General features: G+C 45.9%; 40 protein-coding genes and 1 pseudogene (1 of these 41 running past the window's edge). 24 read left to right on the forward strand and 17 right to left on the reverse strand.

Going from position 1 to position 57,671, the window contains the following annotated elements; translation table 11 throughout:
- From QUB04_RS19590 to grpE, 10 genes and pseudogenes are all read right to left on the reverse strand, one after another.
- Window positions 1-450: pseudogene (locus QUB04_RS19590) on the reverse strand (RNA-guided endonuclease InsQ/TnpB family protein); the annotation flags it as partial.
- 22 nt (window positions 451-472) lie between these two features.
- A complete protein-coding gene (locus QUB04_RS19595) occupies window positions 473-637 on the reverse strand; it encodes a hypothetical protein (protein ID WP_333286871.1) in 165 nt (54 codons plus the stop codon).
- A complete protein-coding gene (locus tag QUB04_RS19600) occupies window positions 630-1,268 on the reverse strand; it encodes an IS607 family transposase (RefSeq protein WP_333286874.1) in 639 nt (212 codons plus the stop codon). The genes QUB04_RS19595 and QUB04_RS19600 overlap by 8 nt, the downstream gene beginning before the upstream one ends.
- A 188-nt stretch (window positions 1,269-1,456) precedes the next feature.
- A complete protein-coding gene (locus QUB04_RS19605; RefSeq protein ID WP_333286876.1) occupies window positions 1,457-2,185 on the reverse strand; it encodes a biopolymer transporter ExbD in 729 nt (242 codons plus the stop codon).
- A 15-nt stretch (window positions 2,186-2,200) separates the two neighbouring features.
- Window positions 2,201-2,986, reverse strand: a complete 786-nt coding sequence (locus QUB04_RS19610; protein WP_333286878.1) for a MotA/TolQ/ExbB proton channel family protein — start codon at window positions 2,984-2,986, stop codon at window positions 2,201-2,203.
- Window positions 2,987-3,227: 241 nt separating this feature from the next.
- Window positions 3,228-4,478: a ribosome small subunit-dependent GTPase A gene (gene rsgA, locus QUB04_RS19615; RefSeq protein WP_333286880.1), complete on the reverse strand. Its 1,251-nt coding sequence runs from the start codon at window positions 4,476-4,478 to the stop codon at window positions 3,228-3,230.
- Window positions 4,475-4,765 carry a sulfurtransferase TusA family protein gene (locus QUB04_RS19620; protein WP_333106093.1) on the reverse strand — a complete coding sequence of 97 codons (291 nt, stop codon included), beginning with the start codon at window positions 4,763-4,765 and terminating at the stop codon, window positions 4,475-4,477. Before QUB04_RS19620 ends, rsgA begins: the two co-directional genes overlap by 4 nt.
- Window positions 4,766-5,056: 291 nt before the next feature.
- Window positions 5,057-6,184, reverse strand: a complete 1,128-nt coding sequence (gene dnaJ, locus QUB04_RS19625) for a molecular chaperone DnaJ (protein WP_333042223.1) — start codon at window positions 6,182-6,184, stop codon at window positions 5,057-5,059.
- A 132-nt stretch (window positions 6,185-6,316) separates the two neighbouring features.
- The gene (gene dnaK, locus QUB04_RS19630) at window positions 6,317-8,482 is read right to left on the reverse strand and encodes a molecular chaperone DnaK (protein WP_333286881.1); all 2,166 of its coding nucleotides are present in this window, start codon (window positions 8,480-8,482) and stop codon (window positions 6,317-6,319) included.
- A gap of 295 nt (window positions 8,483-8,777) precedes the next feature.
- Window positions 8,778-9,572, reverse strand: a complete 795-nt coding sequence (gene grpE, locus QUB04_RS19635) for a nucleotide exchange factor GrpE (RefSeq protein WP_333153502.1) — start codon at window positions 9,570-9,572, stop codon at window positions 8,778-8,780.
- A 1,417-nt stretch (window positions 9,573-10,989) separates the two neighbouring features.
- On the opposite strand from grpE, the gene QUB04_RS19640 reads away from it, so the two are divergent.
- The 5 genes from QUB04_RS19640 to QUB04_RS19660 all read left to right on the forward strand — a co-directional run bounded on the left by QUB04_RS19640 (window position 10,990) and on the right by QUB04_RS19660 (window position 17,855).
- A complete protein-coding gene (locus tag QUB04_RS19640; protein ID WP_333286883.1) occupies window positions 10,990-12,996 on the forward strand; it encodes a GspE/PulE family protein in 2,007 nt (668 codons plus the stop codon).
- Window positions 12,997-13,071: 75 nt separating this feature from the next.
- Window positions 13,072-14,169, forward strand: a complete 1,098-nt coding sequence (locus QUB04_RS19645; RefSeq protein ID WP_333286884.1) for a type IV pilus twitching motility protein PilT — start codon at window positions 13,072-13,074, stop codon at window positions 14,167-14,169.
- 154 nt (window positions 14,170-14,323) lie between these two features.
- Window positions 14,324-15,451 carry a type II secretion system F family protein gene (locus QUB04_RS19650; RefSeq protein ID WP_333286886.1) on the forward strand — a complete coding sequence of 376 codons (1,128 nt, stop codon included), beginning with the start codon at window positions 14,324-14,326 and terminating at the stop codon, window positions 15,449-15,451.
- Between the two features lie 1,037 nt (window positions 15,452-16,488).
- Window positions 16,489-17,610: a glycosyltransferase family 4 protein gene (locus QUB04_RS19655; RefSeq protein WP_333286888.1), complete on the forward strand. Its 1,122-nt coding sequence runs from the start codon at window positions 16,489-16,491 to the stop codon at window positions 17,608-17,610.
- Between the two features lie 11 nt (window positions 17,611-17,621).
- On the forward strand, window positions 17,622-17,855 hold the full coding sequence (locus tag QUB04_RS19660; RefSeq protein WP_333286890.1) for a hypothetical protein: 234 nt from the start codon (window positions 17,622-17,624) through the stop codon (window positions 17,853-17,855).
- A gap of 123 nt (window positions 17,856-17,978) precedes the next feature.
- Here QUB04_RS19660 and QUB04_RS19665 read toward each other — a convergent pair whose 3' ends face one another.
- A complete protein-coding gene (locus QUB04_RS19665; protein ID WP_333286892.1) occupies window positions 17,979-18,914 on the reverse strand; it encodes an exopolyphosphatase in 936 nt (311 codons plus the stop codon).
- Between the two features lie 66 nt (window positions 18,915-18,980).
- On the opposite strand from QUB04_RS19665, the gene bioF reads away from it, so the two are divergent.
- The 6 genes from bioF (at window position 18,981) to QUB04_RS19695 (ending at window position 27,997) form a co-directional block, all read left to right on the forward strand.
- Window positions 18,981-20,153, forward strand: coding sequence for an 8-amino-7-oxononanoate synthase (gene bioF / locus QUB04_RS19670; RefSeq protein WP_333286894.1), 1,173 nt, complete (start codon window positions 18,981-18,983; stop codon window positions 20,151-20,153).
- 305 nt (window positions 20,154-20,458) lie between these two features.
- On the forward strand, window positions 20,459-20,608 hold the full coding sequence (pirA, locus tag QUB04_RS19675; RefSeq protein WP_172185012.1) for an arginine synthesis PII-interacting regulator PirA: 150 nt from the start codon (window positions 20,459-20,461) through the stop codon (window positions 20,606-20,608).
- A 1,095-nt stretch (window positions 20,609-21,703) separates the two neighbouring features.
- A complete protein-coding gene (locus tag QUB04_RS19680; protein ID WP_333286896.1) occupies window positions 21,704-24,634 on the forward strand; it encodes an ATP-binding protein in 2,931 nt (976 codons plus the stop codon).
- Window positions 24,635-24,648: 14 nt separating this feature from the next.
- Window positions 24,649-25,023, forward strand: a complete 375-nt coding sequence (locus QUB04_RS19685; protein WP_333286898.1) for a response regulator — start codon at window positions 24,649-24,651, stop codon at window positions 25,021-25,023.
- A 53-nt stretch (window positions 25,024-25,076) separates the two neighbouring features.
- Window positions 25,077-26,414, forward strand: a complete 1,338-nt coding sequence (locus tag QUB04_RS19690; protein ID WP_333286900.1) for a response regulator — start codon at window positions 25,077-25,079, stop codon at window positions 26,412-26,414.
- A gap of 152 nt (window positions 26,415-26,566) precedes the next feature.
- Window positions 26,567-27,997 (forward strand): ATP-binding protein, encoded by a 1,431-nt coding sequence (locus QUB04_RS19695; RefSeq protein ID WP_333286902.1) that lies wholly within the window; start codon window positions 26,567-26,569, stop codon window positions 27,995-27,997.
- 410 nt (window positions 27,998-28,407) lie between these two features.
- On the opposite strand, the gene QUB04_RS19700 is transcribed toward QUB04_RS19695, so the two are convergent.
- On the reverse strand, window positions 28,408-29,775 hold the full coding sequence (locus tag QUB04_RS19700) for a TldD/PmbA family protein (protein ID WP_333106075.1): 1,368 nt from the start codon (window positions 29,773-29,775) through the stop codon (window positions 28,408-28,410).
- Between the two features lie 474 nt (window positions 29,776-30,249).
- Here QUB04_RS19700 and QUB04_RS19705 point away from each other — a divergent pair, with 474 nt between their 5' ends.
- The 3 genes from QUB04_RS19705 to QUB04_RS19715 all read left to right on the forward strand — a co-directional run bounded on the left by QUB04_RS19705 (window position 30,250) and on the right by QUB04_RS19715 (window position 37,749).
- A complete protein-coding gene (locus QUB04_RS19705; RefSeq protein WP_333286904.1) occupies window positions 30,250-34,512 on the forward strand; it encodes a PAS domain S-box protein in 4,263 nt (1,420 codons plus the stop codon).
- 202 nt (window positions 34,513-34,714) lie between these two features.
- Entirely contained in the window at window positions 34,715-35,554 is an 840-nt protein-coding gene (locus QUB04_RS19710; protein ID WP_333203853.1) for a DUF1361 domain-containing protein, read from the forward strand.
- Window positions 35,555-35,775: 221 nt separating this feature from the next.
- Window positions 35,776-37,749, forward strand: coding sequence for an ABC transporter ATP-binding protein/permease (locus tag QUB04_RS19715; RefSeq protein WP_333203851.1), 1,974 nt, complete (start codon window positions 35,776-35,778; stop codon window positions 37,747-37,749).
- A gap of 199 nt (window positions 37,750-37,948) precedes the next feature.
- On the opposite strand, the gene QUB04_RS19720 is transcribed toward QUB04_RS19715, so the two are convergent.
- Window positions 37,949-39,217: a transposase gene (locus tag QUB04_RS19720; RefSeq protein WP_333203849.1), complete on the reverse strand. Its 1,269-nt coding sequence runs from the start codon at window positions 39,215-39,217 to the stop codon at window positions 37,949-37,951.
- A gap of 346 nt (window positions 39,218-39,563) precedes the next feature.
- Between QUB04_RS19720 and QUB04_RS19725 the strand changes: the two genes are divergently transcribed.
- Complete coding sequence (locus QUB04_RS19725; protein ID WP_333286906.1) at window positions 39,564-41,225, forward strand: NB-ARC domain-containing protein; 1,662 nt, start codon at window positions 39,564-39,566, stop codon at window positions 41,223-41,225.
- A 131-nt stretch (window positions 41,226-41,356) separates the two neighbouring features.
- On the opposite strand, the gene QUB04_RS19730 is transcribed toward QUB04_RS19725, so the two are convergent.
- Complete coding sequence (locus QUB04_RS19730; protein ID WP_333286908.1) at window positions 41,357-43,087, reverse strand: NAD(P)H-quinone oxidoreductase subunit 4; 1,731 nt, start codon at window positions 43,085-43,087, stop codon at window positions 41,357-41,359.
- A 520-nt stretch (window positions 43,088-43,607) separates the two neighbouring features.
- Complete coding sequence (locus tag QUB04_RS19735) at window positions 43,608-44,537, reverse strand: ADP-ribosylglycohydrolase family protein (RefSeq protein WP_333286910.1); 930 nt, start codon at window positions 44,535-44,537, stop codon at window positions 43,608-43,610.
- A gap of 288 nt (window positions 44,538-44,825) precedes the next feature.
- Here QUB04_RS19735 and minC point away from each other — a divergent pair, with 288 nt between their 5' ends.
- The 6 genes from minC to QUB04_RS19765 all read left to right on the forward strand — a co-directional run bounded on the left by minC (window position 44,826) and on the right by QUB04_RS19765 (window position 50,199).
- Complete coding sequence (gene minC / locus QUB04_RS19740; RefSeq protein ID WP_333286912.1) at window positions 44,826-45,632, forward strand: septum site-determining protein MinC; 807 nt, start codon at window positions 44,826-44,828, stop codon at window positions 45,630-45,632.
- 192 nt (window positions 45,633-45,824) lie between these two features.
- Window positions 45,825-46,631 carry a septum site-determining protein MinD gene (minD, locus tag QUB04_RS19745; RefSeq protein ID WP_333103449.1) on the forward strand — a complete coding sequence of 269 codons (807 nt, stop codon included), beginning with the start codon at window positions 45,825-45,827 and terminating at the stop codon, window positions 46,629-46,631.
- A 347-nt stretch (window positions 46,632-46,978) separates the two neighbouring features.
- A complete protein-coding gene (minE, locus tag QUB04_RS32560) occupies window positions 46,979-47,386 on the forward strand; it encodes a cell division topological specificity factor MinE (RefSeq protein WP_445301074.1) in 408 nt (135 codons plus the stop codon).
- Window positions 47,387-48,008: 622 nt separating this feature from the next.
- Window positions 48,009-48,584, forward strand: coding sequence for a TerD family protein (locus tag QUB04_RS19755; protein ID WP_333147677.1), 576 nt, complete (start codon window positions 48,009-48,011; stop codon window positions 48,582-48,584).
- Between the two features lie 150 nt (window positions 48,585-48,734).
- Entirely contained in the window at window positions 48,735-49,337 is a 603-nt protein-coding gene (locus QUB04_RS19760) for a TerD family protein (protein WP_333286914.1), read from the forward strand.
- 376 nt (window positions 49,338-49,713) lie between these two features.
- Window positions 49,714-50,199 (forward strand): zinc-dependent metalloprotease family protein, encoded by a 486-nt coding sequence (locus QUB04_RS19765; protein WP_333286916.1) that lies wholly within the window; start codon window positions 49,714-49,716, stop codon window positions 50,197-50,199.
- Window positions 50,200-50,230: 31 nt separating this feature from the next.
- Here the strand turns inward: QUB04_RS19765 and QUB04_RS19770 are convergent, their stop codons facing one another.
- The gene (locus QUB04_RS19770; RefSeq protein WP_190657273.1) at window positions 50,231-50,686 is read right to left on the reverse strand and encodes a TerB family tellurite resistance protein; all 456 of its coding nucleotides are present in this window, start codon (window positions 50,684-50,686) and stop codon (window positions 50,231-50,233) included.
- Window positions 50,687-50,904: 218 nt separating this feature from the next.
- Window positions 50,905-52,074: a DUF58 domain-containing protein gene (locus QUB04_RS19775; RefSeq protein WP_333286918.1), complete on the reverse strand. Its 1,170-nt coding sequence runs from the start codon at window positions 52,072-52,074 to the stop codon at window positions 50,905-50,907.
- A gap of 281 nt (window positions 52,075-52,355) precedes the next feature.
- Between QUB04_RS19775 and QUB04_RS19780 the strand changes: the two genes are divergently transcribed.
- From QUB04_RS19780 to QUB04_RS19790, 3 genes are all read left to right on the forward strand, one after another.
- Window positions 52,356-53,648, forward strand: coding sequence for a PilT/PilU family type 4a pilus ATPase (locus QUB04_RS19780; RefSeq protein ID WP_333286920.1), 1,293 nt, complete (start codon window positions 52,356-52,358; stop codon window positions 53,646-53,648).
- Window positions 53,649-54,215: 567 nt separating this feature from the next.
- Complete coding sequence (locus QUB04_RS19785) at window positions 54,216-55,847, forward strand: polysaccharide biosynthesis protein (protein WP_333286922.1); 1,632 nt, start codon at window positions 54,216-54,218, stop codon at window positions 55,845-55,847.
- Between the two features lie 685 nt (window positions 55,848-56,532).
- Window positions 56,533-57,671, forward strand: the 5' portion of a protein-coding gene (locus QUB04_RS19790; RefSeq protein WP_333286924.1) for a glycosyltransferase family 2 protein. It continues 49 nt past the right edge of the window; only the first 1,139 of its 1,188 coding nucleotides appear in the window; it begins with the start codon at window positions 56,533-56,535; the stop codon falls past the right edge of the window.

The raw sequence follows: 57,671 nt of genomic DNA on the forward strand, positions 1-57,671 counted from the left end.
CCTAGCAATCTTCCCAAAGTCATGTTTCCCAAATTCACTAAAATAATTGCCATCAAATCCGGTCAAGAAACAACGCACTCCTGGATCGAGTGCGATGGTTTTTCCACCATTTCTCGGCTCCGGGATATCCATCTCTACGGGCATATTCACGAACCAGCGTCCCTTGTTATAGGTAACTTCTACGGCTTTGTCGTACTTAACTAAGCAATAACCTTGTCCAGTCCAGAGGGGCTTTTCCAGGTGTTTGCTAGCATTAGCCATTAGATGACCATTCTTGTAATCACCCGGGTCGAACTGAATTGTTTGTTTCTGGGAGCGGATTGACCTGAACCGAGCCAACTTCAGTCCGACTAAAGGATTGGGTTTTGCCTTTTTTCCTTTACCTAATTGAGCGGGCTGCTTGTCAGTCTTCTTCCAAGCTGTATAAGCCTCGAAAAGGGCGTTATCCAAACTGTGTGCTATTCCTAACTCTTTACACCATTCCGGGATTATCTCGTAACAAGCGAGTTTTGCAAAAACTACGAAATGCTTGCTTGCCGGAAGTTTTCAAAACTGGCTGATTAGTCTTTTTGTCTACAGTGTAGTAGGTGAACTTTCCTTGATGCTGATTCAGGTAAGCGATTGCATTGTTATACACTTTGCGATTGGCGTGAATTCTCAACATCCAGACTTTCTTCGTCTCCCCCTTTGGGTAAACTCGGTACGTCAAAGTCTTCAATGATTTGCTTTTTATACTTTCTGAGTCCGTACAATCGGCAACTGAAGACGTGGATGATGGCGAGTATATCTTCAACCATTTCTCTTTCTGGACTAAGTGAACTATTGTTGAGAACCAGAATCTTACACCCGCCCCGCTCTGCGAACCATGAGATAACATCGAACCCGAACCGACACAATCTATCTTTTGAGGCAACGACAACCATTCCGATGTCGCCTGTGTAAACGTGTTCCAGTAGGGCGATAAGACCTTTGCGCTTGAAGTTAAGTCCGCTCCCGATGTCTTGGATAATTTCACATCCGGGGTAGCGAGACAGAAGAAAGTCAGTCTGTCGGAGAAGGTCGGCTTTTTGACTTCGACTGCTAACTCTGGCGTAGAGGATGGTTGGTTTAGTAGATGGAATATTGACAACTGAGTCACAGTCGTAGCGTCGCTGTCCTGACGGCGTTCGGTATGCTTTGATTTTCCCTTCTTTTTCCCACCTTTCAAGGGTTTTTGAACATACTCCAAGTCGTTGAACAGCGATTCTTGGTGGTACATATGGGGACATATTGGGTTTGGTTAGGTGAATTATCTCAGTATCTACCAATTGTCGGACTTATTACAGAAATGTCTAAGAATCTCTTGTCCTGGGGATTGCTCCCTTCTTCCTTCTCCCTTCTTCCGACGGACATCGGACTGACATCCGTTACATCCGTTACATCCGTTACACAATCCGTTGCCGAACCTTCTTCCTAACTAATTCGAGGGCCCGCCATCCTGCGGTGGAGTGGCGATTCCGGGTCTGAAATTGGGAGCAGCGGGTGCAGGCGAAACCGGAGGAATGCCCTGATTTGCCCCAAAGTTACTAGGCTGCTGTGGAGCCGGGAGAGGGGATTGAAACTGATTGGGATTGAACTGCTGCTGCCCAGGAGTGGGGAGAGGGGATTGAAACTGATTGGGGTTGAACTGTTGCTGCCCCGGAGGCACAGGAGACGGCAGGGGTTGACCGGAATTGCCGATCGCAGGTGCCGCAGGAATGCCAGAATTGGGAAGCGAGGTATTGGGCAATGGGGAGGGAGCCGAACTAGGAAGAGTTGCCAGGGCAACTCTATCGCCCCCTACCTCTCTCAATTTGTCTAAAACCTCGACAACTTTGGCATATCTCGCATTTTGAGGAGCGTACAGCACCATCAACCCCGTAGGGTTTTGGCTTTGGAAACTCTTTAAAACTCGATCGAGCTGTTGGTAATTAACAGGCAATTGGTCGATATAAGTTTGACCGAAATCGTCAATGCTGACAATCAGCATCTCTCGCATCTGTACTTGTCCTGTCTTCGCTTTAGGCAAATCCACATTAATGGCTTGCTGCCGAGTCAGTTGCAAAGCCGCCAGGAGAAAAAACGTCAGAATGCAAAAGATCACGTCAATTAAAGGCACCAGTTCAATCCGAGCCTCTTCAGCAGGAGTATCTAGATTAATCTTCATCAGTTCTCCTTGATTCTAATTATTAGAAGGTGAATCTTCAGCCGGATCGGAACCTTTCAATTTCGGCTCCCGATTCCGTTCTCCCGATTCTTGAGAATTGAGAGAACGCCTGTTCAAACCATCTGCACCAAAAGAAGAATTGCTGTATTCTGCACCGGGTGCTCGACCCTTAGCATTAGCTGCAGGCCAGTATTGCCTGTAAAGCAATTCCAGTTCATTTCCAGCTTTGCGAAATATTTTGGCCTGGTTGAACAAAAAAGCTTGAAATATCCTATAAAAGGCCAAGCTAAAAATTGCTACTATCATCCCAGTAGCAGTCGTGATCAGCGCCTCGCTAATCCCCAAAGTTACGCCAGTTGTTGCCGCCGTGCCGATGTCGCCCAGACGGATGGAACTGAGCGAGTTAATCAAGCCCAGAACTGTTCCCAGCAAGCCCAACAAAGGGGCTAGAGCGATCGTAGCTTCTAAGATTTTGTCACCGCGGCGCATCGAAGCCAACTCTTCATCGGCTGCAGCTTCGAGTGCAAGTCGAAATAAATCTGGTTCGGGATTGTAGAGCCGCAGGGGTGCAGAAAGAAATCGCCCGATCGGCTGTCGGTTAGCTTGTCTGGCCATCTCGTTAGCCGCCCCCCAATCACTGCGAGCCGCTTCCAGAATGCGGTTAACTATCTGCTTTTCTTTGCTCAGGAGGCTTGCCCAAAACCACAAGCGCTCGATAATTGTACTCAAAGATAAAATCGATAACAGCAACAGGGGCCACATGGCGGGGCCGCCTTTTTGAAACAGTTCTTGAATATTCACAATATTTTTGCTCCTGCAGTACCCGCTAACTTTTGCTTCTGTTCTACTTTTTTTAACAAATCTAAGGCCATTTAATTTTAGCTATTAATGTACTCAGGACTTACGCACTCGCGACTAAAGAAAGCCGATTTTGGGAAATGGGCATCGGGGTACAACGAAGTATTTTCGTCGAGCAAACCCGGTTTCCGGGTAAGTCTTGGTACTGTTTTCTAGTGTCGGCGCGCGCTGGGCGGCGACTTCCTCACAACTCGTCTAAATCTTGACACATATCTTGCAGCGATTGGTGTTGAAGGCGGCGGGAAGAGCGGCGATATTTTTTAGTTTGTAGCTTCGGTTCGTAATGCTGCGTACCATCCGACTTGGTTTGCTGCTTCAAACTCGATTCGGCGCTACTAGAGTTTTGCAGAGCTTGTTGGCGGACGATCGCCTCTTCGAGAAACTGCAAGTAATACTCATAGCGCTCCCAACCGCCCCGCACGACACAGTTAGGCTCGTCTCGGTGCGAACAATCACTAAATTGGCAGCTACCCAAAGCCAGCCTCTGGCGCGCTTCTGGGAAATATTCAGCTAACTCTGAGGGATCGCATTCGAGAGCCGGCTGATTAAAGCCCGGAGTATCGGCCAAAAGTCCGCCGCCGGGGAGTTCAAATAGTTCGACGTGGCGAGTCGTGTGGCGCCCGCGGCCGAGTTTGCCGGAAACAGCGTTCACTCGCAGATTCAGGGCCGGGATCAGTTGGTTGATTAAGCTGGACTTGCCAACCCCAGAAGGGCCACAAATTACCGTTATTCTTCCTTGCAGGTGGTCTAGAAGCAAGTTCGGCAACGGCATATGTACGGGATTTAACGGATGTAACGGATTGACCGAATTTGGAAGTTGGGGGTTATCCTCATAACTCAGCAGAGATGGCTCTATTTTCTCCGCTAAGTCATTGAAATGCGGTTCCGAGGCAAAAATTTCATTTTGACCCTTAGCGGGAGCTTCCTGAACTCCGGCACCGCTGCGGACGCTAATAAACATGGGTTCGTAGCCCCAGCCTGAAAGCCGATCGCGCCACTGTTCCAACTCCTGGGGCGTGACCAAATCGCATTTGTTGAGGCACAAACTCACCTCTAAACCTGTAGATTCGGCCTTGACTAAAAACCGAGTTAATGACGCGGGATCTAAGTCTGGTTCAGCAAGGGCAAAAACAAGGAGAATGCGATCGGCATTAGCTACAGGCGGGCGGTTGAGTTCTGTTTGGCGGGGGAAGACTTCAGAAATTGCACCACGGCGGTCAGTCCAGTCCGGTTCGTCTACCACCACGCGATCGCCCACCATCACCTGTTGGCCAATTTTTTTGAGTCGAGTGCGGCGAGTGCACAGGAGAGTCGGAGAATCCGCGAGGGGAGCATTTTTCCCGTCAATGGAGACTTCGGGATCTAACCTCACTTGGTAGAAGTTAGCCTGAACAGCAATTACAGTACCCACGATCGAGGGCGAATTCAGGCTCATCCTGCTTCCTTGTCTTCTGGGCGCTGCACTTTCATTGAAAAATAGCCCGACTCCGGCTCATCCGCGACAAATTCCGTTTCGAGAATCTGGTAGCCTTCCATTTTGAGACTATCGGGCACTTGTTCGATCGGCTCCCCAGCATCCAGCCACACTTCCAAAACTGCTCCCGGTGCCATTTGCTCCAAGCGCAGTTTAGTGCGGACAAAATTCAGAGGACACGGAGTACCCCGCAGATCGATTTTGGCATCTGGGGATTTGGGATTTTCAATTTTCGATGTTGAATTCATAATACTTTTTGCAATCTCAAATCCTGAAAGCCGTAGTTTTTTAAACAAGTTGCGTGGAAACTGGAGAATCTAAAATTTTGTGTCCAATTGGACACCGACTATTATTCTTTCTGAAAAAAGTGAGCGCAATTGCGCTCACTTTTTTGAGGGCTGCGGAAACGCAATGCCCAGGAAGCGTCCCACCTGAGATTGTTGTGAGCAATTGCACACAATTTTTTGACAGATACTAAAACAAATTGCCTGGGAATCCTCAAACAGGAAAATTTGACACCAAGTGGTGTCAAAAATTGCTTATTTCTGAAACAAATTACCCAGAAACCCTTCCAAGCCGCCTTTACCGGTACGATCGCCCTTCAGCTTAGCAAGCTGCATCAGCAACTCCCGTTCCTCAGCCGTCACCTTAGTCGGAATGTCAATAGACACCGTAATCAAATGATCGCCGCGACTGACTGGATTTCCCAACCGAGGCACCCCTTTTTTCTCAAGAGTCAGAACAGTATTCGCCTGAGTTCCGCTAGGAATCAACAACTCCGTCGGCCCGTCTACGGTTTCCACTTCCAACCGGCACCCTAAAATTGCTTGCAAATAACTAATCTTAACTTCCGAGCTAACGTTAGTGCCGTCGCGCTTAAATAGCGGGTCTTCATTCACCGCCAAGAACACGTAAAGATCCCCAGGCGGCCCGCCCAGTTTGCCGGCATCCCCTTCATTGGAAACGCGCAAGCGAGTACCGTTGTCAACCCCAGCCGGAATTGTGATTTTCAGCTTTTTCATCACTTCTTTCTGGCCTCGGCCGCCGCAAGTTTCGCACTTATCCTCAATCACTTGCCCGGTGCCGTTGCAAGTGGGGCAAACTGAAACTTGAGTAAAGCTACCGAAAGGAGTGCGGGTAGCGCGTCGGACTTGACCGCTGCCGGTACAAGTCGAGCAAGTTTGGGGTCTGGTTCCCGGTTTCGCGCCAGTCCCCGTGCAAGTCTCGCAGGTTTCTAGATGCTTGATGCGGAGTTCTTTTTCCCCACCAAACACTGCTTCGCGAAAGTCCAGCCGCAAATCGAGTCGCAAATCGTCTCCGCGCACCGGCCCGCTGCGCCTGCGACCTTGCTGTTGTTGACCGACACCTCCCTGAAAACCCTGAAAGAAGCTTTCAAAAATATCGGCAAAGCTGTCACCAAAGTCTTGGAACCCAGGTGCGCCTGCACCGCTGACGCCTGCTTCGCCGAAACGATCGAAACGGGCGCGGGTTTCTGGTTCTGAGAGTACCTCGTAGGCGCGGTTAATTTCTTTAAACCGCTCCTCGGCACCGGATTCTTTGTTGACATCTGGATGGTACTTGCGAGCTAGGCGGCGGTAAGCACGCTTAATTTCTTCTTTGTCTGCGCTGCGAGAAACGCCTAATATTTCATAGTAATCACCGGCCATAGAGCTGCTTGCCTGGAGGTAAATAACAAAAAGTGTACGAAAAAAAAACGGGCGACCTTTCCTGAAATTACAGATTAAAAATCAAAAATTCTCAGTGTTAATTTTTAACTTTTAATTTTTAGCTTTTCAGTTTTAAAGGAAAGGATTCATATCATCAACTTCTGGTTCGGGAACCTTCTGTTTTTGTTTTGACTGTGGATTTGACTGTGGACTTGACTGTGGATTTGACTGTGGATTTGACTGTCGTTTTGACTGTCGCTCCGGCTTGGATTCCGGCTTGGATTCCAGCTTTGGTTCCAGCTTTGGTTCCGGCTTTGGTGCCGGCTTTGGTTCCGGCTTTGGTGCCGGCGGAGCTTGGGGCGCCACCTGCAGCTCTTCTTTCAGCAAAATGCTGTCGTCGTCCGCTTTAACCTCTTCTGGTTCTGATGATTCTACCTCTGAGATCATCTCGCTTTCAACAACAGCTCCTGACGGGGCTACCCCGCTGCGGGCTTGGTCGTAGACTGCTGTCCCCAGCGAGTATAGCAGTTGCTTGAAAGATTCGATTGCGGGGGTGAGTTCCTCGATTGTGATGTCGGGGTTAGTCATCGCTGCCCGCAAGGCTGCTGCGGCTGTTTCCGCTTCGGCCTTGAGCTCGTCACTCAGCAGTTGCGCGTTGGTTTTTAAAGTTACACCACAATTATAGACGAGGGAGTCAGCTTGATTTTTGAGTTCGACGAGTAGAGCGCGCTTGAGGTCCTCGTCGGCGTAAAGTTCGGCTTCTTGTCGCATCCGCTCGACTTCGGTTTCGCTCAATCCCCCTGTATTGGAAATTTGGATGCTTTGTTCTTTTCCGGTTCCCTTGTCTTCAGCAGCCACTTTGAGAATCCCGTTGGCATCGATTTCAAAGGTAACTTCGATTTGAGGTACGCCACGGGGAGCTGGGGGAATGCCTTTGAGCAGGAATTTGCCGAGACTTTTATTGTCTTTAACCAATGCCCGCTCGCCTTGGAGTACGTGAATTTCTACCGAGGTTTGCCCGTCTGCCGCCGTGCTGTACATTTGCGATCGGCTGGTGGGAATAGTTGTATTGCGCTCTATTACTTTGGTGAACACCCCGCCCAACGTTTCGAGTCCCAGGGAGAGCGGCGTCACATCAAGCAGCAGCAAGTCTTTGACTTCACCACCCAACACCCCGGCTTGAATTGCCGCGCCTACCGCTACAGCTTCGTCGGGATTGACGGATTTATCGGGAGAAACGCCCCCAAAATACTTGCTAATTGCCTTTTGAACTGCTGGAATCCGGGTTGAGCCTCCCACTAAAATAATTCTGTCTATGTCTTTGGGGGTCAAACTTGCGTCTTTGAGGGCTTGAGTCACCGGATCGATCGTCGCTTGCACCAAATGAGCCACCAGTTTTTCAAACTGAGCTTTGGAGAGTTCCATTTCCAAATGCTTCGGCCCTTTCTCGTCAGAGGAGATGAAGGGCAAATTGATTGAGGTGGATTCGCGGTTGGATAGTTCGATTTTTGCTTTTTCGGCAGCTTCTCGGAGGCGCTGCAAGGCCATTTTGTCTTGTGAGAGGTCACTGCCTTCTTGAGTGCGGAAAGCTTCTACCAGCCACTGGACTATGCAGTCGTCAAAGTCATCTCCTCCGAGATGGTTGTTACCGGAGGTAGCGTTGACTTCAAAAATTCCGTCTCCTAGTTGCAGGATCGAAACGTCGAAAGTACCGCCGCCTAGGTCAAAGACCAAGATTTTCTGTTCTATATTTTGCTTGTCCAGCCCGTAGGAAAGGGCTGCCGCTGTCGGTTCGTTGACGATCCGCAGGACTTCTAGGCCGGCGATCGTACCGGCGTCTTTAGTAGCTTGCCGTTGGGCGTCTGTGAAGTAGGCGGGTACTGTAATCACGGCTTGAGTAACAGTTTGTCCCAAATAAGCTTCAGCATCTTGCTTGAGCTTTTGGAGTACCATTGCCGAGATTTCTTGCGGAGTGTGAACCTTGTTCCGAATTTGGACGTTAACGGTATCGTCTTTGCCTTTTATGCAGGTATAGGGAGTCCGCGCTCGTTCTTCTTCCGTGTCGTCCCACCGCCGTCCGATAAATCGTTTGATACTGTAGACAGTATTTACAGCATTAGTTACAGCTTGCCGCTTGGCTAGTTGACCTACTAAGCGATCGCCCGCCTTGCCGAATCCTACTATACTCGGAGTTGTGCGGCCGCCCTCGGAATTGGCGATCACGACGGGTTTACCGCCCTCTAACACAGCTACGCAACTGTTAGTTGTGCCTAAGTCAATTCCAATAATTTTTCCCATAGCGCCTCATAAAACTTTGTGGGATGTTTGGAAACCTCCAACTACAGGTTGGGGGAAGAAAAACGACTCAGCTTGTTCAAACAAGCATCACCCGACCTGATTTGTAGGAAATAAACTTGAGGTCAATCAGGCAATATCAAAGACGGGTAAAAACATTTTTCACAATTTTTGGATAAAGCGCTGACCTGCTTTTAGTCATCTTTAATGTAAGAAGTTGGTTAGTCTGCCACCTGGGAACCCCCGAATTCTATTCGGGGGTAAGTGACTTTGAGGAATGCAGTAGCTTGTATCCCGCTTAACCTTCCGAACTATCGGGATTTTCATCTGAGGCTACCACAGATAGCCCAGCCGCTGCAACTTTCACTTTGGCGTGTCGCAAGACGCGATCGCCCAGAATGTAGCCGCGTTCTAGTTCTTGGATAATTGTTCCTTCCTCGTGTTCGTCAGTTGGCTCGCTCAGCAGAGCTTCGTGGAGGTTGGGGTCAAACTGTTCACCTTCGGGGCGCATCGGAGAAACCCCGATTTGCTTGAGGCCGTCTACCATTTGCTTGTAAACGCTTTGGTAGCTTTTGTGAATGTTCATTTCGCCATCGGTTTGCGGCTTGATGTGCGATCGAGCGCGCTCGAAATTGTCAATTACCGGCAACAGGGGTTTAATCGTCAGACACCTTGCCTGTAAATCTAGCTCTTCTTTTTCCTTTTGGGTACGCCTGCGGAAGTTCTCAAAATCTGCTGCTAGGCGGAGATTTTGATTTTTCAGTTCTTCTAGTTGAGCGGATGTGGCTTGCAACTGAGTTTTTAAAGCCTCTTTTTCATCGTTGGCCTGGGCCAGTTCCTTCTTCCAAGGCTCCGCCGCGTCTGCAGTCGGACTGTTGGTTGAACTGCCGGTGACGGTAGGCCCCGATGCGTTTGCTGGGGTGCGATCGCCCTGAGCACTTTGATAAGCTCGAGCAAGTTCGAGCTCCCAATCCGCCGATTCATTCGAGTTTCCTGATGCCGCCGGATTTTCGCTTGCCATTGGCGAACCCTCTGGGGTGGTTTCCCCTGTTGAGTTAGGATCTTGATCTTGCTGTTTTTCCTCGTCAATCATAAAAGCTGCGCGACAGAACCCTATCAATTCTAGCAGATACAGTTAACCCGGTAAATCTAGAGGACTCGAATTTACTGTGTATGGCACCATGTAAAAAGAGGAAATCTCGCCAGATCTGGAGACATTCCTCAAACCTTTCCATAAAATATTCAATGACCCGTTTAGATATTTACGTATAATATGGTAGCAATGGGGTCAACCCAAGGTTTGTTGGTTCCTGATTTTTAATTAACGCGATCGCATTTACAACAATTTTTATAAGTATATTTTGCGGTTAAGTCTACTACAATATTTCCCAATTAGGAGGCTAGATGTTTCAAGGTTTACTTAAAACCATAGTGACTTAAATTTATAATCGGTCAGGCTGTTTTAGTCGCAAGCTTACACAGGCATTTTTTAGCATTTGCTGAGTTTCCCAAGTCAGGAGAAAGAGCAATTTGTATGGAGTGACTAAGTAGTTAGCTGTGTGCTTGTGTAACTCAGATACTAGGTTGTTAATCTTGATGTGAATGGGATCTGTGGTTTCTCTGATTCAATACCCCCAAAGTCGCTTGAAGTCTCGAATTTTTGCCAGTCAAATGATAGACATTAGCTGGTCTGGCGGAGGTGTTCATCTGTAAATACGATTGATATCTAATTTGCCTCTTGCCAAGATTTTTGAACCGTCAAGCTTAGGTCACAAAGGTTCGGACACCATGATAGAATCAAAGTAATATTTACTGACCCAAAACTAGAGTTGCTCAAAATTTGCCCTGGGGGCTCATGCAGCCGACGATCGGGCAGTGACCGATCGCAGATAATTAATCAAAATATATTTCAAAAGGGCGATCGAGGCTTTCGTAAAAGCTATCATCACAGAACAGAGCTCATCTTTAATTTAGTACAGCTAACCGCGCCACCACGGGCGCTGTAATTTGAGCAAACAATTTGGGAAAATAGAATTAGCCTGGGAGGGGGACACACCCCGCCCCGCTTTTCTCTCCCGGTACGGGGAACCTCCAAGTGATGTGCCCTGACGCTATAACGAGAGTATCCCGCAAGTTAATCAGGTAAGTAAGCAACTTAGCACTCAACGAACAAGATTTGATTGCAAGCACCCGCAAATCCCTCCAACATCTCGTCAATTTGTGGACGAAGCTTAGAGGGGAGTGCGAGCTTACACTGTAGAGATAGGGATTGAGCAAGAAAATCATATAGCCTTTCTCAGTAACATGAGGTGCTCATAGGGCTCCGTGGGCTCCGTGGGCTCCGTGGCCTCCGTGGCCTCCGTGGGCATAGGACAAAGCCCCCATACCTCACAACGCTTGAGAACCCCTATAGCTGATCCATAAGCAAAGAATACGGGGGTTAAAACCCCGCGTTGGTTTTCCTCTCAGCACTCTTTGTGACTGAGTTTCCCACCTATTGAGTGTTTTTTATGACTAGCACATCCGCGCCTCGATCCACATCGATAGTTGCTCTAAGCGCTTTTACTCCGGCTCTCACCAAGATGATTCTGTCGGGTTACGTCAACGGCGAGCAAGTGAAGCAAGCTCAAATTGAAAGCCAGAAGTCAGGCAAGCGTTTGACCGAGGTATTAGAAGCACTTACCGGGCAGCCGTTACCCCCAGAATTGCTGCGACTTTACAAGAAGCAGCAGATGTTTGAACGGAAGATAGTCTACGGCGTTGAAGCATTTGACCCGGAGATGAGCGAAATGTCTAACGAGCAACTCGGAGTTATGCTCGACGCATTGAAGATTTCGATCGACATTTGTCACCAAGGTCGGTTTTTACCCGTAGCGAAGACTGAAACTGAGCCAGCGGCGGTTTTAGTGGCAATGGTAGATCCCGACAACCTCAACGCCATAGAAGATTTGCGGCGGATTTTACAGCCTCATGGCTTGGCTTTGCAGCGACGGGTGATTACGCCAGACGACTATCAGGACATAACTTCTACCTATCAAGACGAACAAGTTAAGAGGGAAGCTAAAAAAGCTGAAGTCGAAAAGCAGAGAAAGATGGATTTAGGGGAGGGAGATTTTGGCGAGCTCTCGCTAGAAGAGGAGAGTAGCGACCAAGAAGACCTCGCTAACACCTTGGACGATGCTGAGGCCGCTCCCGTAATTAAGGCCGTCAATATCATTTTGGCTAAAGCTTTGTCGGAAAAGGTGTCTGACATCCACGTAGAACCTCAAGAAGAGTTCATGCGGATTCGGATGCGGAAAGACGGGGTGCTGCAAGAGTATTTCCGGTTTCCCAAGCAGGTAGTCGCATCGATTACGGCTCGTTTCAAGATTATTGCCAACCTGGATATTGCCGAACGCCGACAAGCTCAAGACGGGCGCATCCGCCGGGTGTTTGAGGGACGCACGGTGGATTTCCGGGTGAACAGCTTGCCTTCCCGGTACGGCGAAAAAATCGTGCTGCGGATTTTGGACAGTTCCAGCACTCAGTTGGGTTTGGGTTTGTTAATCTCCGACGAAGAAACTCTGGCTTTAGTGCGAGAAAGTGCTAGCCGTCCGTTCGGACTGATTTTGGTTACCGGGCCGACGGGTTCGGGCAAGTCAACTACTCTGTACTCGATTCTGGCGGAACGGAACGATCCGGGGGTTAATATCAGTACGGCCGAAGACCCGATCGAATATGCTTTGCCAGGAATTACCCAATGTCAAGTAATTCGGGAAAAAGACTTGACTTTTTCCAACATTCTGCGGGCATTTTTGCGGCAAGACCCTGACGTGATGCTGGTGGGGGAAACGCGGGACAAGGAAACGGCAAAAACGGCTCTGGAAGCTGCTTTGACGGGACACTTGGTGCTGACGACGCTGCACACGAACGACGCGGCTGGGGCAGTCGCGCGTTTGGCCGAAATGGGCGTAGAACCCTTCATGGTTTCGGCCGCTCTGTTGGGCGTGTTGGCTCAGCGTCTGATGCGGCGGGTTTGCGACAAATGCTGCATTCCTTACCAGCCTACTGCCGCAGAACTCGGCAAGTACGGTCTGTCGGCTTCTCAAGAAATTGATCTCACTGTTTACAAAGCCCACACTATACCCGTGGAGGAAAGGAAGGAACTCGCAGACAACGAGCAACTTTGTCGGAAGTGCGGCGGCCTAGGCTACAAAGGGCGGGTAGGGGTTTACGAGTTCCTGAAAAATACTGAGCGGCTTCAAACTCTGATCACTCAAGGAGCTCCCACAGAGCAAATTAAGGAAGCAGCAGTAGAAGAAGGGATGAAAACGTTGTTGGCTTACAGCTTGCAATTGGTGCGGGAAGGCGCGACTACTTTTGAAGAAGTCGAGCGGGTGACGTTTACAGACTCTGGCCTGGAGGCTGAAATGAAAGCCAAACGCAAGCAGGGACTTACCTGCAAAACTTGTCAGGCGGAATTGAAGCCGGAGATGCTGGATTGTCCCTACTGCTTGACGCCACGCTTTTTGGATTGATTCAACAGTTAACTGTTGACTGTTAACTGAGCTAGATTGGTCAATAACTATCAATTCGATCGAGGAGAGGTATCTATGGGTCTGATGATTGAAGACGTACTGGAGTCCCTGGTAGAGCAAGGGGGTTCGGACATACACATCCAAGCGGGCGCGCCTATATTCTTCCGAGTCAGCGGTAAACTAACTCCTCAGACTCAATACGGCGACATTCTGTCTGCTGAGGAAGTGCAGATCCTGATTTTCCAAATGCTCAACAATATGCAGCGCAAGCAGTTGGAAATGGAGTGGGAACTCGACTGCGCTTACGGCGTTCGGGGATTGGCTCGGTTCCGCGTCAATGTCTACCGGGAGCGGGGTGCTTGGGCTGCTTGTATGCGGGCTCTGGCTTCTAAGATTCCTAACGCCGATGCTTTAGGCGTGCCGCAGGTTTTGCGGGATATGACGGAAAGACCCAGGGGTATGCTGTTGGTGACGGGACAAACGGGTTCCGGGAAAACTACTACGATGGCGGCTTTGTTGGATCTGGTCAACCGGACGCGGGCAGAACACATTCTAACCGTTGAAGACCCGATCGAATACGTGTTTCCCAATGTCAAGAGTTTGTTTCACCAGCGCCAAAAGGGTGAAGATACAAAGAGCTTTGCTAATGCGCTGAAAGCTGCTTTGCGCGAAGATCCTGATGTAATTCTCGTGGGGGAAATGCGGGACTTGGAAACGATCGGTCTGGCAATTTCGGCGGCAGAAACGGGTCACATGGTGATGGGAACGCTGCACACTAATTCGGCGGCTGCAACGATCGATCGGATTTTGGACGTGTTCCCGCCCATTCAACAACCCCAGGTTCGCGCCCAGGTGTCTAACTCTTTGGTGGGAATAGCCAGCCAAAATTTGGTAATAAAAATTGGCGGCGGCCGTTGCTGTGCTATGGAAATCATGGTGAATACTCCTGCTATGTCTAACTTGATCCGGGAGGGCAAAACTCCCATGATTTACTCCCAAATCCAAATGGGGGCAAAATTGGGTATGAGGACGATGGAAATGGCCCTCGCTGAACTTTACAAGAGCGGTAAAGTCACTTGGGAATCGGCAATGGCCAAGGCTTCTAAGGCTGACGAACTCGAACGCTTGATCGGCCCGGCACCTGTGGGTGGCGGCACGGTAAAAGCTCATTAATTCCGTCAGCAGTCATTAGTCATTAGTTATTAGTCATTGGTCATTAGTCAGTTGGCCGTTGACCGTTGTTATTAATTATGGGTAACAACTAACAACTGACAACTGACAACTGACAACTGACAACTAAGTTTTAATAAATTTTCAGAGGTGAGCTGTGGCTACCAACGTTATCCGCCAAAAACCGAAAGGTGGCTTTGATTTCAGTAAGATTCAGGAGCAAATTGAATATAACCTTACCAGTCTTACTGTTAAGGATATGGCTATTTTTGCTCGTCAGTTTGCGGCTATGTTTAATGCAGGGGTGGCGATCGTGAGATGCCTTTCTGTGCTGCACGAGCAGTGTTCTAATGCTAAGCTGAAGCGAGCGCTCAGGAGCATGAATGCTGACGTGCAGGAGGGGATAAACTTGGCCGAGGCGATGGCTAAGTTTCCTGATGTTTTTGACCAACTGTTTATCAGTATGGTGGCGGCCGGAGAAGTCGGGGGGGTGCTAGATGAAACCCTAGACCGTCTGGCGGTGATGATGGAAAAAAATCACAAGACGGAGGCTGAAATTAATTCGGCTATGTCTTATCCGAAGACGGTGTTTTCTATCGCGATCGTGATTTTTTTCGCAATGACTATATTCTTGCTGCCAACTTTCGCCAAAATTTTTAAGGATATTGGTGCAGATTTGCCAGCATTTACGTTGTTTATGTTGGCAATTAGTGCATTTTGTACGGCTTGGCCTCCCATCCAACAGATAACAGTTATTGGGGTGATTATAGCGCTAAAAATTGCCTTCGATATGTACTACAAAACTCCCATAGGTCGCCTACAAATTGATAGAATTGCGATGAAAATGCCGATTTTTGGAGATTTGATCGAAAAATCTGCGGTGGCTCGCTTTTGCGTGATATTTGGGTCGCTGACGCGATCGGGCGTGCCGATTCTCAATTCTTTGGAAATTGTGCGAGATGTGGCTGGGAATCAGGCAATATCTAATGCGATCGAATATGCGAGACAGGAAATTCAAAGCGGTGGCATGATCAGTATTGCTTTGCAAGAACAAGCTGTTTTTCCGTCTTTGGCTATCCAAATGATGGCAATTGGCGAGGAGACAGGGGAACTTGACAAGATGCTGATGAAAGTTGGCGCTTTCTACGAAACGGAAGTTGAAGAAGCGGTAAAAGGACTTACCAGTATGCTAGAACCTCTGATGATTGTGGTCGTCGGTGGTATCGTAGGTTCGATTTTGCTGTCGATGTATCTGCCGATGTTCGCAGTGTTCCAGAAGCTGTAAAAAAGAGCTAATTAGTTATTAGTTATTAGTTAGTAGCAATTAACGCATAACCAATGACTATTCCAATCGTCCCCAGGCTCTGCCTGGGAAGACATTTGGAGGAGGCACATCCTCGATTAAAAGGAGAAAACAATTTGGAGGCAGAGCCTCCAAATCTTCCTTACCAGGGTCTTCCAATTGGTGAAAAATGACGATAATGTCACAAAAGTCAAGTAGGATAGGCAGACAGATTTAACGGCTGCCTAATCCTGGCTTTACGCTCCAGGGTAAACGCATCTTAATTTGAACCCAAAATATCCTACAGTTAAATCCGAATAAATTTCAATGTAGTTATTGTAAGTTTATGGGTGCTATCAATGGCAAAAGGTTTTACTCAAACTTTAAATCACCAACCAAAACAAACAGATTCATTGGCTTCTGTGAATATATTAAATGCCAGTTTTTTAGAATATTTTGCCAATTTGAAGACTCCCAGAAGATAAAGAATAAAAAAAATACTCAGAGATATTACAGGGGAATCGCATCTTAATTAAGGTAGAATGGTGAGGGAAATTTTTTAAACATTTGACAGCATCTTTCAAGCGCCGCTCGTAAACTAAGGAATGAAAATTGAGTGTGATGCGGATAGCCAGCTAAGCACGCTCGCTGGGGTTCCACCTAGCTGATTTATCTCCATCAGATGTTCTTGCCTAGGGCGTGTTTTCAAACTATAACCACAACAGAATGCAGGCGATCGCGATCGTGGCTGTATAATTGGCAGGCAGCTTCTCATATCGAATAGCGCTCCGACTTCATTGCTTGAGTCGGTTGATAGCACGTTCAACAATGTTCAGTTGCCGATAGATTTCACGGCAGCCTTTTTCCATCTGCCTCAGTGAGGGATACCTGCCGGGAGTCCATTCCCAGTTTAACTGCTTGTTGGTGGCCGAGCCGGTCTCCACCACCGCCCTGCCTCTGGCGGGTGCATATTCTGTCATTTGTCAAGTACAATTTATACCAAATTAGATGCGCTCACCCTGCACTAATAACCAATAAATATGGTTCACTTTAACGTTGCCTTTCAACATTTTAATTCCTTCACCGACATTACCCTATCCCTGGCTAAAACTTTACACCAAATGGGAATTCCTATTTCGATCGAACCTTCAACAATAGCCTCTCATCTCAGCCACCATTCCACAGCAGAAGAAAACGACCTGCTAGCGAAGTGGATGAACACCACACCCTCAGATTTATTTCAGATCAAATGGTCTCATTATTGGAAACCTTATTTTTTAAAAGAACTCAACGGACATCTCAACTTAGAACTTTTTGCTATCAATTACGAATTCGCCACAAACCATGATGATTATGATTACTGGATTTACAATGCTGTTAACACTTTATCTCACAAACTAGCCGTCAGCCAATATTCTAAAAACGTTTTAATAAAAGCTGGATGTCCGGCGGCCAACGTATCAGTCATGCCTCTAGGTTTCAATCCTTTAATCTCGCAACTCTATTTGCCCAGACCGCAAAAAACCCAAAAAGATGTAAAGTATATTCTGCACATGACCAATTCTTTTGATTTCTATAGATTTGGCACGGATCTGGCAATTCAAGCTTTTTGGGAAGAGTTTAAAGATGATTATAACGTAGAGTTAATAATCAAAGATGGCGGCAATAATCCAGATGTTATAGTGGAACATCTCGTAAATCTCGAAAAGCAGCTCGGCAAGTTAAAGGCAAAAATTATGATAATCCGTAAATTTTACAATAAAGCAGAACTAGCTGATTTATACTTGTCAGCCGATGCTTTTTTAGCTCCGTTTCGCGGGGAGGGTTTTGCAATTAAAATTTTGGATGCCTTTGCAGCAGGTTTGCCCGTTGCTATGACTATGTACGGTGGCCCGACTGAGTACGCCAATGCTGATAACTGCTATCCCATTGCTTACGATCTAATTCCCGTGGGAAAGTGTTACGATACTGAGTATCTAAAAATCCGAAATGCTCCTCATTGGGCAGAGCCAAATGTTCAGTCTGTTCGCGAACAGTTACGAAAAATTGTTGAAGACCCGATGCGTTTTCGGGTAGGTCAAAAAGCTAGAGAGACGGCGGATTTATTTAATTGGGAAGCTGCCGCTCAAAAATTGTTAAGATTAATGCGAAAGTTGTTTTAGGATCGGAAATTATGGGACTCGAACGCAAAATGTTTAGGGGAATGTTTTCACCGGGGGAAGTGGTACGATTGAAACAGCCTTGTTTTACTCCTGGGCGCTTGTTTGAGCCAGGAAAATATAACGCTGATGAGTTGCCGGATATCGCTTTTGATATGGGTTTGGTAGACCATTTGCCACCAGTCAAAGGCAACAGTTCAGAAAACCTCAATGTTCAGAACCCGCCAGCTCAAAACCTTGAGGACTAAACTCCCGTTTGCAGTAAGGACTTCAGTCCTAAAAATCCCCATTTGTAGTAAGGACTTTAGTGCTGAAAATTAAAATAAATAATCAAAGACTCAAGTCCTGACTGCAAAAAAGATAAAGCCAATTTAACCATTTTGCTCTATCTGGGCAATTAACTCTTTCAAAACTTGACTAGCTTTATCGTTTTCAATCTGACAAGTTCCGGCATTCTGGTGCCCACCGCCGCCATATCTTAACATTAACTCCCCAATATTAGTTTTTGAAGTTTTGTTAAAGATTGACTTGCCAACTGCGAAAACAGTATTTTGTTGTTTCAGTCCCCAAAGTACGTGAATCGATACATTGCACTCAGGGAACAAAGCGTATATTACAAAACGATTCCCTGCATAGATTACCTCTTCGTTACGCAAATCCAAAACAACTAAATTATTATAAACTTTGGCGCATCGCTGTATTTGCTCTTTAAATCTTTCTTCTTGCTCGAAGTAGAGGTCTACTCTTTCTTTTACATCAGGAAGCTGCAATATTTCCTCGATGGTATGATATTTGCAGTAATCGATTAACTGCATCATTAACTGATAATTGGAAACGGTAAATTCTTTAAACCTTCCCAACCCCGTTCGGGCGTCCATTATGAAGTTTAACAGCACCCATTCTTGCGGGTGCAGAACCTCTTCTTTGGCAAATTGAGCGGAATCTGATTTGTCAACTGCCGCCATCATCGCCTCGGAAATATCAGGAAACTTTGCTTGGCCTCCATAATATTTGTACAGTACCCTAGCTGCCGAAGCTGCATAGGGATCGATGATGTGGTTAATTTTGATTTTCTCGTGTCTAAGAGTTTCGCTGAAATGGTGATCGAAAGCTAGATGAACTCCCTCAACATAGGGTAAATTGGTGCTAATATCGTTATTTGTTATTTCGATTTTCCCATCCTGCATATCTTTAGGATGCACGAATTTAATCTCGTCGATCATATCGAGTTCTTTGAGCAAAACGGCACAGACAAGACCGTCAAAATCGCTGCGGGTGACTAATCTGTATTTTTTAGTGAGTGGCATATGCTTCTGTGATAGGCAGGGACTGATTATAAGACAATATAACTTATTACCCGATCGCTTTCCAATATGAACGCAGACCCTTACGCTTGGATAGAGAAGTCTCTCGACACTATTCGCCGTGCCGATTGGTATCGATCGCCACAATCGATCGAAAGTTCCCCTGGGTCGGTGGTAAAATTAGCAGGCCGTCGGCTGATTAATTTTGCCAGCAACGATTATCTGGGACTTGCCGGCGATGACAGGTTAATTCAAGCTGCTATGGCTGCAACTAAGGAATTTGGTACGGGTGCGACGGGTTCGAGGTTGGTCAGCGGACACCGCGATTTGCACCGACAGCTAGAACAAGCTATTGCTAATTTAAAACAAACTGAAGATGCTTTAGTATTCAGTTCGGGATATTTGGCTAATCTAGGGGCGATCGCATCCGTTGTCGGCAAGCGCGATTTGATATTATCTGACAAGTACAACCATTCGAGCCTGAAAAACGGAGCCGCACTCAGCGGTGCAACTGCCCTAGAGTACAGTCACTGCAATCTTGAGGATTTAACGGCCAAGCTAGAGCAAAATCGCGCGAGATACCGCAAGTGTTTAATTATTACCGATAGCGTCTTTAGCATGGATGGGGACTTGTGTCCGCTGCCGCAGTTGTTGGCTGTGGCCGAAACCTTTAACTGCATGGTATTAGTAGATGAAGCTCACGCTACAGGAGTTTTCGGTGCTAGCGGTGCCGGTTGTGCAGAACATTTCGGGTGTACGGGAACACCGCTGATTCAAGTGGGGACACTCAGCAAAGCTTTGGGAAGTTTAGGTGGTTACGTTGCGGGCTCTGCTGCTTTAATTGATTTTCTGCGTAATCGAGCTGCGAGTTGGATTTATACTACGGCATTGACGCCTGCTGACGCGGCGGCTGCTTTGGAAGCTGTGAGGATTGTACAGCAAGAACCAGAACGCCGAGTTCGGTTGCGACAAAATATCGAAACTTTCAAATATTGCGCGATTACCAATCACCAATTACCAATTAGCAATTGCCTCTCCCCAATTTTCAGTCTTCCGTTAAAAGATGCAGCGGCAGCTTTAACAGTAGGCAGCAAACTCAAGGAGATGGGTATTTTTGCTCCGGCGATTCGGCCTCCGACTGTAAGCGTGAGTCGAATTCGGATTTCGCTGATGGCAACTCACGAGCTCGCACACCTTCAGCAGTTGGTAGAGGCGCTGAAGCAAGTTTTGAGTTTTGAGTAAATGTAGGGTGCGTACCGCGCACCGCTTGACTAAATGTAAATGTTGGGCATCGGGCATCGGGCATCGGGCATCGGGCATCGGGCATCGGGCATCGGGCATCGGCCTAATGACTAATGACTACTGACTAATGACTAATGACTTCTGATTGTCAAGATATCGCTATTGACTTATGGCCAATCTTATACAGGAGTTTGGTCGATCGGTCAACAACTGTAAATTTTTTGTAAATTTAGATACTTTTTGGAATTTAGCGCTATATTAGAGAAGTAGCAGGTACACCAAATTTAATATAAGGAACGTCCACCATGAACACAAATCGTCAAAACGTAAAAAAAGTAGCAGAAACCCACCGCGCTAATATTCACAAGCAACTGATGCACCGCATAGAAGTAGCGAGATCCAGTGGCAATCAAGATTTGGTTCGGGTGCTTGAAGAGGAAATGAGACAGCTTTAAAGAAGCTGCAACTAGAATTTGCCCGTAGTTTGGTTTAGAGGGTTGTGCGAGAAATGCAGAATTCCGGCAACCGCTACCTGTGAAGTTTTGACTCCTCTCTTAGTTGGTAGGAAAAACCCCGGTTTTTTGAAGAAACCGGGGTTTTTTATGGAGAAGTAAGAAGGAAGAGGGAACACTCCTGCACGCACAAACTCTATCTGTAGGGTGCGCTTCGTCCCAAAGAGTTTGTACCAATAGCGGATTGAACCATTCATTTTTTGCGTAAGTTTTGAAGTCAGAACGAAGAAGCAAGAGGGAAGAACAAGACTTACGCTGCATTCCTTCTATTTTGACACTATCTGTAGTAGTAAGGTGCGCCGAGGCCCACTCTACTAATTAACTACAGGAGTTACGCAATGGGCACATGGTGAGGGCGCGATCGCCCCCTCACCCATCACTTTAAGCACTCCGGGGCACTGACAAGTGGACAGTCGCGACTAACAACCAAATTCAATCCAGCACGAATAACGTACACTCATGTGTGTGCTATTCGTTGGAAAATTGAGCCATTTCCTAGGGAAATCAAGTAAGTAACCGGGAGAGAATATTGGCAGTGCCGTCAAGCTAACCTTCAAATAAATCATATTGCTTGCGCTTAAATTGTGTGGGTTAGGCGCTCAAAAATTGAGCGGATAAAACAGGTCAAATAATATATCAAATTAAACACGGGCTGCTATCAAATTATTTAATTGAGCAACTAAAAAATTCCGATGTTCTGATGTTTATTGTCTAATTTTATGGTGCTGGTACCCGGAGCTGTGGCAGTTGCTTAAGTCCTGCCCAATTTCTATGTAATGCCTGAAGGCCTTAAACACCCAACGACTTTGCCGAAGCCTCAACGGCATAGCTAAAAGAACGCGAAATTAGCAAAAGTCAGAAGTCAGAAATAAAATGTAATATTGAAGATGGATTGAGATAGATTTTCATGGTTGACTGGGAAAGGCAGCTTTGCCAAAATTTAAGACTCGCAAAAATGCTTAACGGAAAAAGTTAAAAGCTATAAAGCTGAACATCACGGTGGCGAGAGCAAAATCCCCAAAATAATAGATAAAAGTGATGGCGAAAAACATCCGACACCAGCCGGAAAACGGCTACCACTCAGAACTAGCTGAGCCTTCCCCAGGAGGAAATCTCAATAGCCGATCGCTCATGCGCCTACCCCGAAGCCTGAGTGCCGTCGAAACATCGGGCTTTGGCCTCACCGGTCACGCCAATTGGTTTACCATTGCCACAGCGATCCAAGCAGCGATTGGGCCTAGCGCCATCTTCGTCTGGTTGCCCGGTATCCTCATGGGCATAATGCTCAATCTACAGGTAAAACGCATCGGCGAGTATTTCCCAGACATGGCTGGGGGAACGCCAAACTATACCGCCCGAATGCTGAAAAATTATCCGGGTCTGGGAAGTTATGCGGCGATCGGCTACTTTTTAAGCTGGGTATCAACACTGCCAATTTCTGCGATCGTGCTGACCCAGCTAATCAAAGTCAACCTCAATAGTTTAGGTTTTAGCTGTCCTGAAACTTTACTAAATATTACCTTCACGCTCCTACCCTTCATTTTGACATTCAGCGGTACTCGCGCCTTAAGTATTCTCCACGCCTTTTTTGTGTTGCCGACAGTGGGCGTATTATCCGTTTTTTCCATTCATGGTCTAATCTGGTTAGCTTTTTCCCCAAACAGTCCCGGCTTTTTCCCCACCATTTGGCCGGAATTCACCTTTATTGACTGGGCTAAGTGGTTTTACTTTGCTACATACATCTTCTACTGCTGTGACTCCGCCGCCAGTTTCGTAGCGGATAGTCGCAACCCTACTAAAACGTTGCAGTTTCTCAAAATTTCCGCACTGGGGATGCTGCCTGTTATTTTGGGAGGTTCCTGGGTACTTATGCGCTTGGCTACCGCTCCCGATCTGAAAGACGATGTATTCTTGAATGTATTAGCTGCCTGTCAGGTATTATGGGGGCCCTGGGTTCCCACCCTTGTCACCTTTCTAGTAGTCGCAAGCTGTCTTCTGAGTTGCGCGACAATTGTTTCCAACTGCCCCCGGATGCTGTACCAACTTGCCGTAGATGGGCATATTTCGCCAACATTCGCAGTTGTATCCCGACGGGGTGTATTTGGGTTCGCGCTTGCCTTGGTTTTGGTTTTGAGTTTAATCTGTCTAGCTTGGGGAAATGTGCCTCGGCTTGTGGCGATTACTAATGTTGGCTTGGTTGTCTGCCTGATGATGTTCCATCTCTCACTATGGCTGCGGCGGGATAAGCCAGAAGTTCGGTGGCCTGGGTGGTCGCTGGGCTTTTTCGTAGTAGATGCGGTGGTTCTAGTAGTCGGAGGCTTGGCTTGGGGTTGGCAAGACTTTATCATTGGGTTGTTTTTTCCCCTTGCCGTTTTAGCAGTGGATGCAGGGATGAGTCGCATTGCTTTTGCACCTTTCCATCCCTCGTGGTGGATTCGGCGTTATCGCAACAGCAGCCAGGGCAAGATCCCAGATTTTGTAGCGTCTCAGGTTGTAGTTTTAATCTTACTGATCGTTAGCGCCGTGGCGATCGGCTGGATTTTTGGCTTCAAATTATATGCTAACTCTAGTGTTGGCTTGAATTTATTGGTAGTGCTACTCGTGACAGTTGCTTTTATTGGGGTGGCAGTTGCCTGCTGGACGAGCTTACCCCAGGTCGTCTCAATGAACGAAGCACGAGAGGGAGCAGAACAGCTCTTTACCATTGCCCTAGACGCTATTGTAGTGCTGGATGAAAATGGTGTAATTCGTCAGACTAATCCGGCTGCTGAAAGCATCTTCGGAATAGACGCAACTAGGCTAATTGGGTCTTACCTGAACAAATTACTACCCGGATTAGCGGATCAGCCAGAGCAGTGGCTCAGTCGCAGTGAACAAAACCTCAACTTACCCAATGGAGACTCGCGCATTCTGGAAGTTGCCATCTCCGATCGATTTTCCCAAGACGCTTCTGTTTCCAATCAGGATCTGCAAGAATATGTGGCGATCGTCCGCGATATCACCGATCGCAAGCAAGCCCAGGAAGCCCTGCAAAAAGCTAATGAGGAACTAGAAATCAAAGTCGAGGAGCGTACATCTGAACTCACCCATACTGTGGAGCAATTGCAGAATGAAATTGAAGAGCGCCAGCGGATCGAAGAAAATCTCAGAGCGATGCAAAATCAGATTATCGTGCAAGAAAAACTCGCTTCTCTGGGCAGTTTAACAGCAGGAATTGCCCACGAAATCAGAAATCCATTAAACTTTGTCAACAATTTTTCCGAAGTTTCTGCTGAATTAACCGAAGAACTTTTACAAGAAATTGAAAATCAAACTGAACGGTTAGAACCAGAAACAAGTGAGTATATTGCTGAGCTATTAACCGATCTAAAAGCCAATCTCCAAAAAATCAATCAACACGGTCAAAGAGCCGACAGAATCGTCGGCAATATGCTTTTGCATTCTCGCGGACAAAGTGGTCATTGGGAAGCCACAGATATAAATAGTTTATTAGAAGAATATGTCAATCTAGCCTATCACGGGATGCGAGCCAAGGAGGCTTCTTTTAACATTATCATAAAAAGCGGCTACGATAATGATATTGGCAAAGTAGAAGTCGTGCCACAAGATATTTCCAGGGTTTTTCTTAACATTATTAACAATGCTTGCTATGCAGCCCATAAAAAGAAACAAGAAATGGGAGAAGAATTTTCACCCCAGCTTGATGTCAGAACTCGAAATCTGGGCTCGGCGGTTGAAATTCGCATTCGCGATAACGGCCCGGGTATGACGCCCGATGTACTCGATAAAATTTTCAATCCCTTTTTTACTACAAAGCCTGCTGGGGAAGGGACTGGTCTAGGTCTATCTATCAGTCACGATATTATCGTCCAGCAGCATCGCGGAGAACTAAAAGTAGAAACAGAAGTAGGAAATTACACCGAATTTATAATTACATTGCAAAAAAAGATAGCCGGAGTTAAGGAGTAAAAACAATGAAAGTAATGGTTGTAGACGACGAAGAAGATATTCAGTCATTGTTTAAACAAAAATTTAGAAAAGAAATCAAAGCGGAGCAACTTCAATTTTATTTTTCCCTGTCGGCCGAGGCAGCTTTAAACTACTTAGAAACCCCGGAAAAAGCGTCTATTGTCTTGATTTTATCCGATATTAATATGCCTGGTATGAATGGGCTAGAACTCCTGAAGCTTATCAAAGAAAAATTTCCCGATCTAAAAGTTTTTATGATTACCGCTTATGGAGATGAGAGAAATTACCAAACCGCTATGGACTATGGAGCTGATGACTATATTACTAAGCCCGTTAACTTTGACGAATTAAAAGAAAAAATATTCACAATATGGAGGAGCCACAATTAGCTTAGGAATAAAAATTAAACAACTTGCATGCACAAAACTTATAGGATAGAAATATGCCAATTAAAATACTATTTGTGGATGACGAGCTTGATTTAGAATTTCTGATTTGCCAAAAATTTAAAAAAAATATCCGCACGGCAGGATGGCAGTTGTTTTTTGCCCATAATGGCGTAGAAGCCCTGGAAAAATTGAAAGAACACCCGGATCTAGATATGGTAGTGACGGATCTTAATATGCCTGAAATGGATGGTCTGACTTTACTCTCTAGACTTAATCAAATAGACCTACCCCTGAAAACAATAGTTATATCAGCCTATGGCGACATGAAAAATATAAGAAATGCAATGAACTTAGGTGCCTTTGACTTTCTGACTAAACCGATAGATTTTCTGGATTTAGAAATTACCATCCACAAAACGCTGCGCGACGTGCAACAGTTAAAAGAAAACCAGCGCTTGCGACAATCAGAAGCTAGCGCTAGAGAACAAGCTCAGGATTTACAACAAAGTCTGCAAGAGCTAAAAAATACCCAAGCTCAACTGATTCAGACTGCAAAAATGTCTTCTTTGGGTCAACTGGTTGCGGGGATTGCTCATGAAATTAACAACCCCGCTAATTTTATCTCTGGCAATATTAGCCACGTCAGTGATTATATCCAAAACCTACTGCACCTGCTGCATCTCTATCAGCAGCAGTACACCCCTCCCACTTCTGAGATTCAAACTGAAATCGAAGCCATAGATTTAGAATTTATGATAGCAGATTTATCCCAAATTCTGGCTTCGATGAAATGTGGTGTTGACCGTATTCACAAGATTGTTTTGTCTTTACGCAACTTTTCGAGGCTTGATGAAGCTAACATAAAGTCGGTTGATATTCACGAAGGGCTCGAAAACAGCCTGCTGATTTTGAATAATAGACTTCAAACAACGACAGCGCGTCCAGAGATTCAAGTGATCGAGGAGTACAGCAATCTGCCTTTAGTGGCATGCTATGCTGGAGAACTCAACCAGGTGTTTATTAACATTGTTTCTAATGCGATCGATGCTTTGAATGAGTACAATAAACAACGGTCACTAGATGACATCTTAGCTCACCAACTCGCCCTTACTATTCGCACTATTCTGCTAGAGGAAAAATCCCGTGTCGTCATTCAAATTCGGGACAATGGGGTGGGAATGACCGCAGATGTGAAAGACCGTATTTATGAACCTTTTTTTACTACTAAGCCTGTAGGTCAGGGTACTGGTTTGGGTCTCTATATCAGCTACCAAATTATAGTGGAGAAGCATGGGGGCGCATTGAAGTGTGTTTCAGAGATGGGGGAGGGAGCGGAGTTCTCGATGGAAATTCCAATCAGACAAACTAAGGCTGAACTTGATTTGAGCTAATCGATCGGCCTCTACCAAACGAGAGAGCCTATTACAGCCGTCCGGTTTGCCCTGGTAAAAATCAGCCTTTTCATTACTCCTAAAATAATTTATAATAGAACTTAAAGTATATAAATATTATTCGGATAAGTTAATTAATCAAATGAGAAAAAATGTCGTATACAACCGAAAGGGCTCGCAATATGCCAGCTAAAATATTATTTGTGGATGACGAACCCGATTTAGAATCTTTAATTTGCCAGAAATTTAGAAAAAAGATACGCGCAGGAGAATACCAAGTTTTTTTTGCACATAATGGCGTAGAAGCGCTTTCAAAGTTGCAAGAGGAGCCGGATATAGATATTGTACTGACAGATATTAATATGCCAGTCATGGATGGCATGGCTTTGCTAGCGAAACTTAACGAGCTAGTTACTATGGTCAAAACAGTAGTTATATCTGCTTATGGCGACTTGGGAAATATTAGAAAGGCAATGAATGGTGGGGCATTTGATTTTTTGACTAAGCCTATAGATTTTCAGGATTTAGAAATTACTATTAACAAAACTTTGCAGCACGTGCAAGAACTAAAAGAAAACGAACGCTTGCGCCAAGAAAGAGAGGACAAATTGCGGCACTCAGAAGTGCGAGAGCGAGAAAAAGCTATCCAACTAGAACTCGCAATGCAAAATTTACAGCGCACCCAAGCTCAGCTTATTCAGACTGAAAAAATGTCTAGCTTAGGACAGTTAGTTGCTGGTGTTGCCCACGAAATTAATAATCCCGTTAATTTTATCTATGGCAATTTAACTTATGTCAATGAGTATACTCAGCATTTATTGGGTTTAATTAACCTTTACGAGCAGCACGATGCTCATAAGCACCCTGAAATCGCAGCTTTAATTAAGAACATAGAGCTAGAATTTATCAGAGAAGATCTGCCTAAAATGCTATCTTCGATGAAAGTAGGGGCTGAACGTATCCGTCAGATTGTGCTGACGTTGCGGAACTTCTCGCGCCTTGACGAAGCTGAGATGAAACCCGTTAATATTCACGATGGCATCGACAGCAGTATAGTTATTTTGCAGAGTCGGCTCAAGCCTAAGCCTGATTGTCCACCTATTCAAATTATTCAAGAATACGGAGATTTGCCAAAAATAGAATGTTATGTCGGTCAGTTGAATCAGGTATTTATGAATTTGCTGAGCAATGCAATTGATGCCTTGAATCAGTATGATAAAAAACGCAGCCCAGAGCAAATTAAAAACGACCCAAGTACGATTACGATTCGTACTTCTATGCTGAATCCGGATTGGGTAAGAATCAGTGTTAAAGACAATGGGCTGGGGATAACAAGCGAGGTAAGGTCGAATCTATTTACTCCTTTTTTCACAACTAAACCTGTTGGTCAAGGCACGGGTTTGGGATTATCTATTAGCTATCAGATTGTGGTGGAGAAGCACGGCGGAGATTTGAAGTGTTTATCACAGCCAGAGCGGGGTGCAGAATTTGTGATTGAGATTCCCATTAGGCAGAGCGAGCGGGTAGAGATGAAGGCGAGTTATATCGATTCCGGTTGCACCGGAATCATTGTTGACTGTTGACTGTTGACTGTTGACTGTGAGTCAAAAAAATGAAAATTGCCCGAATTATTTGTTGGCAGCTTGATTTGACTTTACGCCCGACTCCCGAAGCGCGGATTTGATATCATTCCGGCCTGCGCCGGAATTGATATTAAGGGGAATAAAATTGGCTACAAGAACGCGAAATCCGTACAAGTCAAGCTTATTCGTTGTGCTAATTGATGTGCGGAAATTGACACCTTTGGTAACGGTAGCCTCCGGCATCGCACTCAGCGCGAGTGAAAGTCAATAGTAAATTTTGAGTCGGTTGTCAACTTGTTAGTACCCCGGAATGGTTAAGGTGAGGGCGCGATCGCACCCTCACCTTAACCAGTTTCGTAAGTCTTGAACTAATAACTAATGACTAATGACTAATGACTAATGACTAATGATTACCTTCCTCCGACGACGACATTTTTAATCCGCAAATGGGGGCCGCCGACACTTACGGGCAAACCACTCTGGCCACCTTTACCGCAACCGCCGTAGGCATAAACCGAGTCGTTTCCTATAGACTCAATATCCTTTAAAGTCTGAAATACATTGCCGCTTAAAGTGACATCGCTCACGGGTTCGGCTAATTTGCCGTCGCGAATCATAAAACCTTGAGCCGCTGCAAAGGTAAACATTTCGCCGTTGGTTTGTCCTCCCAACATCCGCACTGCATAAACTCCTTCGTCAATGTCGGCAACCATTTCGTCAAAAGAATGTTCGCCAGACTCGATCGCAGTATTAGTCATCCGCACCAAAGGCATAAAAGTAGCACTCAGAGCCCGGGCATTTCCCGTCGGACTTTCGCCCATTTTGCCCGCAGTCTCGCGATTGTGCATTCGAGCCGCTAAAACTCCATTTTTAATTAAATGCTTGCACTGAGCCGGCACGCCTTCGTCGTCGTATTTCAAAGTTCCCGGTAATCCCGGCACAGTTGCATCGTCAATTACATTCAATTGTTCGATCGCCACAGGCTTGCCCAAAGTCAACAATTCCTGCATTTTCGGGTTTTCGTAAATGCCGTCTGCTTCCGACAAATGCCCGAAAGCTTCGTGAATAAAAACCCCCGACAAATAAGGGTCTAAAATCACCGGATACTGACCGCCTTTCACCGATTTTGCCTCTAATTGGCCCACTGCTCGAACGGCAGCACTTTTAACACGATCTTCAATATTTGTCAAGACATCGTAATCCGATCGCGAGTGAATCGACTCAAACCCTTGGCGGACGACACCGCCCTCCCCGCGGGCGATCGCTCCGAAACGCCCGGTCACGTCCAAGCGCTCTTGAGCGATGCAAGTACCTTGAGAATTCACAAAATAAGTAATCCCAAATCTATCGCTGTAACCTGCCATTGTTGTCTGAATTCGCGGGTCGTAATCTAACAGCAACTGGTTGTAAGATTCGAGCAATTTCCGCTTTTCGGCTAGAGTAATAGAGCGCGGATCGCGGCCCAATTCCACCGCTACATAATCTTGAATCGGGGTGACATCTGCTAGTAGAGTTTTTTCGCTGCCAACCAAACGAGACTGCACTACAGCTTCTTCAATGCGGTCTTTTAATTCATCTAAACCGTTAAAAGTTACAAAACTCCAGCCACCTTTGTGACAGGCGCGGATGCCACCGGCGAGACTAAAACTGCGGTTGACAGCATCTAACTGAGGGCCGCGAAAACTAATCGCAGTTGACTCGCTTTGTTCGAGGCGAACTTCTAGATAATCAACGCGATCGCGGTAAGGTGCGATCGCTTCCATCAACTGTTCTTGCATCAAATTGCCCCTATGATAGATTCGGCGTAGCGCTGAAAAAAATTATTGCTAACCTTATTTTAGCTAATAACTCCCGTCTTTCGGGTGCGCGTTCCCCCACCGCTGTGGTGCGGGAGTATGGCGCGCCCTACCCGATCGAGGGCGAGTCAGTCGATTTTAGATTTTAGATTTTAGATTTTAGATTTTAGATTGATGCGTCCTGAGCCTGCGAAGGAATGAATCCGGGGGCTTATGACGACATTACTTTCGGTCAGTCGATTGTAGATTTAAAACTTTTTCCATAGAATTGATGATTAGATGCTTGCCTCTGGCCGACGTTCGGCGGGCGTCCTCAAACACAACAAACTCGCGCCCGCTTGCGAAAAGCCCGGTATGGCGAAAATCTTGGATTTGGCTAGAGAAATCAAACTAAACTAAATCTATCTAAATATCTAAAAAATATACCTTAACCGCCGGCAGATGGAATACTTGAAGGTGAAAAAATTCCAAATTTCACCGTATTTAGCAGCAATTTCGGCATCAATAGCAATTTGGGTCGGAGTTGGCATTTTAGATCGCTCAGAACAGCGGCGGTTTTTTCACTACAACCGCGCTAGCACCCTCGATCGCCTCAGCACAGTCCGTTCTAAGCTGGAAGGCTCTTTGAATTCCCGCCTGTTTTTGATGCGGGGTTTGGGGGCTTACCTTTCCAACAACCCAAACATCACCGAAGCCGAGTTTACAGCGACGGCGAGAATTCTGGTGGCACAGCAACCGGGCATTCGCGCCATAACTTTAGTTAAAGGCACGAGGGTCGCTTACATTTATCCACGGGAGGGAAATGAAGCGGTGATCGGAGAGGACTTGACGACGCTACCCGAACACCGGCAAATGGTCAAAGAGGTCATCCGAACCAGAAAAACTTTGCTTGCCGGGCCCGTGAAATTATTGGAGGGGGACGAGACGTTCATCAGCCGATCGCCGATTTTTCTCACACCCTCCGGTGCCGAGCCTGAAACAGGAGTTTACTGGGGCTTGACAGGTCTGATCATCGACAAAAATACCCTCATTGAGGAAGCAGGACTCAACGACTCCTCAGCGAAGCTGCAATACGCTCTGCGGGGCAAAGACGGTTCGGGAGCATCCGGCCCTGTGTTTTTCGGTGACGAGTCAATTTTTCAGCACAAGCCCGTGCTGCTGGAAGTGACTTTGCCCAACGGTTCCTGGCAGTTGGCCGCAATTCCGGCGGGGGGATGGCGTGCGAATGCGCCGCTTCGGGGGTGGCTGCTCTTTGGAGGCGGCTTGCTGGCTGTTTTCACCGGGGTGGCGGTCTTTAGCTGGGTGTATGGCCGTGCGAAACTGCGATCGAGCGAAGCTAAGTATCGGCAATTAGTTGAGAATTCTAACAGCATGATTGTGCAGTTAGACAGTGAAGGGAAGATTACTTTTTTTAACGAGTGTGCTGAAACTTTTTTCGGGTATTCAGAAGCAGAAATCATCGGCAAAAGTGCGAGCGGCACAATTATACCGAAAACAGATTTATTTGAAAGTGACCTCGCGACAAAGATTCGAGACTGTTTGGCACAGCCACAAAAATACTTCCAAAACGAAAATGAAAACATCCGCAGCAATGGAGAAAGGGTGTGGATAGCGTGGACAAATAAACCTTTACTAGATGCGAAGGGTAATGTGGCTGGACTGCTTTGTATCGGGACGGATATTAGCGATCGCAAACAAGCTGAAATCGCCCTGCAAGCTTCTGAATCGGAACTTCGAGCTTTGTTCGCTGCCATGAACGACGTAATTTTGGTGCTTGATACGGAGGGACGCTATCTGAAAATTGCGCCGACAAATCCCAGCCTTTTATACAAACCGCCTGCAGAACTTGTCGGCAAACAAATCAGCGAAGTATTCGATCTAGAAATTGCAGATATTTTTCAGGATAAAATTGGCATCGCCCTTGGTACAAATCAGACCTGTACTTTTGAATATAACCTGGAAATTGCCAGCGTACAAACGTGGTTTGCCGCTACCATTTCACCAATGAAAGAAAACAAGGTTCTGTTGGTGGCCCGCGACATTACGGAGCGCAAGCAAGCTGAAAATTGGTTGACGGGTCAAAAACAAATTTTAGAAATGATTGCTAAGGGTGCTTCTCTGGGCGATACTTTAAATACTTTAGTTGAAATTATCGAGCAGCAATCTAGAGATGTCATCGGTTCGATATTGCTTCTAGCTCAAGACGGCAAACATTTACTACACGGAGCCGCGCCCAGTTTGCCCGACAGTTACAATGCTGCTATTCATGGCAGACACATCGGCCCGGATGTAGGCTCCTGCGGCACTGCTGCCTTTACCCGCCAACAAGTGATTGTTACAGATATTGCCAGCGATCCTTTGTGGGAAAATTATCGAGATTTAGCCTTGAGTTTTGGACTGAGAGCTTGCTTGTCTACTCCTATTTTATCATCTCAGGGTAAAGTTTTGGGAACTTTTGGAATGTATTATTCCCAACCGTGCCACCCCCCAATTGTCGATCTGCAATTGATAGAAGCGTCGATGAATTTAGCAAGAATTGCGATCGAACGCAACCAGGCAGAAGAAAGTCTCAAACAGCTTAATCAAGAACTAGAAAATAGAGTCAAACAGAGAAGTGCTCAATTGATGCAAACTGAAGAACGCTGGCAGTTAGCACTCAAAGGCAACAATGACGGCATTTGGGACTGGAACTTGCAAACTGGGGAACTTTTTGTGTCCGATCGCTTTAAGGAAATCACTGGTTACGAAGATAGTGACATTAGCGATTACAATAAGACATGGAATACGAGTTTACATCCCGATGATTTAGCGATTGCTCAGCAACTTCTTCAAGAACACTTGGAGAGAAAAACGCCGCATTACATCACCGAATACCGCTTGTGGTGCTACAACAGCGCTTACAAATGGATATTGAGTCGGGGACAAGCTTTGTGGGACGCATCTGGAAAAGCAGTCCGCATGGTTGGTTCAATTACTGACATTACCGAGCGCAAACAAGCAGAGGAAGCACTGCGGGAAAGCGAGGCAAGATTCCAAAAGCTGTCTGCTAATGTGCCGGGAATCATTTATCAATTTTTGTTGTGTGCCGATGGCTGTTTCAGTTTTCCTTACATAAATGGTGCTTGCCGAGAACTTTTTGAGTTAGATCCAGAAGATGTTCGGAAAAATGCGGCTTTGGTAACAGATTTAATTCATCCCGAAGACCGCCAAAATCATGACGAATCTGTTGCTATTTCTGCCCAGAGTTTGCAAGCTTGGCAGTGGGAAGGACGGATGGTGCTGCCTTCCGGCAACATTCGTTGGTTTCAGATAAATGCGCGTCCTGAAGCTAAGGACAACGGCGATATTCTTTGGGACGGCATCGCCGTTGATGTTACTGATCGCAAACAAGCTGAATTAGAATTGCAAGAAAGCCAGCAGTTTATTCAAAAAGTAGCCGAGGCTACTCCCGGTATTTTGTATCTATACGACTTGGAAGAACAGCGCAATATCTACACTAATACTTCACTGTTCGGGCTTTTGGGATACACCCTTGACGACATTACAGCGATGGATTCGTCACTCATGCCTCAGTTAATCTACCCCGAAGATTTGCCTAAAATTGTGAAACATCACGCGAGCTTTGCAGAAGTTGAAGATGGCGAAACTAGGGAAATTGAGTACCGGGTACAGGGAGCATACGGTCAATTGTTGTGGCTGCAAAGCCGGGATACTATTTTTAGTAGGAATGCGGAGGGTCAGGCTAAGGTAATAATTGGAGTTTCCCAGGATATTACGACTCGCAAACAAGCAGAGGAAGCACTGCGGCAAAGCGAGGAACGAGAAAGAGAAAAAGCCAGAGATTTAGAGTCAGCGCTGCGGTCATTGCGCTCTACTCAAACTCAGCTCATCCAAACTGAAAAAATGTCTTCTTTGGGGCAATTAGTTGCTGGAATTGCTCACGAAATTAATAATCCAGTTAACTTCATTTACGCTAATATTGATTATCTCAACCAGTATACAAAACAGTTGCTCGATCTGGTGAGCCTTTACGCAGGTGAGTATCCCGAACCTAATTCAAAAATTGTCGATCGCATTCAAGAGATTGATTTAGATTTCATGGCTGAGGATTTAAGAAAACTTGTGGGTTCAATGCAGGTAGGAACCGAGCGCATCCGGCAAATTGTGTTGTCCCTCAGAAATTTCTCGCGACTGGACGAATCCGCAATGAAGCCGGTCGATATTCACGAGGGAATTGAAAGCACTTTGTTAATTTTGCAGCACCGCTTGAAGAGTAGGGACTGTCGCCCGGAAATTGAAGTAATTAAGGAGTTTGGAAAACTGCCACCGGTGGAGTGCTATGCGAGCCAACTGAATCAGGTGTTTATGAATATTATTGCTAATGCAATTGATGCTATTGAAGAACGATATCAAAAGTTATCCGTTCGGGAAGCAGATACAAAGAGTGGCCACATTACTATTTCCACTGGTGTCACCCCCCAGAAGACTGTGAGGGTAGAAATTTCGGACAATGGTACGGGCATTCCCGATGGGATAGTCGATCGCATTTTTAACCCGTTTTTTACTACAAAAGCTGTGGGGAAAGGTACGGGGTTGGGAATGTCTATCGCGCACTCGATTGTGGTGGAAAAGCACAAGGGCCAAATTGAGTGTATTTCCTCCATAGGATGCGGAACAACTTTTAAGATTGAGATTCCGATCGACAAAGTGTATAAATAGTAGGGTGCGTCAGTCGATTTGAGATTTGAGATTTGAGATTTGAGATTGACTCCGCAGTGGTAGGATTCGTCAGCAGAGCCTGATTTTCAGGCGCGCAGCGAGGGGCCATAAGCTGACTCACCCTACAATTTAAAGACTAAAATAGACGGAAGCTGCGAATGAAGCGGTGCCGCATCAAACCTTTAATTGTAGAAAAATTGACATGATGGGATTAATCCTGGAAGCCCTGCAAGCAATGGGACACAATGTCCGCTGGATGTCTTGGAATTTGTTTTTGGGTTTAGTACCGCTGGGCCTAAGTTTTTGGCTGTTCCGCAAACCTCGATCGCGCTGGCTGCTGTGGGGTACGGGCTTTCTCCTGGGCGCTACTTTTTTGTCCAGTACGCGCCCTGTTTTAGGCTATCTGAAGCATATTGTGCAAGATGTGGGCAAAACTTACGTTTTGGGGGCGATCGCGATTACGCTGGCACTGATGGCTGTAGACATCTGGGTACTGCGGCAGCGCGGAGTTCGCTCTCTCCGGTGGTGGGGCGGTTTTTTCTGGTTTATCGCATTTTTACCCAATGCGCCCTACGTTTTAACTGATATCATTCACCTGATCCGCCAGATTAAAGAGGGGAACTCGGTGTGGACTGTGACTCTGGCTTTGATCCCGCAGTATCTGGCGTTTATGCTAGCCGGGTTTGGGGCTTACGTGCTGTCGGTGATGAATTTGGGTTACTATTTGAAGCAACAGGGTTTGAGTAGATTTATCCTGGTAACGGAGATAACTATACACGCACTTTCGGCGATCGGCATTTATTTAGGGCGATTTATCCGCTTCAACACTTGGGACATTCTTACTAACCCCGATGCGCTGGTTAACAGTGTAATGAACGATTTGATAGGCAAGCGTCCGGTTTTAGTAATGGCTGTCACTTTTGTAGTAATTGCTGTTTTGTATTGGCTAATGAAACAAGTAATTTTAGGGATTAGCCAACGATTTTACCCCAGTAAATTGCAGTCGGACTTGGCCGGCGATAGCGCAACTTCTTCCAGCTAGAGAGATTTGAGATTTGAGATTAAAGAATTGATTCAACAGATGAATATAAGAGCTTGAACTAAGCTCCCAAATTTTTGGTCTCCACCACTTAACTCGGAAAACAAGTTTCCGTCTGTGGGTGAGACAAATTTTTTCGCGAAACTTCGACATAAATTACTGCTGCAGTTTGTCACAAGACTTGATATGTTAGAACAGTCAAAGTAGTTTTGTAAACAGCAAAGATGAATCGATTTGACCGTCAGTTGTGGCAGAGATTTATTGCGATCGCTCAACCTTACTTTTATCCTTTAGAGCCTGGGGGAGGCAGGGTATTTTTGGGATTAGTGGCGCTGTTGTTGATATTTCTCTTCGCTGCGATGTTTGTGCTCGTCAGCGCTGTATGTTTGGGTACTCAAGTTTTATTTCCCGAATTTGTCAATAGTATTGCAGCCGGCTTAGTTACTTTGTTGAAAGGAATTATTAATTCGCCCGCAATTGCGATCGTGGCTTTAATGTTAATTATTCCTTTCAGTGCTTTTGTCTGGTTCAAAGACAGATTGACTGCACACTGGCAGCCCTGGGCTTTATTGACTTTGCTGCTGTTTTTGTCGCTGTCAGTCAGCGGTATGAATGTAATAATTAGTTACGTCGGTAACTTTTTTAACACAGCACTAGCTAAGAAAGACCAGCTCAATTACTGGAAGTATCTGTTTGTGTATGCAGGGGTTTTTATAGTCGGCACTCCCATTGTGGTAATTTACCGGTATACCGAAGATAAATTGGGTATCTACTGGCGGGAGTGGATGACGAATAAGTTCCTCGATAAGTATTTTCAGAATCGGGCTTATTACGAAATAAATTTACACAAGGAAATCGACAATCCAGACCAGCGAATTTCCGAAGATGTCCGATCTTTTACCCGGACAAGTTTGTCATTTATGCTGCTCATCCTGGGTTCAATAGTTAATATTATATCTTTTACTGGTATCCTGTGGTCTATCTCAAAACAACTTTCGATTTTTCTGATTATCTATGCTATTGTGGGCACGACAGCTACTCTAGTTTTTGGTCAAAGATTAGTACCTCTGAATTTCGAGCAACTTAAAAAAGAAGCAAATTTTCGCTACGGACTGGTTCACATTCGCGACAACGCCGAATCTATTGCTTTTTATGGAGGCGAGGAGCAAGAATCATTTCAAATAAAGCAGCGATTTGTGGAAGTATTTCGCAATTTTAATTTGCTAATTGGTTGGCAGCGGAATTTGGATTATTTCACAACTGGATACGGATATGCTGTGGTGATTATTCCGGCTTTGTTTCTGGCTCCAACTTATTTTGCCGATCAAAGTGGTACAATCGAGTTTGGAGATATCACTCAAGCTGGTTTTGCTTTTAGTCAGGTTTTGCGCGCTTTTTCTGTGATTGTAACTCAGATTGAGCCGCTGAGTTCTTTTGCCGCTAGTATCAATCGTTTGACTGTATTTACAGATACTCTGGAAGCGGAAAAAGCGGTATCTCGTGCCGGAGGAACTGCTATAGATGTAGTAGTAGATTCTCAGTTGACACTGGAGCACGTTACTTTAGATACTCCGCAGCATCAAAAGACTTTAATTAGGGATTTGTCGGTAGCAGTGCAGCCCGGTGAAGGACTGTTAATTGTCGGGCAAAGCGGTGCTGGGAAGAGTTCTTTGCTGCGGGCAATTGCGGGTTTGTGGGATTCGGGAACTGGTCGTTTGGCGCGGCCGGAATTGGGGGAAATGCTGTTTTTGCCACAGCGTCCTTATATGATTTTGGGTAGTTTGCGATCGCAACTTTTGTATCCCAACAGCAGCAGCGAGGTTGATGAGGAAAAATTGCGCCGCGTTTTGGCATCAGTAAACTTAGCAGATTTGCCGGACAGATTGGGCGGTTTTGATGCGGATTTAGATTGGGGTGAGATTTTGTCGCTGGGAGAACAGCAACGTTTAGCTTTTGCTAGATTGTTATTGACGGAACCGAGATACGCTATTTTGGATGAGGCGACAAGTGCTTTGGATTTGAAGAACGAGCAACATTTATACGAGCAGTTGCAAGCCACTAAAACTACGTTTGTGAGTGTCGGCCACCGATTGAGCTTAGTGAAATATCACCAGCAGGTTTTGGAACTTCTGGGCGAGGGGAGTTGGCGGCTGCTTTCGGCCCAAGAATACCGCGCTAGTGCGACAAATTTTGGCTGATACAGCGCTGCTTTCCAAAATTGTGAATTTACGCGCTTGTTGGTTGACGGTGGGTTGTGGGGCGGTTGGATATTTATGGTTTGGTGCTATAAATTAATCGCCGCGCCTCCACTCTACAATAGGTTTTACGGGTAGGGAAATAGCAACAATTAATGCAGATTAACTCCCCGTTTCTCATAGCTGGTAAAAGTATAGTCATTTATTGCATGACATGGGAGGCTTCAAGTCCCTCCCCCTTCCCTTTCACTTTGAGCGGATCGACCCGCCTCGGCTGAACTACGCAGCTCCCTATCCCATTGCTGAACGCATTTGGGATTGCTTTTCTGAGAATGTTATACGCTGCATTCACGTCAGAATTAATTAACCGACCAGTCGATGTTTTGTACAAACCTCGCTTGATTCGTTTACCAGTAAACACAGGCTCTTTTTCTGTTTTCCCGTAGACAGGGATTGAATCTAAACCCAAAAAATTTGCGCGAGATGTGTAAGATTCTTCCTGTACAATTACATCGATTCCTACCAACCGAGCTTTGTATTCCAACATCTCAATTAATCGAGAGTGAGGAATACTAACAAATTTTTGGTTGGTTTGCTTCCCTAAATCTATTTCTGTTTTCCACTGCGCGTTCTTGCCAATTACTAGCGTCCCAATCTGCTTGGTGAGCAAAAGGTTAATAATTAGACGGCTAGCATGATGTAAGTAATTGTCTACTTTCTGATTGCGACAGCGAGTTAAGCGCTGAATTCGGGGTGATATTTTGCGGTTCCCTTTTAACTGGGATTGTAATCGTGATTTTCGCTTGTTGTAGAACTGGTTGAGCGATTTCAATGGTCGCCCGTTAATCAACAAAGGGAGAAATCCCGGTTGATTTGAAGTTAACGCCACTAAATTATCCAGTCCTAAATCCATACTAGCTACAAAATTAGCGTTGCCAAGGGTGGACTCCGGTTCATCATAAATTACCTCAATTACATAGGAATCACATTTCGGAACCAGCCTAATTTGGCAAACCTGGTCGGGATTGACTTGGGTTTTAATTAAAAGTTCTGTACCCGAAAGTTTAATGATTCCTTTCTTCAACTGTTTGCTGCTAATTGCTTGAATCGTGTAGATGAGAAGGTTGCGCCCTTTGACCTTATCTTTGTACTTTGGTAGTTTTGGGCGACCTGTGAATTTGGAATGATCGACTTTGTAAGCTTTAACAGCCTCAAAAAACGATTTCCAGTTCTTGTCTAAAACCATTAAGATTTGCTGACTTACTTTGGCAGGCAAAGCCTTGTAGGCTTCATGAGACTTCATCAAGCGGTTCGTTTCGTTGTAATTAACATAGCCCCACCCATAAATAAAACTCTGACGAATAACGTAATTGGCGGCATTGTAGAGGTTTTTGGACTTGAAAGCTAGTTCGTCAATTTGGGCGAAACGATGTTCCGTGGATTTAATGATGTGCCTCTCTGTTAACTGCATTTGAGATTTCCGTTTTTCAGGCTGTGCGTATTCCTTATTCAACACTTACAACATAATACCATTATTGTTTATAATTGCTTATAAACTCAATGAAGTTTTACAATACCATTTTAGATTAAAGGATTAAAGAATTGGGAATGACTGATTGTGTATTGGTTTGGATCACGGGCCGAGAGTAGCAATTTTTTAAACTGGTATCACAATCGATAATTGGGTATAAATATCTAAAACTGCCCAAACAACAAAAAGCAAGCTGAACGTTGACTGATTCGATTCAATTGCTCGCCTGCGAGAACTCACACAATATAATAGAAGATAGATTTTTAGTATAGACGAGATTCCTACCTTGACTACTCCGATTCCTCAAAACTTTGTGCAAACGATCGCCAAACAGCGCGGTGTCACAGATGCCGAGTTAGAAACTGTGTTTATGGCTCTCGACGGTCAATCTACAGCGACGATCGCCACAAAGCTTGGCATTAGCGACATCGCCGTTCGCAAAAGACTCGGCGAAGTTTACAAAAAGTTTCAGATCGGGGGGAACGGCCCTGGAAAGCTTTCGGAATTGAGGCATCAGTTGCTGTTTTCATACCACATCGATCAGGGAACGAGCGATTTTAGTCGAGGTAAAGGCTCCCTATTGAAGATGGCGCTCGGACACCGACAGGAAGATTGGGGCCAAGCACCGGATGTTTCGGTTTTTTACGGACGGACTGAAGAATTAACTACTTTAAAGCAGTGGATTGTATCAGATAATTGTCGCCTGGTAGCGCTGCTGGGTTTGGCTGGTAGCGGCAAAACAACTCTGTCGGTGCAGTTGGCAAAACAGGTACAGAATGAGTTTGATTTTGTGATTTGGCGATCGCTGCGATCGACACCCGCACCATCCGACTTCCTAGGAAGCTTAATTCAACTTTTTTCTAACCCACAAAAACCCGATGTGCCCATCGATCTCAACAGCAAAATTTCGCGCTTGGTCGAGTATCTGCGGAAACACCGCTGTCTGATAATTTTAGATGATTTTGAAGCGGTTCTCAGACCCGAAGAATTAGCGGGACACTACCGCGAAGGCTACGAAGGATATCAAGATTTAATTGTGCGGCTCTGTGAGGTCAATCACAATAGCTGTTTACTGCTAGTTAGTTCGGAAGAGCCTACGGAACTGGCTTTGCTGGCTGGAGAAAAAGTGCGGTCTTTAAAACCTGCTATTTCCGAGGAAATAGCGCGGGAAATTTTCCAAGAAAAAGGTTTGTCGCCTCAAGAGCAAGAGTTGGAAATCTTGTTATCCCGGTACGGGGGCAATCTGTTAGCATTAAAGATTGTAGCGACAACAATTAACGAGTTTTTTGAGGGGAATGTTTTAAAGCTTTTGGAAGCTACGGCTTTATTTATTGAAGAACATATCAGCAATTTGCTCGCGCAGCAGTTCGATCGAATGTCGAGTTCTGAACAAGAAATTGCCTACTGGATTGCTATTGCTCAAAGCCCGATTTCCCTGGCGACTTTGCGAGAGCAGATGTTGGTCAATTCATCGCTTTCAGATTTGCTGAAAAATCTCGATTCTCTGGGTCGTCGCTCACTGATTGACAAAATTAGTGAGGGCGGGGAAACTGTTTTTATGCTTCAGCCTTTGATCGTGCAATATGTGGCAGACCGATTAGTCGATCAGATTCGAGCGGAGGTTTTGGAGACGGTTAAGACGCAAGGAATAGAAAGAATACGGCTGTTGAAAACTCACAAATTGAGCATCAACATTGCTAAAAGGAAAGGGAATAAAGGCGAGCCAATTAGCTCTATTTTAGAATTAGTAAAAAATCGGCTGCAAGTTTTGTTTGCGAAAACAATAGGCTCTGAAGAACCGCTAAATATCTTGAATAAAGTTGCCTCTGATCTGGAGGATAAATCCATTCTTGAGGTGGGATATGCTAGGGAGAATCTGGCGCAGATTATTTCAGAAATTAAGTGCGATAGCAACCGCCAAGACGGTGAGGACATTCTTAATCGCTGAAACGATTGCTATTACTGCTTCTTCCTTCTTCCTTCTTCCTTCTTCCTTCTTCCTTCTGCTATAAGAAAAAAGCGATCGCCCTTTGACAAAAGCGATCGCCCAATTTTCAACAAAAACAGAATTCGGTAAAATTATTTGACAATGCCAAAAACCGATGCAGATTCAGACCCTGTAATTTTGTCCAAAGCAGGCGATTTTTGAGCTTGGGCAATTTTGGGAACCAAAAGTTGATTCGCATAAATCCGAGGATTTTGTTGAGCAATTTGGATGTAAGATTGGCGGACTTCTGCGTTGACTGCGACAGTCTTGGCATCGTAGACTTGCATGGCCATGTTGGGATAAAAACCAATGCCGACAATCGGTATCAAAAAGCAAAATGCGATCGCCACTTCCCGAGGTTTAGCATCAATAAACGGTGCATCACCCGGCAAAACGCAACTATTACCAAAACAAACCGCTTCATCCAGATTGTTTCTCTGATTCTGCAAATTTAGATCCTCAAGGTCGCAAGCCGCTAGTGTCCCACAGTTGTAAAATAACTGTCGCAGCATCGAGAGCAAATAAATCGGCGTCAAAATCAGTCCTACTGCGGCCAGGAACACTGTCACCGCGCGGAAAGAACCGCTGTACATATCGCTAGTTGCGACGCCCACAAACACTGAGAGTTCGCTAGCAAAACCGCTCATTCCGGGGAGTGCCAAAGATGCCATCGCACCTACGGTAAACAAGGCAAACACTTTCGGCATGACTTTCCCAATCTCGCCCATCTCGTCCATGATCATTGTATGGGTGCGATCGTAAGTAACGCCAGCCAGGAAAAACAATACTGAGGCGATTAAACCGTGGGAAATCATTTGCAACAGCGCCCCGTTGATTCCCAAATCCGTGAAGGAAGCAATACCCAACAACACGAATCCCATGTGAGAAATCGACGAATTCGCTAGGCGGCGCTTCATGTTCGATTGGCCGAAGGAATTCAGCGCGCCGTAGATAATATTGACCACGCCGAGCACCGCCATAATCGGTGCAAAGTAAACGTGTGCTTGGGGAAGAAGTTCCAAATTCAGGCGAATCAGTCCGTATCCGCCCATTTTCAGCAATACGCCGGCCAGAATCATCGACACCGGAGAAGATGCTTCGCCGTGGGCATCAGGTAGCCAAGTGTGGAAGGGGAAAATCGCCAGTTTCACACCGAAGGCAATCAGCAATCCCGCATAAAGGAGTAATTCTAAACTCAGTGGGTAGTCCTTCAAGCCTAGTTCTACCATGTCGAAGGTGGGGGTGCCTCCGCCGTAGAATGCCATTGCTAAGGCAGCTATCAAAATAAAGATGGAAGCGCCTGCGGTGTAAATCAAGAATTTGGTAGCTGCGTAGCGACGGTTTTGTCCGCCCCAAATCGAGATTAGTAGGTACACCGGAATTAGTTCTAGTTCCCAGACGATGAACAGCAGCATGATGTCTTGGGCGACGAAGACTCCTATTTGTGCGGAGTACATCACCAGCATCAGGAAGTAGAAGAGTCGCGGCTTGCGATCGACTTCCCAGGCTGCAAAGATTGATAGCGTCGTCACCAATCCCGCCAACAGTACCAACGGCACAGACAGCCCGTCAACGGAAACAGACCAGTTGAAGCCTAAAGAAGGTATCCAGGGATATTGTTCGACGATTTGGAAAGTAGAGATGCTGGGATCGTAATGAGTCCAAAACACCCAGCACATTAATACAAAATCTGCAATGCCTACGCCTAGGGCATACCAGCGCACGGTTTTGCCGTCTGTATCGGGCACAAAAGGGATGGCGAGGGCAGCTACCAGGGGTAGGATGACAATTGCGGTCAGCCAAGGAAATTGATCCGCTATCATAGTGAGAATAAATACTTAGTTGGAAGTTACCAAAATTATAATACTAAATTTAATTAAAACTTAAGATTTATTCATAAATATTTTTTATATGTAGGGCGTGTCATTAATTAGGTTGGTTGACAAAACAGAATTAACGTGTAGTGAGTAGCGATCGGAGGGTTAAGCCAGCCCAATGACTGAGGCTGCCAGTAGCGCCGTGTCATCGGGTTTTCCTGAAGCTTGAGTGAGCGATCCGAACCCTACGCACATTCGCCAGCTTTTGTCAACTCTTTTAATTGATGACACACCCTAGATCAACGCGAAGACACATATCACGAATTGCTACACACGTCAATTGATTTTCGATTTTTGATTTTTGATTTTCGATTCAGGACTTATGAACAACAAAATATAGCGTTTTGTTGGCGCAATCTGCCTGTGGTTGCGCCTATTCTGGTAGATGGTGGGGTAAATTTATCTATGTTAACTAAAATTGCTAGTTCTTGTAAAAACCAAGAAGATTGAAAACTGATATAAGTATTCAGAGCGATCTAGATAAATAGAAAAGCCGATCGCCAAAAGATGCAATTAAAGTGCGATCGACTAATTGCGAGATCCATTTTTCCGGTATACCTGATTCTCCGTAAAAAGCCCCAGCCAACTGTCCGTAAACCGCACCAGTTGTATCCGCATCGTCGCCCAAATTCACAGCCAACAAACAGCCTTCGGCAAAAGAAGAACTGTTGTAAAATGCCCAAAGTGCCGCCTCCAAAGACTTGACAACATAACCACTACCCTGAATTTCAGGAGGTTGTCGCAATTTAAAAGAACCCGCCGCAATCTCATCAATCTCCGCAACCAGCGGATTTGCCGCCCAATATCCAGCAATCGGACAATATCTTTCCGAAAGCAACACATCTTTAGCAACCCCATTCACAGCCCCCGCAATTAAATTACCAAAATAGCGGCAACCATCCACACAAGTAGCAGCACCGTGAGTAGTTCGAGAACTTACTGCTGATTTCTCTAGGACTTCCAAAGGATTTTTCGCATAAAACAAAGGCACGGGAGCTAAACGCATAATCGAACCATTTCCAGCAGTATGAGCATCGGTAGAACCGCAGAAAGGTTGTCTTTTATCTTCAAATTTTCCAAGTGCTTGTCGAACCGTATTGCCAATATCAAAACATTTGCCTGTACTGCTCAAATGTCCCTCTCGCCACCACCGCACATAAGTTTCTAACTGATGGACAGGATCGAAACCTTGTTTCTCAATCAAACTTTCAGCTAAACAAAGTGCCATCGAAGTATCGTCCGTCCACTCGCCCGGTTGCAGTCGAAACGGGCCACCGCCAACCATATCGTTAATAGGCGCAAACGTTCCGGGGCGATGGAACTCTAAAGTTGTTCCGAGAGCATCGCCAACTGCTAAACCGAGAAGACTGCCGCGATAACGTTCTATTTGCTGCATATAGTAATGGGGAATGGGGAATTGGTAATGGGGAATTGGTAATGAGTAATTCAGGATTTATGCACCGATAGAAGAAACCGGGTTTTTTACCGAATCTGCCGGTTGCCACGAAGTATTTTTGTAAAAAAACCCGGTTTCTCGACCCCCATGCGTAAGTCCTATAATTGTCTAAAGTGCGCGCGGAGTGCCCGGCTAATGACTAATGACTAATGACTAATGACTAATGACTAATGACCACTCAGGCTAATATTGATGTTAACCTGTCCCTACCTGAACTCAGACCTGTCCATGACACCCGATGCCACCGCCGGAGCCACTTCCGCCCCTGCCACTCAATCAACACCCGAAGTCAGCTTGGAGCTGCAAGTCCGACTCAAAACCGAAGATGGACAGCTACTGTTGCTACTCCCCCCAGAAACCAATAGCGAACCCGCAACAGCCTCCGCCTCGACTTGGACTGAACTTTGGCAGCAGCTAAAAGTCAGACTGAATGCAGGAGAACGCTTTTGGCAGGCAAATGCCGAAGTACAATTGATGGCGAACGATCGACTTTTAGATATCCGCCAACTGCAAGAAATCGCCGATGCCCTCTCCGAAGTGGAACTGCAACTCAAACGAGTCCACACCAGTCGCCGCCAAACCGCCGTTGCCGCAGCTACAGCAGGCTATTGTGTAGAACAGCAGCCTCCGGTTTCTTCCCTCAATAAAGCCACTGCCGAAAAACCGCAATCGCTGGCGGAACCTTTATATTTGCAGATGACAGTGCGATCGGGCGTAGAAATTCGCCATCCAGGCACCGTCGTAGTTTTGGGAGACGTAAATCCCGGCGGCTCAGTCATCGCCGGAGGCGATATCCTAGTTTGGGGCCGTTTGCGGGGAGTCGTGCACGCCGGTGCCGGTGGCAATACCAAAAGCGTGATTATGACCTTGCAGATGGAACCGATGGTGATTAGGATTGCTAAGTATGTTGCCAGAGGCCCAGAAACCTCACCCGCTCAGTTTTTCCCGGAAGTCGCCTATGTGACTCCTCAAGGGATTCGGATCGGTAGAGCCTCTGATTTTGACAAATCGCAGTTAGTCGGGGGTAATGGTTAGTTGACAGTTGACAGTTGATAGTTGACAGTTGACAGTTGACAGTTGACAGTTGACAGTTGGCAGTTGACAGTTGACAGTTGTTAGTTGGCATTTGTTAGTTGTTACCAATTAGCAATTAGCAATTACCAATTAGCAATTAGCAATTACCAATTACCAATTACCAATTAGCAATAACTAATCTAAAAATCGCTTATGGCTCGCATTATTGTTGTTACATCAGGGAAGGGCGGGGTAGGAAAAACCACCTCCACAGCCAATCTCGGCATGGCTTTAGCTAAGCGGGGACGCAACGTTGCTGTAATTGATGCCGATTTCGGTCTCAGAAATTTGGACTTGCTGCTGGGCTTAGAAAATCGGATTGTTTACACGGCATTAGAAGTTCTCGCTGGAGAGTGCCGATTAGAGCAAGCTTTGGTGAAAGATAAGCGGCAGCCGCGCTTGGTGCTGTTGCCGGCTGCCCAAACTCGGATGAAAGATGCCATCAGCGCCGAGCAGATGAAGCAGCTTGTGGGGATGTTGGGACCAAAATATGACTATATTTTGATCGACTCTCCTGCTGGAATTGAACAAGGCTTTCAAAATGCGATCGCCCCGGCTCAAGAAGGCATCATTGTCACCACTCCCGAAATCGCTGCTGTCCGCGATGCCGATCGAGTCATCGGGCTGCTGGAAGCCAACAACGTCAAGAAAATCAACCTGATCGTCAACCGGATCAGACCCGCAATGGTGCTGGCAAATGATATGATGTCGGTGCAAGACGTGCGGGAAATCCTCGCCATTTCGCTGTTAGGCGTCGTTCCCGACGACGAGCGCGTCATCGTTTCCACCAACCGAGGCGAACCATTAGTATTGTCGGAAACGGCCTCTTTAGCTGGAACAGCCTTCGACAATATTGCCCGCCGCTTAGAAGGCGAAAAAGTTGAATTTCTCGATCTAAATCCCCGTCCCGAAAACTTCTTTACTCGCCTCCGCAAGTTCTTAAATACTAAAATTATGTGATGTGGTTATTGGCGATCGATCTTTAACAGCAGCGACCGCATCACAAAAACTAGCCCAAATTTTCCCCCAGTGACACCAGTTCCCAAAAAGAATGAAAATGTAGACCAGCTTCAAACCTGACGGGAATCACTGATTCCCCCATCGAAAATCGAAAATCGAAAATCGACCGCATCACAAAAACTAGCCCAAATTTTCCCCCAGTGACACCAGTTCCCAAAAAGAATGAAACTGTAGACCAGCTCCCAACCTGACGGGAATCACTGATTCCCCCATCGAAAATCGAAAATCGAAAATCGAAAATGGTATGACCTTTTCTATGCCTAACCCTTGACAAACCAGCCCGACCCATGATACACACACTTCTCGAACGACTTTTCCCGCGCACCCCTGACAACAGCCGCGACGAGGTAAAACGGCGCCTCAAACTGGTTCTAGCCCACGATCGCTCAGAACTCAGCCCAGAAATGGTTGAGTCGATGCGCCGAGAAATTCTAGAGGTGGTATCTCGCTACGTGGAAATCGATACCACCGGGTCTGAGTTCTCGCTGGAGAGCGACCAGCGGGCCACAGCACTAATTGCAAATCTCCCGATCCGGCGAGTCAGACTCGAACATCCACCGAGGAATTTGCCCGATAATTTGCCCGATAATTTGCCCGATAATTTGCCCGATAATTTGCCCCCGAATCGGCCAGAGAATCGACCCGAATATGTACCGGAGTATGTAGTCGAAATTCTCCCCGACACTACGGAGTGATAGGGATTGAGCTTTTATTGTCAGGCAAAGAGTTCGATTCGAGCCGATCGGCATTTAAATTAAACTATAGCAACCGCTTTCGTCGGTTAGAAAATAGACTAAAATTAGTGGCCAGTTTTGCAGAGCGATCGCGCAGACTTTGGGGCCCCAACTGTACATTTATACGTCTTTCATCAGGTCATCCGAGCGATCGAGTTAAATGGCATAAAGAAAATCGAAGTTGCTCCAGAGTTTGGAATCCGTCGCAACACCATCGACGCCACAAGTCGATGGTATTGCAACACAGGAGGCTTTCCAGCGGAGGGCCTTGTGGAAACGGCCTGGTAATGGTCACTTGCATCACAAAACACGGCGAAGTTCCGAGAGTTTGTCAAAATACACAAGCACAATAACCCAAGCTGAGATTACACAACTGTGGGAGGCAGGGCATGATTGCTTTGTACTCAGACAAAAAAAAAATTAAGAGTTGTAACCCCTATTGACATCGGCACAGTTAGCTAATATTCTTATTATTTAAGATTTAAAATTCTCCAACTATTTCCAGCAAAAACTTAATAAAGTTTTCCAGTCCGCGCCTCCCTCCATAACCACTTCTAATTCTAATAAAGAGGAAGATTGAATCATGGCAGTATCTCTGAACAAAGGACAACGGGTATCGCTTGAGAAAATTTCACCCGGTCTCTCAGAAGTATTCATAGGACTGGGATGGGACGTTAAAGCTACAGACACGGGCTCTGACTTTGACCTAGACTCATCATTGTTCCTTTTAGGTGCTAACGAAAAATTAATTTCTGACAACCACTTCATTTTTTACAACAATCTCACAAGTCCAGATCCCGACAAATCAGTGCAGCACCTGGGAGATAATCTCACGGGGGCCGGCGAGGGGGATGATGAAGTTATCAAAATCAACCTCAAAAAAGTGCCTAATGATGTCCAAAAAATTCTTGTAACTGTAACCATCCATGAAGCACAGCAACGCCGTCAAAATTTTGGTCAGGTGCAAAATGCCTTCGTGCGGATCGTTAATGCCCAAACACAACAGGAAGCTGTTCGCTATGACTTGGTAGAAGATTATTCCATAGAGACAGCACTGATCATGGCTGAACTCTACCGGAAAGACGGCGAGTGGCGTCTCAATGCAGTGGGATCAGGTTATCAAGGTGGTTTGCAAGCATTACTCGATCGCTATAGCTAATATCATTTCCGTTTAATTTGGAATTATATCCGATCGACTTCCGTAGGGGCGGGTTCACCGACAATATTTGGCTAAAACCAACAATCTCATAAACCCGCCCCGTCCATACAATTCCGATACAACCGGATTTGATATAAAAAGGTAAAACACATGGGAATTAACCTACAAAAAGGACAGCGCATCTCGCTTTCCAAAGAAGCGCCAGGGCTAACAAAACTGATGTGCGGATTAGGGTGGGATGTGGCGAAACGCTCCGGTGGAGGTTTGTTTGGGGCTTTTAGCAGTGCTCCAGATTATGACTTGGATGCCTCAGTGATTTGTTTAGATCAAAATGGCAAAGTGAATAATAATGCCAACATCATTTATTTTAGCAATCTCTCCCACCGTTCAGGAGCTATTACGCATCTAGGTGATAATCGCACAGGGGCGGGAGACGGGGATGACGAGCAAATACTCATCGATTTATCTCGGATGCCTTCGGAAATTGTAAAACTGGTTTTCACAGTTAACATTTACGATTGCACGGCACGTAAGCAAGACTTCGGACAAGTTCAAAATGCGTTTGTGCGTTTGGTTAATACGTCTAATAATCAAGAACTCGCAAAATATAACCTATCAGGTTCTGAATACAAAGGCATGACGGGGATGCTGATGGCAGAAATCTACAAGCATAATGATGAGTGGAAAATGGCAGCCATCGGTAACGGTGTTAAGGTTAATGGGTTACAGGAACTTGTGAAAACCTATGCTTAACAACTCCTTCGGTACATAGATGCTCCTTACTTCCTAGAATCAGAAGTGGACTACAACGATGAATACCCTTTGTTTTGTTTAAATACCTGAAGTAATCAGCGTAATTTACATGAGATGAAAAATACGTTATGTTACGAGAAAAAATTCCTACACTCAGTCAATGTCGCTGTACGATCGCCTAGACTTAACCAAACACAATCGCAAGCTAAAACTCCCCCTCTCTCAACGGCTAAACCTGACTAGAACCCCCAAACTCCGCTGTCACGGCTGTCGTTCCCGTATCCAGCCTCAGTGGGAGTTTTGCCCTTCCTGTGGAAGAGTTCTAATTGATAAGGATAGCGATTTTCGCCGTTGTATTTGGGTAGATGTATCAGGAATGGATGTCGCACCCGAAAATAAAGAAGCGATCTTTTCCCTACTGATGGACGCTTTCTCCAAACTCTACGGCGCATTTAGAAGCGTCAAGGTATTTTTGACCTCCGATACCCCCGATCCCAAAGAGTGGGGCGAAGATTTTACCCATGTTTATATATTCGTTGATAGCCAGCCGGTTGACTATCTCGGCGTGGCTAGCTTCAAATCGGGAATGGTTACAGATCGGGCGATTATTCGGATTGATCAAGTATTCTATGCTTCTTACAATGCCAGCCTTAGTCTCAATCAACTATCTAACTTAATTGCAAATACCATTGCCCATGAAATAGGACATACACTAGGACTCGATCATTCTGCACTTCCGACCGATGTCATGCACAATGGACTCCTTCATACTGTTCATAGCTTAATGCCTCCCTCATTTCACGCAGAGCAAATAAACTCAATGAACAATGCTATTCGCAGATATAAAGCCTTGAATAATTGATTGGCTAGAACCAACCATAAAATAGCTGAATTTAGAGATCGAATTCCCCAGGATTAATGCCCACAGCATGGCAAGCTTCTTTGACAACCTTCTTTTCATCTTTGTCAAAATTACCATCCGCACCACCGATAATAATGCCAATTTGGATAACTGCACGACCTTGGTCTAGTTTTTTATTAAGTTTCCCTATCGCTTGGATAGCCTCAATTTTACCAAAATCGAAGTCTTGTGATAGCTTCTCACAATAAAAATCAAATTTTTGCTTCAACTCCGACGCCGGAAAAATTTGGAGTGTTTTATTGGAAATTATTAGAGCAGCCGTTTTTTGTCTTTCCTCGGTATTGATAGTGCCATCAGCAGCAGCAATCAATGCACATATTGCCATTGAGGCATCAGCAAAATCATTGTTTTTAAACTTGGAAATATTGGTTTGCAGAGAATCATTGATTTGTGATACGTTCTGCTTTAATTTCTCCCAGAAAGTCATTTTTTCTCCTGTTTGGTGAATGAGATATGATGTTTATGACCGGAGTCACAGTAATCTAAGCTGCTCTTAACTTGCCAAGCAATTGCCAGGCCATGTAAGATCCTTAAGTTGATGAATTACACTCCTGTAGTGTATCATGGTTCTTTAGTTTTTAGATTAATCAAGTCTATCTTCATAACTAATCGCTCTTTCACAGGTTTTTTCGTGGTCTATCTTACTTAATAATTAATCGCTCTTTCCAGAGTATCTTGTAACTGAAGTTCTAACGGTCGGTCAGAGCGAATTTTCAAACCCGGTAAATCGTGTTTGACTAAAGTTTTGTCGCCTGTTTCAGCAGTTGCCGACGGCCAGAGCACCCAGCGGCTGCCCGGGGAAAGAGTGCTTAAAGTTGCAGAGTTTTGAGTCAGCCAAATTATCGGCAGTTTCGACCGATTATCGATCGCATCTTCCCCAGCATTAACCGCCGCTAAAGTTTCCAAAACTACCCGGTTCCCCGATACGAGTCCAGTCCCGGCAGTCCAAAGTTTGACGTTTAACAGGCGCTTGCTAGCATAGAAGTAAAGAGACGCAGCTACTGTCACGGCTCGTTCAAATTCTTCTGGCTGCCACGCCGCAGCGCTGTCGAGAGCAATAATAATTTCTTGACCGCCGGCTGCAACTTCTAACTCTCTCACCCGCAGTTCTCCGTAGCGGGCGCTGGTGCGCCAGTGAATCAGGCGGGTGGGGTCTCCGTGGCGGTAAGGTCTCAGGTTGCGGGTGAGGCCTTCGGTAGCAGTTTGCGATCGACTGCGATTGTAAAATTGCGGGCTGTCTTCTTGACCGATGCGATCGATCAAAGGACAAGTGCTCAACGGCAAAACTTGTGGATACACAACCGCCACCGCTTTGACTGGGCGGCTGCGTCGGCACCAAAACAACCCTAAAGGTGCCGCCGTCCTCAAGTTTACCTCTTGCCACCGATAGACGCCGCGCTGCCGGATTTCCAGATAGTATGTATCCCTGTATATACTGTTAGGCTCTATAACTTCGATCGGGCGGATAACCGGTTCTCCCAATACAAACGGCAAGATGTCTATCACTTGCAACAGAGTCTTAGGTTGGCGGGCGCGATTTTCGATTTCTAGTTCAACGGTGATTTGATCGCCCGCACTCACCGGTTCGATCGGGCGGCGACGGACTTCCAGCGAACGGAGCGATTTTCCCGGCAAAACCGCCGCTACTCCCAACAGCGCCAAACCCCCACCGCTGAGCACGTACAGCCACCCAGACATTGTATTAGTCGCTGACCCAAAAAAGAAAACCGTCATCCCCGACAGCAGCCAACCCGCGTAGGCAGGGGTAACAGCGCGATTTTCGAGCCAGTCGGCGATTTTGTGACCGATGTTCATAGGAGTTGAAATTGTTAATTACTCGATCGCCCCATCCAGCCTAATTGTAAAATATTCTCAGCATTTAACACCGAATTAGCTGCGAGCGATAAAATTAGAAATCGGGCATTTTTTCGCAATAAATCTACATTGACCCCCCAAAAAACGGATACAAGCCCCCGACACTCAGTCAGGGTCGATCCCCAAATTTTAGACTCTAGTTCCTGCTCCCAGATTAATCTGTGGAGTAAATCTAAAATCTAAAATCTAAAATCTAAAATAGACTGACTGGAGACCAAAAAATGAACCCATTAAACAATCCTACACCCCTTCAACCAGAGGCTCAAGGCCGCCGACGAACACCGCCCCCGCCCCCGCCCTTGGCTGCAACTCCCGCGCCGCCTCCACCTGCGCCGAGTGCGCCCCCCGCAGCCCAGCAGCAGCAGCAGCAGCGGCCTGTCGAGACACCCGTCAGTACGATCGAACAAATGGTCAGAGATGCCCATGCAGCGAGCGCTTCCGACATTCACATCCGAGTCGGCCAAGTACCTCGATTTCGGATTCGGGGCGTGATGCAAGTAGCAACTAACCACCCCAAAGTAACCCCAGAAATTTTTGAACATTACCTAGCCGAAATTCTCACCCCCGAACAGCGAAAACAATTTGCAACTACCAAGGAATTAGACTCAGCAATTTTTTACCCTGGCTTCGTGCGGTGTCGGCTAAACTGTTTTGATTCTCTCAGCGGCGGTGCCCTAGTATTGCGGTTGATTAGTTTGGAAATACCTACTATCGATTCCTTGAGGTTGCCAGAAGTTTTCAAAAATATCATTTTGCGATCGCAGGGATTAATATTGGTTACAGGGCCGACTGGTTCGGGGAAATCGACAACCGTAGCTGCGATGATCGACCACCTCAACCAGATGGAGCAAAAGCACGTAGTTACAATTGAAGACCCGATCGAATTCATTCACCCTTCTAAAAAATGCTTGGTCAGCCAGCGGGAAGTCGGCTTGCATACCCACGAGTTTCAGCAGGCTTTGCGCGCTGTTTTGCGGGAAGATCCAGATGTAATTCTGATCGGGGAAATGCGCGATCGCGTTACCATCAATACAGCGTTGCAAGCCGCTCAAACTGGTCACTTAGTATTGGGAACTCTCCACACTCGCAGCGCCATTAACGCTATTAATCGGTTGTTGAACCTCTACCCGCCCGAAGAACAACAGGCGATGCGGATTCAAATTTGCGATTCTTTAGTAGCGGTAATTGCCCAACTTTTGCTGCCAACTGTTGACAACCGTCGAGTAGCAGTTCACGATATTTTGGTGAATACACCTGCCATGCACGATTACTTGATGAAAGGTGCTGATGATGAAGCTTTCCGATTAATGGAGCATGATACTTACGAAGGAATGCAGATTATCAACCAGGGTCTTTACAAACTCGTGCTTGAGGGCAGAGTCACGATCGAAGAAGCAGCCAAAACTTCTCCCGAAGCCAGCGATTTAGACCGTCGCTTGCGAACAGGAGGCTACGATGTTGGGGACGCTCGTGGCTTTGAGGGCAGCAAAAAAGAACGCACCGTTCGCGCCTAGTAGCAGCACACATACAGGGGTAGGCACTGCAGGACTACCCCACCCATCAAATAACAAGATTTTCCGCACACGGAAATATTCGGTTAAAGCTTTTGTGCGTATTTTTACTTAAAGTTTAACTTTATTTAGTAACAATAAATACATTTTAATAAAAAAGTAAAATGCTAGAATCAGTGTCGAGTTTATTGTTAAGTTTTTTAAACGTAGACCTTACTTTACATAAACTTTAAAATTGCGTGAAAACTCGCAGGTGATTGCAAAGAAATAGTAAAGATATGTTCTGAGTATTGCCAACACTCAACCATTTAAGTATATAGTTGTAGTGACCAATTTTGGACAGAGAACATTCCGACTTTGCCGATATTTGCCGATCGCAAAAGTAAGCAGGTTAAAAAAGCGCTTAATAAAACTACAAGCAGAGCCGAGGGCGTGTCTTTCCGATCAAGTAGCTTTCCGTCGAAAAAATCCTAAAACTAAGCAGACTATTAAAGATTCTGTCCCTCTAAAATTTGTTTAACAACGCGCTTATCAGCAACCGTATTTCTAGAATTTAAAGGAGCAAAAAAAGTGAAGAGTGCATTTAACCAAAGAGAATTGTTTGAAGGTGCCAGCAAAGCGGAAATAATTGAGCGCATCCAGCAGCTAGTTCCGCCCGGTTCCCCGGAACCGCAAGATCCTGAAATCCTCGCAGCCTTACAAACTCTCACCGCACAGCTAATCGCAGCCTATCAAGCCGACGGACAATTAGAAAGCGAACCTTTTAGCGACGTGCGCGATCGCACTATTCACCTATACGCATCCGCAGTCAGCAGCCAAATCAACGGAAAAACCATCCTCATCACCGGTGGAGAAGGATGTGTCGGTCGTTTCTTAATCGAAAAACTCCTCGAATTAGGCGCAACTAAAATCATTTCCGCAGACAACGCCCGATGTCACAACCCCGAAGAAAATCTACCGCTTTTTACCAGAGAAGGTGCTGTAACTTTCTATGCCGCCGACATTCGCAACCTCGACGCGCTCAAACACATATTTGAGGTAGAAAAACCAGAAATTGTTTTTCACCTAGCAGCCCAACGCCAACCCGGACTAGCTGAAATCAAAATCCGAGAAACAGTTACAACCAGCCTGTTAGGATGTAAACACATCATCCAACTCTGCGAAGAATACGGCGTAGAACACTGCATCTTCTCTTCCACAGGCAAAACATCTCGATATTTTACAACCGAAGTTTACGCCGCCTCGAAAAAGTTTGCCGAATGGCAATTTGCCAAAGCAGCTCAAGAAGGAGATGTGACTTACGGGATGGTTCGCTTTACTCATATGTTGGAAAATAGCTTGTTCTGCGAGCAAATGTCCAAAAAAGTAGAGCAAGGTAAAACTGTCAACGTTCACGCTCCCCACCGCTACGTAACTGCTCAAAATCTTTTTGAAGCCGTACATTTATTGCTGAATTCTCTGGTTGTGTCCGTTCCCGGAAAACTGAAATTTGTTGCCGTAAGTAATCTCGGTTGGCCGACAGAAACTTTGGAAGTAGCTCTTTATAAAATTCTTGAATCAGGCAAAAATCTGCCGATTTATTTTCAAGGACTTTTACCGGGATACGAAGAACCCTTTTTCCTTGGACAATTTGACTGGAAAAAGCCTACTGACATTCACCTGCTAATTAATGTGTTGGAAGATCCTTTTAGAAGTGTGAACGATACTGGCGACATGGTGACTGTAGAATTAGCTCCTTTTTCTTTGGGCGTGTTAGATAAACAAGTGTCGAAGCTGGAAAGCTTAATCATCGATCCAGATTTCCCCGAAGTGCAAATCAAGCACGCTCTTGTCGCAGCGGAAAAAGAAGTGATTGCTTCCTCTTTTGCGTGGAGTGCCCCTGAAGACTTGTTGAAGATTTTGCAGTGGGGAATCAATCCGAAGAAATTGCAAGGTTACGGAACGGAAATCGCTGACTATAGCGAGATTATCGAACTCCTCCTGCAAGGAATCTGCGGGCGGCTTAACCAAGAAGTCTTGCACAGTGCTGGAGTTACGGCAGATGAGTTTGATGACTTAGTTGAGAGTCTTTCTACGCTGGATTTGATTCAAGCAGAAGTGGGATATTTGCGCTCTGTTTCGAGATATCTCAGAGAATTTGCACCCCCCGCACAGTTCACCAGCAAAAAATCTGAACCTGTTGCTATCCCCGATGCAGCGTAGCTTGAACTTAGTTTTGAGTTGGGAGATTCCTTCCTGAGTGCCCACCCACAGGAGATGGATGAGTTATATCAATTCCGGTTGCACGAGCGAAATGGTTTTTGACAGTTGACAGTTGATTGTTGACAGTTGACAGTTGACAGTTGACAGTTGACAGTTGACAGTTGACAGTTGACAGTTGATTGTTGACAGTTGACAGTTGACAGTTGACAGTTGACTCGGTGTCGAAAAACTGAATGGTTGAGTGTTAACTTTTGACTCGATTTTATTATTCCGATGCAACCGGATTTGATGTTAAACATCGACTAAGTATTTAGTTGATTAAAAATAGAACACCCAGAAACCTGGTTTCTTTTAGAAACCGGGTTTCTCCAGTCTGGGCTTGTTTGATGTTTAATTAAATTGAGTGACTTAACATTGTCAGAATTGACATGATATGATATTATTTGCGATCGCACAACCGCCATCAAATTAATTTTTAGTGAGGATGCTAGTCCTAGTAGTTTTAGGAGGACTTAAGTTCTCACAACAAATGTGAGAAGGGTGATTTTTTGCGGGCATGATATGATGATACTTTAGATAGCGTGGCGCAGTGAGTTAACAAAGGTGCAATAAGATTAAATAAACTCAATGAACGCAAGAAATTAAATTAAATTAAGGTAGTAGAATTGTGGAAATTAATCAGCTAATGTTCCTATTGATTGATGTTGTGCTATTGGCGATCGCCCTGATCCTTCTAATTCCCGTGGCAGTTCTATTTCTAGAATGCAGTGCAGCTTTCTTGTCCGGCCAGGGCGAGACAGCGGAAACTAAAGCGCCCCGCCCCAAAGTAGCAGTTTTAATTCCCGCTTACAACGAAGCAGCAGGAATTGCCGCCACCATCTCCACTATATTGCCACAGCTAACACCTCAAGACCGCCTGTTAGTGATTGCTGACAACTGTACGGACGCCACGGCAGAAATCGCTCGTAACTGCGGTGCAAGTGCGATCGAGCGCCAAGACACACAACGCAAGGGCAAAGGATACGCACTGGATTTTGGCTTGCAGTCGATCGAATCAGACCCCCCAGAAGTAGTAATCATGGTTGACGCAGACTGCATCTGTCAGCCAGACTCTATAGAAAAATTAGCCCGGGTGGCAATGGCCGAACAAAGACCCGTACAAGCAACTTATTTAATGGAACAGCCACCCAATCCTACCCCCAAAGATTCCATTTCTGCTTTAGCCTTTCTCGTGAAAAACTTAGTCCGTCCCAGCGGATTAAAACAGTTAGGATTCCCATCATTACTAACAGGTACTGGCATGGCTTTTCCCTGGTCGATAATTCGATCGGTTTCCCTAGCTAGCGGCAATATTGTTGAAGATATGCAGATGAGTTTGGATTTGGCGATCGCCGGACATCCAACAGTATTCTGCCCCGAAGCAAACGTCACCGGGTGTTTGCCACAGCAGCAGCAAGCAGCCACAAGTCAAAGAACCCGATGGGAACACGGTCACATACAGACCTTGTTAACTCAAACTCCCCGGCTGACAGCAGCTTCAGTCGAGCAAAAACGTTTTGACTTATTGGCGATCGCCCTCGACTTATCCGTCCCTCCCCTATCGCTTTTAGTCGCTATCTGGCTAGCTGCTTTTGCCGCCTCTTTACTAGCAGCAATTTTGGGAACATCCCCAATTCCAGCCGTCTTGTTAGCAGTACAAGGATTGCTGATTTTAGTTTCCATTGTCGCCGCTTGGGCAAAATTTGGGCGTGCGAATATTTCTGGCTCAACTCTTTTATCTGTACCTTTTTACATCCTTTGGAAAATCCCTTTGTACCTGGGTTT

Origin of the sequence: Microcoleus sp. D2_18a_B4, from assembly GCF_036702475.1 — a bacterium.
Classification (GTDB): Bacteria; Cyanobacteriota; Cyanobacteriia; order Cyanobacteriales; family Microcoleaceae; genus Microcoleus.

Bases quoted from the DNA above. Each gene is read 5' to 3' on its own strand.
- QUB04_RS19600 (WP_333286874.1), bottom strand. From the start codon at position 1,268: ATGTCCCCATATGTACCACCAAGAATCGCTGTTCAACGACTTGGAGTA.
- QUB04_RS19605 (WP_333286876.1), bottom strand. From the start codon at position 2,185: ATGAAGATTAATCTAGATACTCCTGCTGAAGAGGCTCGGATTGAACTG.
- rsgA (WP_333286880.1), bottom strand. From the start codon at position 4,478: ATGAGCCTGAATTCGCCCTCGATCGTGGGTACTGTAATTGCTGTTCAG.
- QUB04_RS19620 (WP_333106093.1), bottom strand. From the start codon at position 4,765: ATGAATTCAACATCGAAAATTGAAAATCCCAAATCCCCAGATGCCAAA.
- dnaJ (WP_333042223.1), bottom strand. From the start codon at position 6,184: ATGGCCGGTGATTACTATGAAATATTAGGCGTTTCTCGCAGCGCAGAC.
- dnaK (WP_333286881.1), bottom strand. From the start codon at position 8,482: ATGGGAAAAATTATTGGAATTGACTTAGGCACAACTAACAGTTGCGTA.
- grpE (WP_333153502.1), bottom strand. From the start codon at position 9,572: ATGATTGACGAGGAAAAACAGCAAGATCAAGATCCTAACTCAACAGGG.
- QUB04_RS19640 (WP_333286883.1), top strand. From the start codon at position 10,990: ATGACTAGCACATCCGCGCCTCGATCCACATCGATAGTTGCTCTAAGC.
- QUB04_RS19645 (WP_333286884.1), top strand. From the start codon at position 13,072: ATGGGTCTGATGATTGAAGACGTACTGGAGTCCCTGGTAGAGCAAGGG.
- QUB04_RS19655 (WP_333286888.1), top strand. From the start codon at position 16,489: ATGGTTCACTTTAACGTTGCCTTTCAACATTTTAATTCCTTCACCGAC.
- QUB04_RS19660 (WP_333286890.1), top strand. From the start codon at position 17,622: ATGGGACTCGAACGCAAAATGTTTAGGGGAATGTTTTCACCGGGGGAA.
- QUB04_RS19665 (WP_333286892.1), bottom strand. From the start codon at position 18,914: ATGCCACTCACTAAAAAATACAGATTAGTCACCCGCAGCGATTTTGAC.
- bioF (WP_333286894.1), top strand. From the start codon at position 18,981: ATGAACGCAGACCCTTACGCTTGGATAGAGAAGTCTCTCGACACTATT.
- pirA (WP_172185012.1), top strand. From the start codon at position 20,459: ATGAACACAAATCGTCAAAACGTAAAAAAAGTAGCAGAAACCCACCGC.
- QUB04_RS19680 (WP_333286896.1), top strand. From the start codon at position 21,704: ATGGCGAAAAACATCCGACACCAGCCGGAAAACGGCTACCACTCAGAA.
- QUB04_RS19685 (WP_333286898.1), top strand. From the start codon at position 24,649: ATGGTTGTAGACGACGAAGAAGATATTCAGTCATTGTTTAAACAAAAA.
- QUB04_RS19690 (WP_333286900.1), top strand. From the start codon at position 25,077: ATGCCAATTAAAATACTATTTGTGGATGACGAGCTTGATTTAGAATTT.
- QUB04_RS19695 (WP_333286902.1), top strand. From the start codon at position 26,567: ATGTCGTATACAACCGAAAGGGCTCGCAATATGCCAGCTAAAATATTA.
- QUB04_RS19700 (WP_333106075.1), bottom strand. From the start codon at position 29,775: ATGCAAGAACAGTTGATGGAAGCGATCGCACCTTACCGCGATCGCGTT.
- QUB04_RS19710 (WP_333203853.1), top strand. From the start codon at position 34,715: ATGATGGGATTAATCCTGGAAGCCCTGCAAGCAATGGGACACAATGTC.
- QUB04_RS19715 (WP_333203851.1), top strand. From the start codon at position 35,776: ATGAATCGATTTGACCGTCAGTTGTGGCAGAGATTTATTGCGATCGCT.
- QUB04_RS19720 (WP_333203849.1), bottom strand. From the start codon at position 39,217: ATGCAGTTAACAGAGAGGCACATCATTAAATCCACGGAACATCGTTTC.
- QUB04_RS19730 (WP_333286908.1), bottom strand. From the start codon at position 43,087: ATGATAGCGGATCAATTTCCTTGGCTGACCGCAATTGTCATCCTACCC.
- QUB04_RS19735 (WP_333286910.1), bottom strand. From the start codon at position 44,537: ATGCAGCAAATAGAACGTTATCGCGGCAGTCTTCTCGGTTTAGCAGTT.
- minC (WP_333286912.1), top strand. From the start codon at position 44,826: ATGACACCCGATGCCACCGCCGGAGCCACTTCCGCCCCTGCCACTCAA.
- minD (WP_333103449.1), top strand. From the start codon at position 45,825: ATGGCTCGCATTATTGTTGTTACATCAGGGAAGGGCGGGGTAGGAAAA.
- minE (WP_445301074.1), top strand. From the start codon at position 46,979: ATGATACACACACTTCTCGAACGACTTTTCCCGCGCACCCCTGACAAC.
- QUB04_RS19755 (WP_333147677.1), top strand. From the start codon at position 48,009: ATGGCAGTATCTCTGAACAAAGGACAACGGGTATCGCTTGAGAAAATT.
- QUB04_RS19760 (WP_333286914.1), top strand. From the start codon at position 48,735: ATGGGAATTAACCTACAAAAAGGACAGCGCATCTCGCTTTCCAAAGAA.
- QUB04_RS19765 (WP_333286916.1), top strand. From the start codon at position 49,714: ATGGATGTCGCACCCGAAAATAAAGAAGCGATCTTTTCCCTACTGATG.
- QUB04_RS19770 (WP_190657273.1), bottom strand. From the start codon at position 50,686: ATGACTTTCTGGGAGAAATTAAAGCAGAACGTATCACAAATCAATGAT.
- QUB04_RS19775 (WP_333286918.1), bottom strand. From the start codon at position 52,074: ATGAACATCGGTCACAAAATCGCCGACTGGCTCGAAAATCGCGCTGTT.
- QUB04_RS19780 (WP_333286920.1), top strand. From the start codon at position 52,356: ATGAACCCATTAAACAATCCTACACCCCTTCAACCAGAGGCTCAAGGC.